The sequence below is a fragment of the Streptomyces rimosus subsp. rimosus genome (assembly GCF_000720725.1).
Classification (GTDB): domain Bacteria; phylum Actinomycetota; class Actinomycetes; order Streptomycetales; family Streptomycetaceae; genus Streptomyces; species Streptomyces rimosus_A.
Genome location: NZ_JOCQ01000020.1, coordinates 55,565 through 104,429, shown reverse-complemented (window position 1 = coordinate 104,429; position 48,865 = coordinate 55,565). Strand labels below are relative to the sequence as shown.

The 48,865-nt window shown below is 72.0% G+C and carries 50 protein-coding genes, 1 other RNA gene and 4 pseudogenes (1 of these 55 only partly in view); 28 read left to right on the top strand and 27 right to left on the bottom strand.

From position 1 onward, the window contains the following. The first annotated feature begins 150 nt into the window (after positions 1-150). Both IH45_RS01000000143600 and IH45_RS1000000151000 read left to right on the top strand, forming a co-directional pair. The gene (locus tag IH45_RS01000000143600) at positions 151-2,124 is read left to right on the top strand and encodes an ArnT family glycosyltransferase (RefSeq protein WP_199810662.1); all 1,974 of its coding nucleotides are present in this window, start codon (positions 151-153) and stop codon (positions 2,122-2,124) included. Positions 2,125-2,294: 170 nt separating this feature from the next. Beyond that, positions 2,295-2,372 carry a 50S ribosomal protein bL37 gene (locus IH45_RS1000000151000; RefSeq protein ID WP_370443954.1) on the top strand — a complete coding sequence of 26 codons (78 nt, stop codon included), beginning with the start codon at positions 2,295-2,297 and terminating at the stop codon, positions 2,370-2,372. A gap of 90 nt (positions 2,373-2,462) precedes the next feature. Here the strand turns inward: IH45_RS1000000151000 and IH45_RS0113405 are convergent, their stop codons facing one another. Continuing rightward, positions 2,463-2,963 (bottom strand): peptidylprolyl isomerase, encoded by a 501-nt coding sequence (locus tag IH45_RS0113405; protein ID WP_030666525.1) that lies wholly within the window; start codon positions 2,961-2,963, stop codon positions 2,463-2,465. A gap of 220 nt (positions 2,964-3,183) precedes the next feature. Here IH45_RS0113405 and IH45_RS0113400 point away from each other — a divergent pair, with 220 nt between their 5' ends. Further along, a complete protein-coding gene (locus tag IH45_RS0113400) occupies positions 3,184-3,414 on the top strand; it encodes a hypothetical protein (protein ID WP_158813070.1) in 231 nt (76 codons plus the stop codon). 111 nt (positions 3,415-3,525) lie between these two features. Here IH45_RS0113400 and IH45_RS1000000146460 read toward each other — a convergent pair. The 3 genes and pseudogenes from IH45_RS1000000146460 to rnpB form a co-directional block, all read right to left on the bottom strand. After that, positions 3,526-3,974 (bottom strand): annotated as a pseudogene (locus IH45_RS1000000146460) (transposase); the annotation flags it as partial. Between the two features lie 49 nt (positions 3,975-4,023). Next, on the bottom strand, positions 4,024-4,458 hold the full coding sequence (locus IH45_RS0113390; protein ID WP_030666521.1) for a hypothetical protein: 435 nt from the start codon (positions 4,456-4,458) through the stop codon (positions 4,024-4,026). A gap of 143 nt (positions 4,459-4,601) precedes the next feature. Then, positions 4,602-5,004, bottom strand: an RNA gene (gene rnpB, locus IH45_RS1000000145230) — RNase P RNA component class A. A 77-nt stretch (positions 5,005-5,081) separates the two neighbouring features. Between rnpB and IH45_RS0113385 the strand changes: the two genes are divergently transcribed. After that, entirely contained in the window at positions 5,082-5,882 is an 801-nt protein-coding gene (locus IH45_RS0113385) for a MerR family transcriptional regulator (protein WP_030666519.1), read from the top strand. Between the two features lie 102 nt (positions 5,883-5,984). Then, positions 5,985-6,602: a hypothetical protein gene (locus IH45_RS0113380; RefSeq protein ID WP_030666517.1), complete on the top strand. Its 618-nt coding sequence runs from the start codon at positions 5,985-5,987 to the stop codon at positions 6,600-6,602. On the opposite strand, the gene IH45_RS0113375 is transcribed toward IH45_RS0113380, so the two are convergent. Beyond that, on the bottom strand, positions 6,589-8,052 hold the full coding sequence (locus IH45_RS0113375) for an RNB domain-containing ribonuclease (RefSeq protein ID WP_030666514.1): 1,464 nt from the start codon (positions 8,050-8,052) through the stop codon (positions 6,589-6,591). The two genes, IH45_RS0113380 and IH45_RS0113375, sit on opposite strands and share 14 nt — an antisense overlap. Before the next feature lie 113 nt (positions 8,053-8,165). On the opposite strand from IH45_RS0113375, the gene yaaA reads away from it, so the two are divergent. Together yaaA and eda are read left to right on the top strand one after the other, a co-directional pair. Continuing rightward, entirely contained in the window at positions 8,166-8,963 is a 798-nt protein-coding gene (gene yaaA, locus IH45_RS0113370; protein ID WP_030666512.1) for a peroxide stress protein YaaA, read from the top strand. A 92-nt stretch (positions 8,964-9,055) separates the two neighbouring features. After that, on the top strand, positions 9,056-9,712 hold the full coding sequence (gene eda / locus IH45_RS0113365; protein ID WP_030666510.1) for a bifunctional 4-hydroxy-2-oxoglutarate aldolase/2-dehydro-3-deoxy-phosphogluconate aldolase: 657 nt from the start codon (positions 9,056-9,058) through the stop codon (positions 9,710-9,712). A gap of 78 nt (positions 9,713-9,790) precedes the next feature. Here the strand turns inward: eda and IH45_RS0113360 are convergent, their stop codons facing one another. The 5 genes from IH45_RS0113360 to IH45_RS0113340 all read right to left on the bottom strand — a co-directional run bounded on the left by IH45_RS0113360 (position 9,791) and on the right by IH45_RS0113340 (position 16,186). Continuing rightward, the gene (locus tag IH45_RS0113360) at positions 9,791-11,842 is read right to left on the bottom strand and encodes an alkyl/aryl-sulfatase (RefSeq protein WP_030666508.1); all 2,052 of its coding nucleotides are present in this window, start codon (positions 11,840-11,842) and stop codon (positions 9,791-9,793) included. 350 nt (positions 11,843-12,192) lie between these two features. Next, positions 12,193-13,377, bottom strand: a complete 1,185-nt coding sequence (locus tag IH45_RS0113355; RefSeq protein WP_030666507.1) for a bifunctional RNase H/acid phosphatase — start codon at positions 13,375-13,377, stop codon at positions 12,193-12,195. Positions 13,378-13,380: 3 nt separating this feature from the next. Continuing rightward, entirely contained in the window at positions 13,381-14,124 is a 744-nt protein-coding gene (locus IH45_RS0113350; RefSeq protein WP_199810663.1) for a zinc ribbon domain-containing protein, read from the bottom strand. After that, positions 14,121-14,987, bottom strand: a complete 867-nt coding sequence (locus IH45_RS0113345) for a Nif3-like dinuclear metal center hexameric protein (RefSeq protein ID WP_030666503.1) — start codon at positions 14,985-14,987, stop codon at positions 14,121-14,123. Before IH45_RS0113345 ends, IH45_RS0113350 begins: the two co-directional genes overlap by 4 nt. A gap of 167 nt (positions 14,988-15,154) precedes the next feature. Beyond that, positions 15,155-16,186, bottom strand: coding sequence for an ABC transporter substrate-binding protein (locus tag IH45_RS0113340; RefSeq protein WP_030666499.1), 1,032 nt, complete (start codon positions 16,184-16,186; stop codon positions 15,155-15,157). Positions 16,187-16,471: 285 nt separating this feature from the next. Between IH45_RS0113340 and IH45_RS01000000143595 the strand changes: the two genes are divergently transcribed. The 3 genes from IH45_RS01000000143595 to IH45_RS0113325 all read left to right on the top strand — a co-directional run bounded on the left by IH45_RS01000000143595 (position 16,472) and on the right by IH45_RS0113325 (position 19,054). After that, entirely contained in the window at positions 16,472-17,866 is a 1,395-nt protein-coding gene (locus IH45_RS01000000143595; RefSeq protein WP_050514802.1) for a hypothetical protein, read from the top strand. Positions 17,867-17,999: 133 nt separating this feature from the next. After that, positions 18,000-18,149, top strand: a complete 150-nt coding sequence (locus IH45_RS1000000149275) for a hypothetical protein (protein WP_199810661.1) — start codon at positions 18,000-18,002, stop codon at positions 18,147-18,149. Between the two features lie 47 nt (positions 18,150-18,196). Then, positions 18,197-19,054, top strand: coding sequence for a maleylpyruvate isomerase family mycothiol-dependent enzyme (locus IH45_RS0113325; RefSeq protein WP_030666495.1), 858 nt, complete (start codon positions 18,197-18,199; stop codon positions 19,052-19,054). A 17-nt stretch (positions 19,055-19,071) separates the two neighbouring features. On the opposite strand, the gene IH45_RS0113320 is transcribed toward IH45_RS0113325, so the two are convergent. From IH45_RS0113320 to IH45_RS0113310, 3 genes are all read right to left on the bottom strand, one after another. Next, the gene (locus IH45_RS0113320; RefSeq protein WP_030666493.1) at positions 19,072-20,034 is read right to left on the bottom strand and encodes a 3-oxoacyl-ACP reductase; all 963 of its coding nucleotides are present in this window, start codon (positions 20,032-20,034) and stop codon (positions 19,072-19,074) included. 88 nt (positions 20,035-20,122) lie between these two features. Continuing rightward, positions 20,123-21,208: a Zn-dependent alcohol dehydrogenase gene (locus IH45_RS0113315; RefSeq protein WP_030666491.1), complete on the bottom strand. Its 1,086-nt coding sequence runs from the start codon at positions 21,206-21,208 to the stop codon at positions 20,123-20,125. Between the two features lie 56 nt (positions 21,209-21,264). Further along, positions 21,265-22,131 carry a MaoC/PaaZ C-terminal domain-containing protein gene (locus IH45_RS0113310; RefSeq protein ID WP_030666488.1) on the bottom strand — a complete coding sequence of 289 codons (867 nt, stop codon included), beginning with the start codon at positions 22,129-22,131 and terminating at the stop codon, positions 21,265-21,267. A gap of 583 nt (positions 22,132-22,714) precedes the next feature. On the opposite strand from IH45_RS0113310, the gene IH45_RS01000000143590 reads away from it, so the two are divergent. From IH45_RS01000000143590 to IH45_RS0113285, 5 genes and pseudogenes are all read left to right on the top strand, one after another. Beyond that, the gene (locus IH45_RS01000000143590; RefSeq protein ID WP_050514805.1) at positions 22,715-23,887 is read left to right on the top strand and encodes a sensor histidine kinase; all 1,173 of its coding nucleotides are present in this window, start codon (positions 22,715-22,717) and stop codon (positions 23,885-23,887) included. A 25-nt stretch (positions 23,888-23,912) separates the two neighbouring features. Then, the gene (locus IH45_RS0113300) at positions 23,913-24,581 is read left to right on the top strand and encodes a DUF4328 domain-containing protein (RefSeq protein WP_234440530.1); all 669 of its coding nucleotides are present in this window, start codon (positions 23,913-23,915) and stop codon (positions 24,579-24,581) included. A gap of 100 nt (positions 24,582-24,681) precedes the next feature. Beyond that, positions 24,682-25,431 (top strand): hypothetical protein, encoded by a 750-nt coding sequence (locus tag IH45_RS0113295; RefSeq protein WP_030666482.1) that lies wholly within the window; start codon positions 24,682-24,684, stop codon positions 25,429-25,431. Positions 25,432-25,466: 35 nt separating this feature from the next. Beyond that, positions 25,467-25,753 (top strand): annotated as a pseudogene (locus tag IH45_RS01000000143585) (transposase); the annotation flags it as partial. A gap of 99 nt (positions 25,754-25,852) precedes the next feature. Beyond that, entirely contained in the window at positions 25,853-26,269 is a 417-nt protein-coding gene (locus IH45_RS0113285) for a nuclear transport factor 2 family protein (RefSeq protein WP_030666480.1), read from the top strand. A gap of 97 nt (positions 26,270-26,366) precedes the next feature. Here the strand turns inward: IH45_RS0113285 and IH45_RS1000000149875 are convergent. Together IH45_RS1000000149875 and IH45_RS0113280 are read right to left on the bottom strand one after the other, a co-directional pair. After that, positions 26,367-26,569 (bottom strand): annotated as a pseudogene (locus IH45_RS1000000149875) (IS5/IS1182 family transposase); the annotation flags it as partial. A 41-nt stretch (positions 26,570-26,610) separates the two neighbouring features. Beyond that, positions 26,611-27,516 carry an NAD(P)-dependent oxidoreductase gene (locus tag IH45_RS0113280; RefSeq protein ID WP_030666478.1) on the bottom strand — a complete coding sequence of 302 codons (906 nt, stop codon included), beginning with the start codon at positions 27,514-27,516 and terminating at the stop codon, positions 26,611-26,613. A 75-nt stretch (positions 27,517-27,591) separates the two neighbouring features. Here IH45_RS0113280 and IH45_RS0113275 point away from each other — a divergent pair, with 75 nt between their 5' ends. Beyond that, a complete protein-coding gene (locus IH45_RS0113275; protein WP_030666475.1) occupies positions 27,592-27,993 on the top strand; it encodes a MerR family transcriptional regulator in 402 nt (133 codons plus the stop codon). Here the strand turns inward: IH45_RS0113275 and IH45_RS01000000143580 are convergent. Further along, entirely contained in the window at positions 27,983-29,311 is a 1,329-nt protein-coding gene (locus IH45_RS01000000143580) for a hypothetical protein (protein WP_030666473.1), read from the bottom strand. The two genes, IH45_RS0113275 and IH45_RS01000000143580, sit on opposite strands and share 11 nt — an antisense overlap. A gap of 115 nt (positions 29,312-29,426) precedes the next feature. Here IH45_RS01000000143580 and IH45_RS0113265 point away from each other — a divergent pair, with 115 nt between their 5' ends. Then, a complete protein-coding gene (locus IH45_RS0113265; RefSeq protein ID WP_030666471.1) occupies positions 29,427-29,633 on the top strand; it encodes a DUF7848 domain-containing protein in 207 nt (68 codons plus the stop codon). Between the two features lie 27 nt (positions 29,634-29,660). Then, positions 29,661-30,503, top strand: coding sequence for a protein kinase family protein (locus tag IH45_RS0113260; protein ID WP_030666469.1), 843 nt, complete (start codon positions 29,661-29,663; stop codon positions 30,501-30,503). Here IH45_RS0113260 and IH45_RS0113255 read toward each other — a convergent pair. Beyond that, on the bottom strand, positions 30,494-30,730 hold the full coding sequence (locus IH45_RS0113255; RefSeq protein ID WP_030666466.1) for a hypothetical protein: 237 nt from the start codon (positions 30,728-30,730) through the stop codon (positions 30,494-30,496). The genes IH45_RS0113260 and IH45_RS0113255 overlap by 10 nt on opposite strands. A 94-nt stretch (positions 30,731-30,824) precedes the next feature. Beyond that, complete coding sequence (locus IH45_RS0113250; protein ID WP_234440529.1) at positions 30,825-31,820, bottom strand: DMT family transporter; 996 nt, start codon at positions 31,818-31,820, stop codon at positions 30,825-30,827. 117 nt (positions 31,821-31,937) lie between these two features. Between IH45_RS0113250 and IH45_RS0113245 the strand changes: the two genes are divergently transcribed. From IH45_RS0113245 to IH45_RS0113235, 3 genes are all read left to right on the top strand, one after another. After that, positions 31,938-32,492: a TetR/AcrR family transcriptional regulator gene (locus IH45_RS0113245; RefSeq protein ID WP_030666461.1), complete on the top strand. Its 555-nt coding sequence runs from the start codon at positions 31,938-31,940 to the stop codon at positions 32,490-32,492. Between the two features lie 77 nt (positions 32,493-32,569). Next, complete coding sequence (locus IH45_RS0113240) at positions 32,570-33,205, top strand: hypothetical protein (RefSeq protein WP_030666459.1); 636 nt, start codon at positions 32,570-32,572, stop codon at positions 33,203-33,205. Positions 33,206-33,237: 32 nt separating this feature from the next. After that, positions 33,238-33,894, top strand: a complete 657-nt coding sequence (locus tag IH45_RS0113235; protein WP_050514801.1) for a response regulator transcription factor — start codon at positions 33,238-33,240, stop codon at positions 33,892-33,894. A gap of 13 nt (positions 33,895-33,907) precedes the next feature. Here IH45_RS0113235 and gcvH read toward each other — a convergent pair whose 3' ends face one another. The 4 genes from gcvH to IH45_RS0113215 all read right to left on the bottom strand — a co-directional run bounded on the left by gcvH (position 33,908) and on the right by IH45_RS0113215 (position 38,012). After that, positions 33,908-34,303, bottom strand: a complete 396-nt coding sequence (gcvH, locus tag IH45_RS0113230; RefSeq protein WP_030666454.1) for a glycine cleavage system protein GcvH — start codon at positions 34,301-34,303, stop codon at positions 33,908-33,910. Between the two features lie 124 nt (positions 34,304-34,427). Continuing rightward, complete coding sequence (locus tag IH45_RS0113225; RefSeq protein WP_030666452.1) at positions 34,428-35,225, bottom strand: SDR family NAD(P)-dependent oxidoreductase; 798 nt, start codon at positions 35,223-35,225, stop codon at positions 34,428-34,430. Further along, entirely contained in the window at positions 35,218-36,666 is a 1,449-nt protein-coding gene (locus IH45_RS0113220) for an MFS transporter (RefSeq protein WP_030666450.1), read from the bottom strand. Before IH45_RS0113220 ends, IH45_RS0113225 begins: the two co-directional genes overlap by 8 nt. Before the next feature lie 149 nt (positions 36,667-36,815). Then, positions 36,816-38,012, bottom strand: coding sequence for a lipid-transfer protein (locus tag IH45_RS0113215; protein WP_030666447.1), 1,197 nt, complete (start codon positions 38,010-38,012; stop codon positions 36,816-36,818). A 401-nt stretch (positions 38,013-38,413) separates the two neighbouring features. Between IH45_RS0113215 and IH45_RS0113210 the strand changes: the two genes are divergently transcribed. From IH45_RS0113210 to IH45_RS0113195, 4 genes are all read left to right on the top strand, one after another. Next, complete coding sequence (locus IH45_RS0113210) at positions 38,414-39,064, top strand: class I SAM-dependent methyltransferase (RefSeq protein WP_030666445.1); 651 nt, start codon at positions 38,414-38,416, stop codon at positions 39,062-39,064. A gap of 21 nt (positions 39,065-39,085) precedes the next feature. Continuing rightward, positions 39,086-40,063: an N-acetylmuramoyl-L-alanine amidase gene (locus IH45_RS0113205; protein ID WP_030666442.1), complete on the top strand. Its 978-nt coding sequence runs from the start codon at positions 39,086-39,088 to the stop codon at positions 40,061-40,063. Positions 40,064-40,303: 240 nt separating this feature from the next. Continuing rightward, positions 40,304-41,167: a DUF5336 domain-containing protein gene (locus IH45_RS0113200; protein ID WP_078897504.1), complete on the top strand. Its 864-nt coding sequence runs from the start codon at positions 40,304-40,306 to the stop codon at positions 41,165-41,167. A 181-nt stretch (positions 41,168-41,348) separates the two neighbouring features. Then, complete coding sequence (locus IH45_RS0113195; RefSeq protein WP_030666437.1) at positions 41,349-42,359, top strand: LLM class F420-dependent oxidoreductase; 1,011 nt, start codon at positions 41,349-41,351, stop codon at positions 42,357-42,359. Between the two features lie 45 nt (positions 42,360-42,404). On the opposite strand, the gene IH45_RS0113190 is transcribed toward IH45_RS0113195, so the two are convergent. Beyond that, positions 42,405-43,208, bottom strand: a complete 804-nt coding sequence (locus IH45_RS0113190) for a maleylpyruvate isomerase family mycothiol-dependent enzyme (protein ID WP_394298673.1) — start codon at positions 43,206-43,208, stop codon at positions 42,405-42,407. 109 nt (positions 43,209-43,317) lie between these two features. On the opposite strand from IH45_RS0113190, the gene IH45_RS0113185 reads away from it, so the two are divergent. Next, the gene (locus tag IH45_RS0113185) at positions 43,318-43,617 is read left to right on the top strand and encodes a hypothetical protein (RefSeq protein ID WP_030666431.1); all 300 of its coding nucleotides are present in this window, start codon (positions 43,318-43,320) and stop codon (positions 43,615-43,617) included. Positions 43,618-43,659: 42 nt separating this feature from the next. On the opposite strand, the gene IH45_RS0113180 is transcribed toward IH45_RS0113185, so the two are convergent. From IH45_RS0113180 to IH45_RS0113170, 3 genes are all read right to left on the bottom strand, one after another. Next, the gene (locus tag IH45_RS0113180) at positions 43,660-44,730 is read right to left on the bottom strand and encodes a prenyltransferase/squalene oxidase repeat-containing protein (RefSeq protein WP_030666429.1); all 1,071 of its coding nucleotides are present in this window, start codon (positions 44,728-44,730) and stop codon (positions 43,660-43,662) included. After that, positions 44,727-45,506, bottom strand: a complete 780-nt coding sequence (locus tag IH45_RS0113175) for a class I SAM-dependent methyltransferase (protein ID WP_030666426.1) — start codon at positions 45,504-45,506, stop codon at positions 44,727-44,729. The genes IH45_RS0113180 and IH45_RS0113175 overlap by 4 nt, the downstream gene beginning before the upstream one ends. 92 nt (positions 45,507-45,598) lie before the next feature. Beyond that, positions 45,599-47,014, bottom strand: a complete 1,416-nt coding sequence (locus tag IH45_RS0113170; protein ID WP_030666423.1) for a glycosyltransferase family 4 protein — start codon at positions 47,012-47,014, stop codon at positions 45,599-45,601. 294 nt (positions 47,015-47,308) lie between these two features. On the opposite strand from IH45_RS0113170, the gene IH45_RS0113165 reads away from it, so the two are divergent. Next, the gene (locus IH45_RS0113165; protein WP_030666419.1) at positions 47,309-47,941 is read left to right on the top strand and encodes a TetR family transcriptional regulator; all 633 of its coding nucleotides are present in this window, start codon (positions 47,309-47,311) and stop codon (positions 47,939-47,941) included. A gap of 260 nt (positions 47,942-48,201) precedes the next feature. Next, positions 48,202-48,798, top strand: a pseudogene (locus tag IH45_RS1000000149870) (response regulator transcription factor); the annotation flags it as partial. Here IH45_RS1000000149870 and IH45_RS0113160 read toward each other — a convergent pair. Then, a protein-coding gene (locus IH45_RS0113160) for an ATP-binding cassette domain-containing protein (RefSeq protein WP_078897502.1) crosses the window boundary here: on the bottom strand, positions 48,724-48,865 show its 3' portion. Its footprint extends 1,811 nt past the window's final position; the window shows 142 of its 1,953 coding nt (coding positions 1,812-1,953); its start codon lies beyond the right edge, outside the window; it ends in the stop codon at positions 48,724-48,726. The pseudogene IH45_RS1000000149870 and the gene IH45_RS0113160 sit on opposite strands and share 75 nt — an antisense overlap.

The window sequence follows — 48,865 nt, the reverse complement described above, 5'->3', positions numbered from 1 at the left end:
TCCCCCACCTCCCCCGGCGCCAAAACGCTCCCGTTCCCCGCCCGGCACACGCCGTCACGCGCCCCCGGGGGCCGACGACCACGCCGCCGTCACGAGTTCTGGCGCTCACCCGAGGGCCAACCCCCGTGGGCCCGGCCCGCGTTGCTCGGCGTGGCCGCACTGGCCGGACTGCTGTACGCGTGGAACATCACCAGTAGCGGCCTGGCCCCGTACTACTCGGTCGCTGCCCGCAGCATGACGGAGAGCTGGAAAGCCTTCCTGTTCACCGCGTACGACCCGGCGGCGACGATCACCCTCGACAAAATCGGCGGCTTCCTGTGGCCGCAGGCCCTCTCCGCCCGCGTCTTCGGTTTCCACGACTGGGCGTTGACGCTGCCGCAATGCATCGAGGGCGTCGTCTCCGTCCTGGTCATGTACCGCGTCGTACGCCGCTGGCAGGGCGCCGCGGCCGGTCTCCTGGCGGCCGGGCTGCTGACCCTCACCCCCGTGGCGGCCTCCATGTTCGGCCATGCGATCCCCGACGCGGCCCTGTTCATGTGCCTGCTGCTGGCCGTGGACCGGTACCAAGCAGCCGTCGGCGGCGCCCGGTTGCGGTCACTGGTGTGGGCGGGCGTCTGGGTCGGGCTGGCCTTCCAGGCGAAGATGATGCAGTCCTGGCTCATCGTCCCCGCCCTGGCCATCGGCTACTTCGTCACCGCCCCCGTCACACTGCGCACCCGTATCGGCCATCTGCTGACCTCGGGGGTGGCGCTGTTCGCGGTGTCCCTCTCATGGGTGCTGCTGATGACGTTCACGCCGAAGGACGTACGTCCGTACGCGGACGGCTCGACGAACAACAGCGCCTGGTCGACGGTCTTCGAGTACAACGGCTTCAGCCGGCCGGCGGAGAGCGGACCTGGAGGACCGGGCGGGCCTGCTACTCGTACAGGCCCGGTCCCCAGCACCCCCCACGGCCCCGCCGCCAAGAGCACCGCACCCCCATCCACCCCCCACGCCCGCAAAATGGTCAGCCTCGGCAGCGAGAAGAACACCTGGTACAAGCTGCTCACCTCCCGCTTCACCCCCCAGATCGGCTGGCTCTACCCCCTCGCCGTGCTCGGCCTCGTCCACGGCCTGGTGCTGCGCGGCAGGCGCCCCCGTACGGACCGGCTGCGCGGCGGCTACCTGATGTGGGGCACCTGGCTGCTGACCACGGCCGCCGTACTGAGCGTGGTGGACATCCCGCACACCGCGTACGTGGCCGGGCTGGCCCCCGCCCTGGCGGCCCTCGCCGCCGCCGGAGCCGTGACCCTGTGGCGCGTCCACCGCACCGCCGCCGACCGGCCCGCGCGCCTGCTCCTCCCCCTCACCCTCCTGGCCGAAGCCGCCTGGGCGTCCTTCATCGCCTCCGGCACCGCCTCCGACCACCCGGATTTCGCCCCCTGGCTGATCCCGCTCATCGCCGCGGCAGCGCTCATCGCCGTTCCGGGCCTCCTGTCGTACGGCCGCGCCACCGGCCGCCGCCTGCGGCCGCTCGCCGTGACGAGCCTGGCCGCCGCCTGCCTCGCGATGTTCGCCGCCCCGGCGGCCTGGTCACTGTCCGTACTGGACCAGCGGTACGCGGGCTCGTCGTTCGAGGCGCACGCGGGGCCGGGCGGCCAGAGCGCCGGCGGCGGCGCACCGGGCGGCGCGGTGTACGGCGGGGCGGGCGGCGCCTCGTACGACATGTCGCAGGCACCGCTGACCGCGGCCCAGAAACGCCTGCTCGACTACGTTCAGCGGAACAACGGCAACGCCACGTACACACTCTCCGCCGACGGCGGCTGGGCGCGCTCCCGGGGGATCACCCACACCGGACTGCCGATCCTGCCGCTCGGCGGCTTCGCCGGGATGGCCACGTCGGTCACACTCGCCGAGTACCGGCACCTCGTGGCGTCCGGTCAACTGCGTTTCGCCCTCCTGAACCCCACCGTGGCCACCGTGCCCACCGGCACCAAGGCCCCCGCCTCCGAGACCGCGAAAATCAACGCCTGGGTCCGCTCGACCTGCGCGAAGGTCGACCCGCACGCGTACGCCGCCCCCACCGACCCGTCCCTCCCCGAACCCCTCTACCACTGCTCCCCCACCCCCGGCGCCACGGCCTGAGGCCGCCCCTCCTCCCGTGCCTTCCCTTCCCCTCCCTCGTTCTCCGTGATGTGTCTCACGAGGCGTGTGGTGATCCGTGAGGCGGGTATCCGGCCCCGGGACCACGGAGCAGGACGCCGGGATGAAATGGTAGAAATGGGGAGCAAAGCCCCCTGCGGAGAGGAGACGCCATGTCGTCGAAGCGACGCCGTAAGAAGAAGGCACGCCGTAAGAACGGTGCCAACCACGGCAGCCGTCCGCAGTCCTGAGCGGCCCCGCCCGCCGGACTAGCGAGCGCACGTGAAGGCCCCCGGGACACCGTCCCGGGGGCCTTCACCCGTCTTGACGCTACGGACCCGTTACGCGGCGTCCACGACGCCCGAGGACGCCACCTCGATCTTCGCGGAGGTGGCACCGGAACGGGACCCCAGCCCCTCGATCCGCTTCACCAGCTCCGTCCCCTCGACGACCTCGCCGAAGACGACGTGCGCACCGTCCAGCCACGGGGTCTCCACCGTCGTGATGAAGAACTGCGAGCCGTTGGTGTTGCGGCCGGCGTTCGCCATCGACAGCAGGAACGGACGGTCGTGCTTCAGCTCGAAGTTCTCGTCCGCGAAGCGGTCACCGTAGATGCTCTTGCCACCGGTGCCGTTGCGGCGGGTGAAGTCGCCACCCTGGAGCATGAACTCGGGAATGACCCGGTGGAACGGGGACCCCGCGTAACCGAAGCCGTGCTCGCCGGTGGCCAGCTCGCGGAAGTTACGAGCGGTCTTGGGCACGACGTCGTCGTACAGCTTGAAAACGATGCGCCCGGCCGCGGCGCCATCGATCGTGATATCGAAAAATACGTTGGAACTCATGGAAGACATCCTTCCACTTCCCGACCCCGCCCTGCGCCGCCGGTCAACGCCACCGTCAACGCCGCTGGTCAACAGTACCGGCCCACCGGGCCGGCCAACCGGACCGGTCAAGATCGCCAGTCAAGACCGCCGCTCAACGCGGGCCCTCGCCGGCTGCCCGTATCCGCCCGCTCTCGCCGGATCCATGGCGATCACCCGCACACCCGGCAGACAATGCGGCATGACCGAACGGCTCTGGGAGCTCTGGTACCGCCGGTTACAGACCGAGACCGACGAACCACTGTCTGCGGCCCGCGAAGCCCGAATCCGGGAACTGGGCGAGGAGAACGCCCGAGAGGGCACCCTCGCCATCGAGGAGGCACACGCCGCGGTCGGAGATCTCCTGGTCGAGATCGGCCGCCTGGATCCGCTGGTGAAGCTGATGAGCGACCTGCCGGACGAGTCGCCGTGAACGCGGCGTCGCACCGGGCGTGTACGGGTATCGGCGAACTCAGGCGCCGGCTTGAGGGGCGAACTCGCTTAAGGCTTGTCCCGGAATGATCGAATAGCTGGGAACGATTGTTTCCTCTTTCCAGGCCGAGAGTTCGGGCCGGCCGCGTTCCCGGCGGTGTGGGATGGCCAGGCCAGTGCCGCGGTAGCCGCCGTCGGCGATCACGGTTTGTATCGCCGACGGCCGCCTTCGCGCCGGGCATCACCCATGCCCTGCAGTCGTTGCGGTTGCCGGGCAGGGGCCGGCCAGCCACCACGACGAGCCGGGTGTCAGCGTCGATGACGGCCTGGTGGTTGGTGGAATAGCGGTAGTTCTTCGACTGCTCGGCCACCGTGTGGTCCTGCGTGGGCACCAGGGTGCCGTCCGCGATGAGCACGGTGTCCTTGCGAAAACCGTCGGCGCGGCCGGAGCGCGAGAAGGGGGCCGAGGTGATTGCTGATGCGGTCGGCCGCGGACTTCGAGATGCCGCACAGCGGGCCGAGCTGGCGCAGCGTCGAGTTGGTCCGCGAGTAGGCCGCGACCGGGCACCGCGAGACCTGCACATGGATCTCGCCGATGCCGGTGCGTGGATCAGCGGGTGGACAGCCGCAGTTCGCCGGCCCAGCTCTGGCACCGGACACGGCCGGACTCGAAGGTGATGTCCAGCGCGAGCCGTCCGGTCACCGCGTCGGCTTCTTCTCGTACCGCCAGAACCGCCTCACCGAGGTGAGCGGTGAATGGCGTCTCGTCCTGGACCGGCGCCACCTCGACGCGGCCCGCGTCTCCCATGTCGTACCCCTCGTAGGGGGTTGATCGCTCCACGATCAGGCACCAGTCCGAGCCGGTCGTCACGCGCGTGGCGATCCCGTCTCGGCCGATCAGCCACACATCGAGCAGGCAGGACGACGCTTTTCGGTGCTGCCGGTGCCAGGATGCGACGATCCGCTCCAGCCGCTGTCCGACCAGGTGGTCAGAGTCCAGACCGGCCCCGTGCAACGGGCACTCATTCAACCTCGCGGACTCCATCGCACGACCGTACCGTCGGCAAAGCCACAGCTCACGCGCTTATACGGGAGAAGCCTTAGTCCCGAATCAGTCCCGATCAGTCCCGAAAAGGCCCTGCGGTCTGGCGAAACGCCAGGCCGCAGGGCCTCTTACCGGTCGACCGACGGACGAGTCGACCTGTACGCCGGGTTCTGTCACCGATGGGCCTTGCGGCCCGTCGGGAGACGGCCATCCATCTAGGGCTGTCGTTGCCGGCAGCCTCGTGCGGTCTACCCGCGGACTCGGGCGGGCAGCCCTCGAACGTCCGCGCAGGGCCGTCAGCCGACGGCCCCTCTTGACCTTGCTCCGGGTGGGGTTTACCTAGCCCTCCGAGTCACCTCGGAGGCTGGTGGTCTCTTACACCACCGTTTCACCCTTACCGAGGACCGGAATCCTCGGCGGTTTGCTTTCTGTGGCACTGTCCCGCGGGTCACCCCGGGTGGGCGTTACCCACCACCCTGCCCTGTGGAGCCCGGACGTTCCTCGGGGGGATGCGGTGCACCCCCACGCGGCCGTCCGGCCGGCTCGTCCGCCGTGCGGACCATGGTACCTGGCGGGCGGCTGAGGCTTGACCTTGCCGTAGCGGCAACGTTTCTACTGGCTGTATGAGGATCGGAGAGCTCGCGGCGCTGGCCGGCGTCACCACGCGGACCGTACGGCACTATCACCACCTCGGGCTGCTCCCGGAGCCCGAGCGGCTGGCGAACGGGTACCGGCAGTACGGGCTGCGCGACGCGGTGACGCTGGCGCGGGTGCGGCGGCTGACCGAGCTGGGGCTCGGGCTGGGCGAGGTGCGCGATGTGCTCGCGGACGACGCCGGGCGGGAGCTGCGGGAGGTGCTGGCCGAGCTGGACGCGGATCTGGCGCGGCAGGAGGAGGAGATCCGGCGGCGGCGGGAGCGGCTGGGGGCGCTGCTGGGGCAGGTGGAGGAGGGTGGGCAGCTGCCCGCCGAAGGGCCGTACTCGGAGCAGTTGACGGAGCTGTTCGGCGAGATGCGGCGGGTCTCGGGCGCGCTGCCGGGTCCGGAGCCGGCGATGGCCGCGAAGGAGCGGGAGATGCTGGCGCTGATGGAGACGGCCGCGGGTTCCGAGATGAGCGTGCGGATGGTGTCCGCGCTGAAGGAGGCCGTCACCCCGCCGGGGGCGATGGAGCGGATCTACGAGGTCTACGCCCTGCTGGACGACCTGGCCGGGGCCGGTCCGGACGACCCGCGGGTGGCGGAGGCGGCCCGCGCGATCGCCGCCTGCATTCCGGTGGGAATGATGGGTGAGCCGCGGGAGAAGAAGGACGAGCCGGCCCTGACGGCTTTCGCGGACTCGTATTTCGAGGATCTCGCGCCGGCGCAGGCGGAGGCCGTACGGCAGGCGATCCGGTTGGTGATGGAGCCGGGCGATGGAACGGCGTAGGGAATCGACGTAGGGAAACGATGCAGGGAGGGGTGTTTCGTGGGTGGCGTAGGGCGTGACAGTGGGCGGGGGCGGCGGCTGCTGGCGTACGAGAAGCGGTGGATGGCCAGTCTGGGGCTGTGGGTGGCCCGGCGGCGGCACGGTGTCGGGCCGGGGCGGCAGCCGCTGGGGTACGCGCGGGCGCAGGCGCCGATGCTGTACGGGTTCGCGTTCGTGTGCGTGGTGGAGACGGTCGGTGTCGGGTTCCTGCTCGCGGGCCTTCCGGTCGCGCACTGGATCATGCTGGTGCTCGACGTCTACACGGTGCTGGTGGTGCTGGGGTTCCAGGCTGCCGCCGTGACCCGGCCGCATGTGCTCGGGCCGGACGGGCTGCGGGTGCGCAACGGTGCCTTGCTGGACGTGTGGATACCGCTGGAGCGGATCGCGTCCGTACGGTACGACCTGCGCTTCCCGAAGGCGGAGACGGCCGGGCGGCAGGCACTGGAGCGGGACGGGGTGCTGGAGGTGGCCGTGGCGGCGCAGACCTGTGTCACCGTCGAGCTGACCGAGCCGGTCACGGCCGTGAAGCTGCTGGGGCAGCGGGTGGCGGCCCGTTCGATCCGGTTCCACGCGGACGAAGGGCGGGCCGCGGTCGCCGCGGTCAAGGCCGCCAAGGCCGCCGTGGAGGAGCAGCGGGCCCTCCGGGGCGAGGAGGACAAGGGCCTCGTCACGCCGGTGTGAAACGGACCGGGGCGTGGCCCGGGTCCGCTTCCGTGAGGCGGACCCGCAGGGGGTGGCCCAGCGGCAGCTCCGGGACCCGCTCGTCGCCGTCGAGCCGGCCGATCACCGCCGGGTCGTACAGGTGCACCGTGCCCCGGTCCGGCCGTTCCTCCTGGACATCGACCACGTACCCGTCGAAGACCTCGCCGAGCCGGTCCTGCATCAGGGCCGCCTCCACCAGGTCGACGCACTCCCGCTCGACCTGGTTGGCCCGGCGGGCGCCTTCCGCCATCTCGGCGGGGAGGGCGGGCAGGGCCGCGCGGACCCAGTCCGGCGGCTCCCCGCCCGCCGAAGCGGCCAGGCACAGTTCCGCGCCGTAGCGGTCCACGAGGCGCCGCAGCGGGGCGGTGACGTGGGCGTACGGGGCGGCGACGGCGGCGTGCCGGGCGTGTTCGGGCGCGGGCGGGTCGCCGTCGAAGACGGTGTAGCCGGCGCCGCGCAGCAGGGCCGTGCAGTCCTGGAGGAAGGCGGCGTGGGTGGTGCGGGTGGGGTCGAGGGTGCGGATGAGGGCTGCGTACGAGGTGTGGGGCGGCCAGTCGACGCCCAGAGCGCGGGCGGTGCGGCGCAGCCGGGCGACCGCGCCGTCCGGGGCGGTGGGGAGCGTACGCAGGACGCCGGTGCCGGAGGCGAGCATCAGGTCGGCCGCGGCCATGCCGGTGAGCAGGGAGAGCTGCGCGTTCCAGCCGTCGGCGGGGCGGGGCGCGCGGTAGGCGAGGGCGTAGCCGTCCGGGCGCTCGATGATCTCCTGCTCGGGGACGTTGAGGGAGATGCCGCCGCGGGCGGCCTCCAGGTCCTCGCGGACACGGCCGATTTCGCGCAGGAGGCACAGCGGTTCCTCGGCGGTGCCGGTGTCGATGGCGCGCTGTGCGCTCTCGTAGTCCAGCCGGGCCCGGGAGCGGACAAGGGCGCGGCGCACGTCCGTGGAGCGCAGTGTGCCGTCCGCGTCCAGGTCGAGGCGCCACAGGACGGCGGGGCGGTCCTCGTCCGGGAGCAGGCTGGCGGCGCCCTCGCCGAGCACGGGCGGGTGCAGCGGGACGCGCTCGTCGGGGAAGTAGAGGGTCGTCACGCGGCGGTGCGCCTCGGCGTTCAGGGCGCCGCCGGGGGTGACGAAGGAGGCCACGTCGGCGATGGCGTAATGGACGCGGTAGCCGCCGCCGGGGCGCCGGGACAGGAACATCGCCTGGTCGAGGTCCATCGAGCCGGGCGGGTCGACGGTGAACAGCGGCAGGTCGGTCGCGTCGGTGGCGGCCGTCTCGGCGGGCGGATGCGGCCAGCGGACGGCACTGTCCGCCTCGGCCTGCGCGGACAGCGGAAAGGTCTGCGGTACGTCCAGCCGCGCCCGCAGCTCGCGCAGCGCCGCGCGCAGCGGTGCCTCGGCTGCGGCGGTCACGCGGAGGTGGCGGCGGGGCATGCTTTGAGCGTAGGGGGCGCGCGGGGCGCCCGCCCCTCGATGGGGTGCCCGCCCCGGCCCTGCCCCGACCGTAAAGTGGCACAGCCGTTGCACAGCAGGTTAAGGAGAAGCGCGTGCTCGTGTTGTTGCCGCCGTCCGAGGGGAAGGCCGCGTCCGGGGGCGGGAAGCCGCTGGACCTGGGGGCGCTGTCGCTGGCCGGGCTGAATCCGGCCCGGGAGGCGGTGCTGGACGAGCTGGTCGGGCTGTGCGCGGCGGACGAGACGAAGGCGCAGGAGGTCCTGGGGCTGAGCGACGGCCTCCGGGGCGAGATCGCGAAGAACGCCGGGCTGCGCGAGGCCGGGACGCGGCCGGCCGGGGAGATCTACACGGGTGTGCTGTACGACGCGCTGGGCCTGGCCACGCTGGACGCGACGGCGCGGCGGGCGGCCGAGGCGTCGCTGCTGGTGTTCTCGGGGCTGTGGGGCGCGGTCCGGATCGGCGACCGCATCCCGTCGTACCGCTGCTCGATGGGCGTGAAGCTGCCGGGGCTGGGCGCCCTGGGCGCGTACTGGCGTACGCCGATGGCCGAGGTGATGCCGCGGGCCGCCGCGGACGGCCTGGTGCTGGATCTGCGGTCGGCGGCGTACGCGACGGCGTGGAAGCCGAAGGGCGAGGTCGCGGGCCGTACGGCGACGGTGCGGGTGCTCCAGTCGAAGATCGTCGACGGGGTGGAGAAGCGGTCGGTGGTCAGCCACTTCAACAAGGCGACGAAGGGGCGGATGGTGCGGGACCTGCTGACGGCGGGGCGTGCGCCGGAGGGTCCCGCGGAGCTGGTCGAGGCGCTGGGCGACCTCGGGTACGCGGTGGAGGCCGAGGCGCCGGCCAAGGCGGGCAAGGCGTGGGCGATCGACGTGGTGGTCACGGAGCTGTAGCGCCCCGGCCGACAAGCTGTAGCGCCCCAGCCAACGGACCACCGTTGCAGCATCCGCAACGGGCGTTGCGGATGCTGGCGGCCCACAGCACTATGGGCAGCGTGACTACCGCTGCCGCTTCCTCCCCCGCCACCCCGCCCTCCGTGCTGGGCCTCGCCCCCGTCATCCCGGTCGTGGTCCTGGACGACGCGGCCGATGCGGTGCCGCTCGCCCGCGCGCTCGTGGCGGGCGGACTGCCCGCCATCGAGGTGACGCTGCGTACGGCCGCCGCGCCGCAGGCGATACGGGCGATCGCCGACGCGGTCCCGGATGCGGTGGTCGGCGCGGGTACGGTCCTGACCCCCGGGCACGTGGACACCGCGGTCGCGGCGGGCGCCCGCTTCCTGGTCAGCCCGGGGTGGTCGCCGCGGCTGCTGGCCGCGATGAAGTCCTGCGGGCTGCCCTTCCTGCCGGGCGTCTCGACGGCGTCGGAGGTGGTGACACTGCTGGACGAGGGGGTCACCGAGATGAAGTTCTTCCCGGCGGAGGCCGCGGGCGGCACCGCGTACCTGAAGTCGCTCGCCTCGCCGCTCCCCCGGGCCCGCTTCTGCCCGACCGGCGGCATCGGCCTCGCCTCGGCGCCCGCCTATCTGGCGCTGCCGAACGTGGGCTGCGTGGGCGGTACGTGGATGCTGCCGGCGGACGCGCTGCGCGCGAAGGACTGGGGCCGGGTGGAGCAACTGGCGCGCGAGGCCGCGTCGTTGGCCTGAGACAACGACGCGGCCGGACGAGCAGACGCGGGCGGGCGGACCGCGGCCGGGCGAGCGGTCAGCCCCGGCGGGCGGACGCTACGGCGCGACGATCGGGAACACCGGGTCCGGCACCGTCAGGTACCCGAACACCGTGTCCGCCGCCGTCCGGTCGTCGACGCGGACGGTGCCCGCCTCGACCGCCGCGTCGAAGTTCCGTTGGAACAGCGGTCCTTCGAGGACGAGCGAGTCGAACGCCGCCCTGGTGAGGACGATGGTGGCCTGCGGCTTGCCCGCGTACAGGTCCGTGCCCGCCACGTACACCAGGACGCCGTTGCGCAGTGTCGTGGTGCACTCCTGCCGCGTGTCGGTGAAGTCCCAGTGGAGCACGATCGCGGCGCGCTGTTCCTCCGCCGCCTTCGGCCCGTCCACGCTGCGCGCCATCGCCGCGAAGGCCTGCTCCAGGGTCATGCTGTGGACCAGGTCCGGCGCGCCCTTGCTGGTGGGCGGCTGCGGGCCGGAACGCAGTTCCTCGGCGCCGGTCAGGAAGAAGTTGCGCCACGGCCCGTTCTCGGCGCCGTAGCCGAGCTGCGCGAAGGTCTTGATCTGGAGGGCCTTGGCGTCCTGGACCGCCTTCTCGGAGACGGTGGCGGGGTCGGCGAAGATGACGTGGTTGAGCAGTTCCACGACCCAGCGGTACGCGTCCGGGTCGCCTTCGCGCCCGTCGTACGTCTCCTGCGCCTTCCGTACGACGGCCTCGGCGCCGCCCATCGCCGCCACGTAGCGGGTGCCGGCCGCGGTGGGCGGCAGATTCCACAGGTGGGCCGGATTTCCGTCGAACCAGCCCATGTAACGCTGGTAGACCGCCTTGAAGTTGTGGCTGAGGGAACCGTAGTAACCCTGGTTGTACCAGTGTTCGGCAAGGCCGGCCGGCAGGTGCCGGAGTTCCTCGGCGATCTCGATTCCGGTGTGTCCCCGGTTGATGAGCCGCAGCGTCTGGTCGTTCAGGTACGCGTACATGTCGCGCTGATTGCTCAGGAATTCGAGGATGCTTTCCTTGCCCCAGCGCGGCCAGTGGTGCGAGGCGAATTCCACTTCGGTGTGCTCGCCGAAGGTCTGGATGGCGTCGGTGAGGTATTTCGCCCAGGCGTGCGCGTCCCGCACCTGGGCGCCGCGCAGACTGAGGATGTTGTGCTGGTTGTGGGTGGCGTTCTCCGCCATGCACAGGGTCCGCAGTTCGGGGAGATAGATGTTCATCTCCGCGGGCGCCTCGGTGCCGGGCGTCAGCTGGAAGAGCAGCCGTACGCCGTCGAGGACGCGCCGGTGCAGCCCCTCCCGCCACGGGATGACGTCGTCGGGCGACCAGTCGTCGCTGGTGACGGCCTGGGCGCTGCCGATGTAGTCGGTCGGCGGCAGCAGGGTGACCTCGCCGGTGGAGACGGTCAGGCCCAGGCCCGAGCCGACCTGCGCGTACGGGCCCTTGTCCAGCTCCGCCGCGTACATGTACCCGGCGCGGCGCTGCATCGCCGGGCCCGCGTAGACGTTCTCGCTGACGGCGTGCTCCAGGAACCCGTCGGGCGCGAGGACCGCGAGGTCGGCGGGCACCTCGTCGTTCCGTTCGGCGAACAGGCCGCGGGCGCCGCCGAAGTGGTCGACGTGGCTGTGGGTGTAGATCAGCGCCCGGACCGGGTTCTGGTTCCCGGTGGTGTCGCGGTACAGCTTCAGGGCGGCCTGCGCGGTCTCGTAGCAGGCCAGCGGGTCGATGACGACGATCCCGGTGTCGCCCTCGATGATCGTCATGTTGGACAGGTCGTAGCCGCGCACCTGGTAGACGGCGCCCCGCGTGCCGGAGGTGACCTGGAACAGCCCGGCCACCGCGGTGAGCCGCCCCTGGCGCCACAGGCTCGGGCTGACGGTCGGGGGTGCCTGCTCGTCGCCGTCGGTGAGGAAGCCGTAGTCGGCGAAGCTCCACACCACCTTGCCGCTGTCCGACCGGGAGGGGATCGCCGGTATGCCCGGCACCGCCAGCAGCCCCCGCTGCGCGTCCTCGAAGTCCCGCGAGCCGCCTTCCCGGAGGCGCTCCGCGGCCTTCCGGTTGGCTTCCGCGACGGACGCGGAAATCTCGACGGGCCCGGTGTACTCGCTCGGCATACCAACCTCCGTAAAAGCATGCGGAATTCGCGCATACGGCGAGGGAAGGACGCTGGTCGCGCCCTGGTGTGCCAGCGACGCTAGGAAAGCGGGCGGCGCGCTACAAGGAACCAATCAAGCCAGTGGCATGAACCGGTCCGGGCCCGGTGAAAAGCGCAGGGTTCACGCCAGAAGAAAGCGGGCGGGAAGGGGGCCGAAAGGGCTCGGAGGGTGACGGGAAACGGCCCGGGCGGTCACGGAAAGGGCCCGCACGGTGCCGTGCGGGCCCTTTCCGTGACGTGAAATCCTGCCCGGTGGCGGGAAGAACCCCGCCCGCGGCCCCGTACTGTCTCCCAGGCCCGCTCCGCCGCTCAGCGCAAATGCGCCGTCTCGTTCACCAGCCGCACCGAGGCGTTCCCGTCCCCGTAGTACGCGACGGCCGACAGCGACGCCGCCGACAGCTCCATGCGGAACAGCGACTCCGGTGGGGCGCCGAGGGCGAGGCGTACCAGCGTCTTGACCGGTGTGACGTGCGAGACCAGCAGCACCGTCCGGCCCGCGTACCGGGCCAGCAGCTTGTCGCGGGACAGGGCGACGCGGCGGGCGACCGCGGCGAAGGACTCGCCGCCGGTGGGCGCCGCCTTGGCGGAGCCCAGCCAGGCGGCCAGGTCCTCCGGGTGGCGTTCCTGCACCTCGGCGAAGGTCAGGCCCTCCCAGGCGCCGAAGTCGGTCTCGCGCAGGCCCTCGTCGATCCGTACGTCCAGGCCGAGGCGGGCCGCGACGGTCTCGGCCGTCTGCCGGCAGCGCTTGAGGGGCGAGCTGACGACGGCCTGGACCGTGCCGCGCGCGGCGAGCGCGGCGGCGACCGCTTCGGCCTGGCGGTGTCCGGCCGGGGACAGCTCCGGGTCGGAGCCGCCACTGCCGGAGAACCGCTTCTGCGGGGTGAGGGCCGTCTCGCCGTGCCGCAGGAGGACGAGGGTGGTGGGCGCGCCGAGGTCGGCGGACGCCCAGCCCACCGGGGGCGCCTTCGGCTCGGCGGCTTCCGCGGCCTCGGCCGCCGCGTCGGCCGCCTGAGCCGCGGCACTGCGCGCCGCACCGCCCGCGTCCAGCTCGGCCCGCGAGTCGCGCGGCTCCCACTGCCGCCCCGCCTTGCCCGCGTCCATCGCCTCGTTGGCGAGCCGGTCGGCGTGCTTGTTCTGCTCGCGCGGGATCCACTCGTACGTCACCCGGCCGGGCGGGAAGACGGTCCGCGCCTCGGCCGCCAGCGGCCGCATGTCCGGGTGCTTGATCTTCCAGCGGCCCGACATCTGCTCGACGACGAGCTTGGAGTCCATCCGCACCCGCACCTCCGCCTCCGGGTCCAGCGCGTGCGCGGCCCGCAGGCCGGCCAGCAGGCCCCGGTACTCGGCGACGTTGTTGGTGGCGGTGCCGATGTACTCGGCGGCCTCGGCGAGCGGCTGCCCGGACTCCGGGTCGATGACGACCGCGCCGTAGCCCGCGGGCCCCGGGTTGCCCCGGGACCCGCCGTCGGCCTCGACGACGAACGTACGGGCCACGGTTTACAGACCCGAGTCGGGCGTGCGCACCAGGATGCGGCTGCAGTTCTCGCAGCGCACGACCTTGTCGGCGGGCGCGGTGCGCACGTCGTTCAGCTCGGTGATGTCCAGCTCCAGGCGGCAGCCCTCGCAGCGGCGCTGGTAGAGGCGGGCGGCGCCGAGGCCGCCGTGCTTCTCACGCAGCCGGTCGTAGAGCTTGAGCAGGTCGGCCGGGATGTCGGCGACGGTCAGCTCGCGCTCCTTGCGGACCGTGTCGGCCTCGGCGTCGATCTCGCCCCATACGGCGTCCCGGCGCGCGGTCGCGTCGTTGACCTTGGCCTGTACGGACTCCACGCGTCCGGTCAGCTCGGCGACCCGCTCCTGGGCGGACTCGCGGCGCTCCATGACCTCCAGGACGACGTCCTCCAGGTCGCCCTGGCGCTTGGCGAGGGAGGCGATCTCCTTCTGGAGGTTCTCCAGGTCCTTGGGCGAGGTGATGGTGCCGGAGTCCAGGCGCTGCTGGTCGCGGGCGGCGCGCTGGCGCACCTGGTCCACGTCCTGCTCCGCCTTGGTCTGCTCGCGGGTGGTGTCGCTCTCCTCGGTCTGCGCGGCGACCAGCAGGTCGCGCTGCTGGGTGAGGTCGCCCTCCAGGGTCTGGATCTCGGCCAGCTCGGGCAGGGTCTTGCGCTTGTGCGCGAGCTGGCTGAGCCTCACGTCCAGGGCCTGGACGTCGAGGAGGCGGATCTGGTCGGCGGGCGCGGCGTTCAGCGGGGGGCTCCTGTGGTAGTGGTCGGGGTCGTGCGGGCGTCGGACGCCGCGTGGGCGGTCCAGGGGTCGGTGACCGTGCGCGAGACGTGGGTGCGCAGGTTCCAGCCGTGCCGGTCGGAAATCTCGTCGAGCTGGGCCGCCGCCTGCTCGCACCAGGGCCACTCGGTGGCCCAGTGGGCGGCGTCCAGCAGGGCCAGCGGGCTCTTCTGGGTCGCCTCGGAGGCGGGGTGGTGGCGCAGGTCGGCGGTGAGGAACGCGTCCACGCCCGCCGCCCGTACGTCGTCGAAGAGGCTGTCGCCGGAGCCGCCGGAGACGGCGACGGTACGGATCGTACGGTCCGGGTCGCCGGCGATCCGGACGCCCTGCGCGGTGGCGGGCAGCCGGGCGGCGGCGTACGGGCCGAACTCCGCGAGGGTCATCGGGTGCGGCAGCTCGCAGATCCGGCCCAGGCCGCGGCGGCCGTGGGCGTCGGTGGCGTCCGGCACCAGGGGGCCGAGGACCCGCAGGTCCAGCGCGCCCGCCAGGGCGTCGGAGACACCGGGGTCGGCGGTGTCGGCGTTGGTGTGCGCGACGTGCAGCGCGATGTCGTTCTTGATCAGGGTGTGCACGACGCGGCCCTTGAAGGTGCCGGCCGCGACCGTGGTCGTACCGCGCAGGTAGAGCGGGTGGTGCGTGACGAGCAGGTCGGCGCCGAGCCGGACCGCCTCGTCGGCGATCTCCTGCACGGGGTCGACGGCGAACAGGACCCGGCGCACCCCGGCGTCCGGGTCACCGCAGACCGTGCCGACGGCGTCCCACGATTCGGCCCGCTCGGGGGGCCAGAGGGCGTCGAGCGCGGCGAGGACTTCAGACAGTACGGGCACGGGGGAAGGTTACCTCCCAGCCGTGCCCCCGTGCCGGGCCGCTCGGACGGGCCGCTCGGACGGGCGGGGCCCCGGCGCCGGGCCGCGGGGCGGAGCGCCGCCGCACCGGGCGGGCGGCCGGTCGCTCACCGGGAGGCCGCCGGCCGCTCACCGGGGAAGCGACCGCCTCACTTCACCAGAAAGCCGCGCAGATCGTCCAGGACGCTGTCGGCCGCGGTGACGCCGAGTCCCAGGTACCAGGTCTCGTCCGGTACGTCCTTGGCATGCCCGGCCTTGACCGCCTTGAGGTTCTTCCACAGCGGGTTGCCCTCGGCGGTGTCGCGCTTGGTGGACTTCGGGTCGCCGTAGACGCCGGTGAAGATCCAGTCGGCGTCGGCCTGGTTGATGTTCTCCGGGCTGACCTCGGTCGCCAGATCGTTCACCTGCTGGTTCTTCGGCCTCGGAAGCCCGGCGTCCTGGAGGATGGTGCCGATGAAGGACTGCTTGGCGTACAGCCGCGTGAACTGCGGCAGGTAGCGCAGCATCGTGACCGTCGGCTTGTCCGGGCCGATGTCCGCGCCCAGCTTCCGCGCCTTGCTCCCGTACGCCGTCAGCTTGGCCTTCGCCTCCGCGGTCTTGTCCAGGGCGGCGGCGTTGAGCAGGTAATTCTGCTTCCAGGTGAATCCGGGCCGGATCGAGAAGACGGTCGGCGCGATCTTCTCCAGGTTCGCGTACTGCTTCTCGGCGCGCAGCTTGCTGCCCAGGATGAGGTCCGGCTTCAGCTGGTTGATGGCCTCCAGGTTGAGGCTGTTGATGGTGCCGACGCTCTTGGGGTCGCCGGCCGCCTCCTTCAGGTAGTCGGGCACCCCGGCGTCGCCCTCGGCGGGCGCGTAGCCGACCGGCTTGATGCCGAGCGAGACGACGTTGTCCAGCTCGCCGACGTCGAGGACGACGACACGCTTGGGCGCGGCCTTCAGGACCGTGTGCCCCATGGCGTGCCGGACCGTCCGCGGGAACTGGCCGGGCGCCGCGTCGGTGCCCATCTTCGACGTCTCCTCGGCGGCCTTGCCGAAGTCCTTGCCGCCCTGCGCGACGGCCTTCGATCCGGCGCCGTGGTCGCTCTTCGCGCCGTCCGGGCCCGCCGACCCGCAGGCCGCGAGGGACAGGGCGCCGGTGACGGCGAGGGCCAGTGCGGTGATTCCGCGGCGGCGAGGGGACATCACGCGCTCCAGGGCTCGAATCATGAAGTGGTCATGCAGTGGTCATGAAGTGGGGTCGCTCAGGAAGCGAAGCCATTCATGAGGTTAGGTCCGCCTTACCTTAAGCCCGCCCGGGCCCGTCCCGGTCCCCTCCGGCCACCTCCGTTCCCCCCAGCACATCCTCCCCCGCCACCTCAAGGCGAACCGGACATCCGCCACACTTTTGCGTGAACTGCCGCAACCTTCTCTGATCGTTTGGGCGTGCGAAAACTAGCTTCGGGCGCACTGACAGGAGGTGAGCACTCGATGACAGCTTGTGTCACCGAGGAGGCCGCGAAGCCGGACACCCGGCCGCACCCCACGGCGCTGACCATCGCCGCCGACGGCTCGTACGCCGCCCGGCTGGCCTGGCACGAGAGCAGCGGGAACTGGTTCCCCGAGCGCTGGACGCTGGCGGGCCCCGAGCCGTACGCCGTCCCGCTGCCCGGCCACCGGCCGGAGGAGGCGGACACCCGGCTGCTGCCCCTGGCGGACGGCCGGGTGCTGATCCGGCGCCGGGCCGCCGACCGCCACGCGCTCGGCCTGCTGTACCCGACCGGCCCCGGCACCGGCGAACTCCCGCTCGGCACCGTCGAGGCGGCAGAACTGACCCTGCTGCCCGCCGCGCCGTGCGGCAGCCGCGCCTACGCCCTCGCGCCCGGCGAGCACTCCACCGTGCTGTGGCTGGTGCACGACGGCCGCCACTCCCCCGTCCCCGGCCAGGCGCGCACCGTCCCCACCTGCGTCGCCGAGATCCAGGGCCACTGCACGGGCGGCGTCTGGCTGGACCGTACGGGACGGCTGCTGGCGCTGGACCAGGAGCTGGACGGCCGCACCAAGACGGTGGCGGTCGACCTGGAGCGCGGCGGCGAGGTGAGCCCGCTGCTCCAGATCACCGAGGAGAGCAACGACCGGCTGCTGCTGGCCGATCCGGACAGCGGCCTGCTGGTGCTGCGGTCGGACGCGGCGGGGCACGACCGGCTGGGCTGGGGCGTGCTCGGCAGCGCGCTGCCGGTGCGCTTCCCGGAGTGCCTGCGACTGCCGGACGCCGCGCTCCAGCCGTTCGCCGTGCAGCCGGGGCAGGCGCTCGCGCCGGAGAGCAGCGCGGTGGCGTTCCGCATCGACGCCGTCAACGGCACATGGCTGGGCGTGTGGCGGCCCGTCGAGCGGCGGCTGCGGCAGCTCCCGGCGCCGCGCGGCTGGCTGGCGGGTACGGGACTGTGGTCGGCCGACGGCGAACTGCGGCTGCCGTGCGTGACACCGGCCGTACCGTGCGAGCTGGCCCGGCTGCCGGCCGCCACGACGGGGGCGCGGCCCCAGGGGGAAGCGCCTGACGACCCGCCCACCGAGGCCTCGACCGGCACGGACGCGCCCGCCCCCGCCGGGGACCTCGTGCCCGCCGGCATCCCGGGCAGGCCCGCACGATGGGTACGGGTCCCCTCAACTCCCCCAACTCCCCCTTTTACGGCGCCGCATACGCAACCGCCGCCGCCCCCGCCCGTCGCCGCCTCCACGACACCCACACAAGCGGAACCCGTAACCCAGGAACCGTACGGCGTTCCCGCGCATCCCTCTCCGTACAGGCCGGTGCCGTTGCAACAAGCACCACTGCAACGAACGCCACTGCAACAGGCCCCGCCGACGGTCCGGGAGGCCCGGTAGAGCAAGATCTTTCGCTTCGTTAGGATCAGCGGTCGACCGGCCACCGACGGCCTTCCCGCGGCGCGTCCCAGCCGCCGCGGGGCCAGGCCCCGCCGTGTACAGCCGTAAGCGATCCGACGGAGTGACTCCCCACATGTCCGAAGCCCGAACCGACACGACCCAGGCGCGCCCGCAGGACGCCGACCGGGCCGCCACGGCGGCAAGCTCCGGCAAGCACCGCGGCCCGGCCGCCTCGGAGGACACCGACGCGTCCCCGAACGGCCGGCACCGCCGGACCACGTAACCGCATTTCCGGTAGCCACCGGGCCGTTCGGTCGGCAGGCTCGGGCCATGGACTCCTCGCACCGTCACCACCCGTGCCACTCCTGGCTCGGCCCGCCGATCGACGCCCGCTTCCTCTTCGCTCCCGAACACGCCGCGCTGATGGCCACGGTGCGCGGTCTGGCACCCGGCGACTGGAGCAGGGAAGCGGTGCCGGGCTGGACCGTCCGCGATCTCGTCGCCCACCTCCTGGGCGACTTCTACGGGCGCCTCTCCCGCGACCGTGACGGCCACCGGGAAGGCCCCGTCTTCGCGCCGGGCGAGACGCTGGAGGCGTTCATCCACCGCATCAACCAGGAATGGGTGGACGCCTTTTCCCGGGTTGGCCCGGCCGCGCTCACCGACACCCTCGGCCTGATGGGTGGGCAGGTCGCCCGGTTCTTCGAGGGCGCCGACCCGCAGGCCCCGTCCCTGGGTGTGTCGTGGGCCGGTGCGGACCCGGCGCCGATGTGGCTGGACAGCGCCCGGGACCTGACCGAGTTCTGGACGCACCGCCAGCAGATCCGGCACGCGATCGGCCAGGACACCGACCCCGATCCGCGGCTCTTGTCCGTGGTGCTGGACACGTTCATGCGGGCGCTGCCCCACACCCTGGCCGAGGTCGGCGCGCCGGCCGGCACGCAGATCCAGGTACGGATCGACGGCCCGGCCGGCGGCACCTGGACCGTGACGGCCACCGAACCACGCTGGTCACTGGCCGAACCGGCTGGCGCACGCCCCGCAGCGCTGGTCGGTCTGGACGCGGAAACCGCTTGGCGCCTGTGCACCCGCGGCATCCAGCCGGACACCGCCCTGGCCCGTGCCCGCATCGACGGCGACCGCGAACTGGCCGAGGCCGCCTGCCGGATCGTGTCGATCGTCCACTGACATACGGGGCCGGGATCTCAGCGCCTCTTCAGGCCCAGCACCTCCGCCGCCGCGAACGTCTCGTCGGGCGGGCGCTCCTCGTAGTACGGCGTCAGCAGGCCGTCCAGTTCCGCGTACGTGAACGCGTCCTTCGCCGTGTCGAACTGGGCCGCCACCCTGGGCCGTTCGACCACCGCGACCATGCCGCCGTGCACCACCAGCAGCTGCCCGTTGAGCCGTGCGGCGGCGGGCGAGGCCAGGTAGCCGACCAGCGGCGCGACGTGCTCGGGCGCCAGCGGGTCGAGGGCCCCGTCCTCCGGCACCCCGAACCCGGCGAACACGTCCTCGGTCATCCGGGTGCGGGCGCGCGGGCAGATGGCGTTGACGGTGACGCCGTACTTGGCCAGCGCGAGCGCCGAGGACGTGGTGAGGCCGACGATGCCGCCCTTGGCCGCCGCGTAGTTGGGCTGGCCCGCCGCGCCCGCGAGGAACGCCTCGGAGGAGGTGTTGACGATCCGCCCGTACACGGCGGCACCGGCGGCCTTGGAGCGCTCGCGCCAGTGGGCGGCGGCGAAGTGGGTGGTGTTGAAGTGGCCCTTGAGGTGGACGCGGATCACCGAGTCCCATTCGTCCTCGGTCATGGAGAAGACCATCCGGTCGCGCAGGATGCCCGCGTTGTTGACCAGGATGTCCAGTTTCCCCCAGCGTGCGACGGCCTGGTGGACCAGATCGCGGGCCGTCTCGTGGTCGGCGACGTCGCCGACGTGCGCGACGGCTTCGCCGCCCGCCGCGCGGATCTCGGCGGCGGCCTCCTCGGCCGGGGCCGCGGACGCCGCGCCGGAGCCGTCCCGGCCGGGCTGCCCGTAGTCGTTGACGACGACCGCCGCGCCGAGCCGCGCCAGTTCCCGCGCCTCCGCCCGGCCCAGGCCGCGGGCGGCACCGGTGACGATCGCGGTCAGTCCGTCGAGCGGCCGTTCAGGCGGTGCGGTGGGAGCGCTCACGGTGTGGCTTCCTCTCGTTCGTCGGGGGCGCGCAGGAGACCGGGGACCCGTCTCCCCGCGCCGGGACGGATCGCCTCTCGGCGACGGCTCACATCTCGACGCACGTACGCAGCGCCACACCGGTCCGCATCTGCTCCAGCGCCTCGTTGATCTCGGTGAGCCGCACCCGGTGGGTGATCATCCCTGCCAGGTCGATCCGGCCCGCCCGCCACAGGGAGATGGCCCGCTCGTAAGAGCGCAGCACGTCCCCGCCGCCGTACAGCGACGGCAGGATGCGCTTCTCGTCGAAGAACAGCTCGAACATGTTGACCTGGAAGTGGTCGTCCATCGCCCCCGCGCCGACCACGCAGAGCGTCCCGCCGCGCCGCGTCGCCTCGTACGCGGTCCGCGCCGTGGCGGACTTGCCGACGACCTCGAAGACGTAGTCGAAGCCCTCGCCTGCGGTGACGCGCTGCTTGGCGTCGGCCAGTTCCTCCGGGGCGACCGCTTCCGTGGCGCCGAAGCGCAGGGCCGCCTCGCGGCGCGCGGCCACCGGGTCCACCGCGACGATCTGCGCGGCCCCGCACACCCGCGCGCCCTGGACGGCCGAGATCCCGACGCCGCCGCAGCCGATCACCGCGACGGACGCGCCGGGCTCCACCCGCGCGGTGTTCACGGCGGCGCCCAGCCCCGTGGTCACCCCGCAGCCGATCAGCGCCGCGATCTCGTACGGCACGTCGTCCGGGATCGGTACGGCGCAGTTCGCCGCGACCACCACTTCCTCGGCGAAGGTGCCGGTGCCCGCGAAGCCGAAGACGTCGGACGGGTCGGCGCCGGGGCGGCGGAAGTTGGGCGTCCCGGCGTTCATGAACCCGGCCAGGCACAGCTGGGTCTGGCCGCGCTTGCAGGACGGGCACGTACCACAGGCGGGCAGCCAGCACATCAGCACCCGGTCGCCCACCGCGAGTCCCTGGACGCCCTCGCCCACCTCCGTGATCTCGCCCGCGCCCTCGTGCCCGGGGACGAATGGCGCGGGCTGCGGCAGCACCCCGCTCATCGCGGACAGGTCCGAGTGGCACAGCCCGGTCGCCCGGATGCGGATGCGCACCTTGCCGGGACCGAACCCCACCGCCTCGATCCCGTCGAGGACTTCCAGCTTCTCCTGCCCTGTCTGGTGCTGAATCGCTGCGCGCATGGTGCGCTCCCTTCGCGGGGCGGCGGGGTCGGATGGTCAGGCGGCGGAGGGCGTGCTCACGTACCCGACGGGTCGATGTCGACAGCGGTGTCCACCAGGACCGGCGCGTCGTCCCGGTCGGCGGCCGTGACCGACACCAGGACCCGTCCGGGCTCCTGCCACATGCGTACGCGCAGCGTCTCGCCGGGGAAGACCACCCCCGCGAACCGGGTCGAGTACGCGGCGACGCGCGCCACGTCGCCGTCCAGCATCTCGTCCACCACCGCCTTCAGCGTGATGCCGTACGTGCAGAGCCCGTGCAGGATCGGCCGGTCGAAGCCCGCGAGCTTGGCGAATTCGGGGTCGGCGTGCAGCGGGTTCCAGTCGCCGGACAGGCGGTAGAGCAGCGCCTGGTCCTCCCGTACGTGGCGCTCGACGGTACGGTCCGGCGCGCGCTCGGGCAGCGTCGGCCGGCTGGACGGTCCGCGCTCCCCGCCGAAGCCGCCCTCCCCCTTGACGAAGATCTGCGTGTCGCACGTCCAAAGCGGCCCATCGCCGTCGGCCGTCTCGGTACGCAGCACGATGACCGCGGCCTTCCCCTTGTCGTACACGGCCGGGACGGTGGAGGTCTGGACGGCCCGCCCCCGTACGGGGATGGGCCGGTGCAGGGTCACGGTCTGGCCGCCGTGCAGTACGGCGGCGAGGTCCACGTCGATGCCCGGCGCGCCGAGGCCGCCGGCCAGCGCCATGCCGCCGCCCGCCACCGTCGCGAAGCTGGGCAGCACGTGCAGCTTGCTCTCCAGGGCGTAGCGCAGCTCGCCGGGGTCGGTGGCGGGCACGCCCGCGCCGATGCCGAGGTGGTAGAGCAGGACGTCCTTGGGTTCCCAGGCGAGGTCGGTGGTCCGCGGCTCGGCGGAGGTGGCCTGGGCGGCGTCGATGGGCATGGGGCTGCTGCTCCTTCACCACGGTGTGAAGACCCCGACGCGGCCGTCCGCACCGTCGGCCGCGCCGGGGTCGCCTGCGGTCGGCGGTCCGGGCCCGCCATGGCCGGCAACGGCGCCCGGGCGTCCCGTTCTAGAACGCGTTCTATCCGACGGCTTTCATGTATAGCCGATCCGGCAGAAGCCGGGAACCCCTGACACCCCGTCAGGCAGATGCCCCGCTCCGACCCGTCCGCCTCCATGACATTTGTCCCCACCAGCCGCGTACATTCACCTCTGCCGGGCCCGGCGGCGGCCCCGGTAGCGTCGCGAGCGGAGCGCGGCAAGGCGCTGTACAGCGCCGTCAGCGGCGCGGAACAGGGAAGAGGCAGTACGGAACGTGGGCAGGAACCGGCAGACCGAGAAGAACGGGTGCGACGAGCGGGACGGCGGGCGGGGCGGCCCCGGCGGGCTTCGCAGCCGTATCCGTAACCGCCGTACCCGTACCTGCAAGCCGACCGCCCCCGGCTGGACCGGCCTACTCAACCTGGACGACGGGCCGAGCGAGGCCCTGGCGGCGGCGGGCCGTCGTCGCCACGGGTCCTCCATGTACGCCAAGGGCAAGGGCCCGCGCCCCCAGACCTTCCTGCCGTGGCTGCTGATGGGCGTCGGCGCCCTCTCCAACATCATCAGCGGCAAGGACCAGAACACCTGGCTGGCCGGTCTCGGCCTGCTCACCTTCAACTCGATCTACATCTTCGTCGTCTTCTCCGCCTTCAACCCGCGCTACCGCGACTCCCGGGTCCCGCTGTACGGTTTCGCCGCCCTGACCGCGGTCACCTACGCCATCGTGCTCTCCTTCGGCCACGTCTGGCTGCTGTTCTTCCCGCTCCTGTCGCTGGCCTCCGGCGCGGTCCGGGCCCTGCACGGCAGACCGCACTTCGTCGTGCTGGTCGTCCTCAGCGGCTCGGCGGGCACCATCTCGGGCTGGCGCTTCGCCGACCACTGGATGTCCGCCGCCATCGGGTACGCCACCTTCTTCTCCGGCATGATCGCCGCCACCGTCCTGCACCTCTTCGACACCATCAAGCAGCTCGACGCGACCCGCCAGGAGCTGGCCCGCACCGCCGTGGAGAAGGAGCGCCTGCGCTTCTCCCGCGATCTGCACGACCTGCTCGGCCACACCCTCTCGGTGATCGTCGTCAAGGCGGAGGCGGTACGGCGGCTGGCGCCGCGCGACGTGGACGCGGCGCTCGGCCAGGCCGCCGACATCGAGGCGGTGGGCCGCCAGGCGCTGACCGAGATCCGCGAAGCGGTGACCGGCTACCGCGAGGGCAGCCTCGGTACGGAACTGGACCGCGCCCGCTCCGCCCTCCAGGCCGCCGACATCGAACCCGTCGTACGCGAATCCGGCCCGCCGCTGCCCCCGCAGGCGAGTGCGCTGCTCGGCTGGGTGGTGCGCGAGGGTGTCACCAACGCTGTGCGCCACAGCGGCGCCACCCGCTGCGAGATCGAGGTCCGCACCGACGCCTCCGCCGGCCGCGCCCGCCTCACCATCACCGACGACGGCCGTGGCCCCGCCGCGCCGTCCGCGACGCCTTCCACCTCCGGCGGCACCGGCCTCAAGGGCCTCACGGAACGCCTCGCGGCGGCCGGGGGCACGCTGGACTCGGGGCCGGACGGGCGGCGGGGGTTCCGGCTGGTGGTGGAGCTGCCGGTGGACGGAGAGGAAGCGGACGGGGAGGAAGTGGGCGGGGAAGACCTGACAGCGCGTCAGTGATCATGGTTGGCATCAGGTGCTTGCCGTGGGTCAGGATGACCGGGTGAACAACGACACCACACTGCCCACTCTGCATCCCGTCCGGGGCCCGGCCCGTACCGCGGTCACCGGCCTCGTCCTCGCCGGTGCCGCCTGGGTGGCCCGGGCCGTGTGGCAGGTCCGGCTCGCCACGACGGGGCAGCCGTCCTCCGGGCCTCCGGACCAGGGCAACGGCCGGCACCGCCCGCTGACCGGCCTGGAGGACGCGTACCACATAGTCAGCACCCTGGGGGATGCGGCCATGGTGCTGTGCGCGGTCGCCTTCCTGGTGTGGCTGCTGCGCGTACGGGAGAACGCGCGCGTCCTGTCGGGGGAGCCGCCGCGCTACGCCGGGTTCTGGGTCTACCTGGGCTGGATCGTGCCCGTCATGAACCTGTGGGTGCCGCGCGGAATCGTCGCGGATGCCTACCGCAAGAGCGCCCCTGGGAAGCGGCTGCCGAGCGTCGTGAACTGGTGGTGGGGTCTGTGGCTGGCCGGGGTGCTGAGCGGGATGGGGCTGAGGTACACCGGTTCCACGGACGACGTCATCGTGCGCGCCTACACGGACCTGCCGTATCTGCTGGTATCCGACGCGGCCGTCGTGGGCGCGGCCGTGGCCGGTGTCTTCGTCGTCCGCGCGCTGACCGCGGTGCAGCAGCGGCCGTACACCCGTTAGCCGGGTGTTAGCGGAGCGGCAGTGCTGCGATAGCGGCCCCGGACAGGATCGGTGACGTACCGAGGAGACCACGTCACCGACTGCCCCTGGGGGACCCGAAATGAGCTCCAGCGCCATCGCCCGCACCGCCCGCCGCCGCACCCTGCGGGTGGCCGCCGCGGCCCTGATCGCCACCGCCGGCCTGACCCTGACCGCCTGCTCCGGCTCGGACGGCACCGGCACCAAGGCCGCCGCCACGAGCCAGTCGGACATGGGCAAGGCCGCCGCCGAGTCCGACGGCACGGGTTCCTCCGCGGACGCGCAGGGCTCCTCCGCCGGAAAGCAGGACTCCGGCACGAAGGCAGACTCCGGCGCCAAGGACGGCTCCAAGACCAACTCCAAGGCGGGCGCCGCCACCGAGCAGTCGGGCAGCGCGCACGCGGGTACGGCCAAGGGCGCGTCCCCGGTCCGCACCGAGAAGCTGCCGGACGGCAGCAAGGCCGAGATCTACAAGCTCGGCAGCCAGCACTACCGCGCCAAGATCGTCAACCGCGGTGCGGTCCTGGCCACGATGGAGGCGAACGGCCGCCACACCGGGCTGGACGCCAACGACATGTTCATCGTGCTCACGGCGGACGGCCGGGTGCACGCCTGGATGGGCGGCGGACACCAGGGCCCGGGCACCTTCAAGCTGGCGGGCGGCTGGACGGCCAAGGTCACCAAGGTCGGTGAACTCCACTACCGCGCGCAGATCTCCGGCCCCCAGGGCGTGTACGACACGCTGGAGGCGAACCAGCACGACACCGGCGCCGAGGCCAACGGCTCGTACCTCGTGCTCAGCGCCGGCGGCGTGATCAGCGCCCACCTCTGAGGAGCGGCGCCGCATCGGCTAAGACGCCATTTGGGAGGCGGCACGGTGACCGGGAGGCCCTGGCCGCGATCATCTTCGTGGCCACCTCGGGGTGCACATGGAACCAGCTCCCGCCGGGCTTCGGCCCTCGGGAGTGACAGCGTTCCGCCGGTTCACCGAGTGGACCGAAGCCCGGGTGTGCAAGCTCCACCGCCTGGGCCTCGACGAGCTCGGCGCCCAGGGTGAGCTGGACTGGTCGCGGTGTGTGATCGACTCGGGCAGTGTCCGCGCCCTTGAAGGGGGCGGCTCTCCCTGCGACAGATCGGCCATCGCATCAACCCTCATGTGCCACCGCCGCACCACGAGTTGACATAGCGTCCAGAGAGGTGCGGCGGGCCGCACCTCCTGATCCTGCTCGTGTTCGCTGACGTACGATTCCTGGATGAGTGATGCCCGTGCAGAGATCCAGGACCTCAACAGCCGCTACGCGATCGCCTTCGACTCCGGGCAGCTCGATGAGTCCGTCGGCTGCTGGGTCGAGGACGGCGTTTTGGACGAGACCGAAACCGGCTTCGGACTGTTCGAAGGCCGCGAGGCGATCCGCGTCTTCTTCCGCGACACGCTCATGGCGAACTCCACGCACGTCGTCCACATGATGTTCAACCACCTGATCACCAGCATCGAGGGCGACCACGGTGAAGGCCGGGTCAACTGCCTCGTGGAGATTGCGAAGACCGACGGCAGTCACGCCCGCGCCCACGTCACGTACAACGATCGCTACATCCGGGCCGACGGCGAGTGGAAGTTCGCCAGTCGCGTCATCACCTCGGCCTTCCCGCACGCGGTACTCACGGGCTGACGCGCGGGCAGTCGCTGCGGACCTCCTCGGCATCCCGGGGCAGTCCGTGACGCCGGAGGCGGCGTTGATCACGACACGCTCGTACGTCCGCTCCCTCTCCCTGCCCCGGTGGTCCCACGGGTGTCAGTTGGTTCCAGATGTGGCCCGAGGTGGCCACGAAGATGGTCGCGGCCGGCACCTCGCGGTCCCCTGCCGCGGCCGACCGCCGCCCTGCGGGCGTTCCAGGGCCGGTGGGGCCACCCGCCGGCGCAACTCCCACGGGCCAACCGGCGCCATCCGCTCAACAAACGAGGCAGTCACCGTGCCAGGCCGGCGCAAGATCACACCAAACGAAATGGCGTCTAAGCCTGTGCCGCCTTCTTGAAGACCTCGAACACGGCCAGGTAGTTCTTGCCTCCCTGGCCCTGGGCGATCGCCTGCTCGGCGATCGCCTTCATCAGCCGCGGCTGGTCGGAGTGGATCCCCTGTTCCGCACAGGTGCGGGTGATGTGTTCGAGCGCGTTGAGATTCATCTCCATGGTGCCCGCGTCGCCCGGGTAGTCGCCCTTGTCCAGGGCGGGAGCCTGCTCGGTGAGGGTGGAGTTCACCACCGAGGGCATGAACCAGTCGAGCGCCAACCCGGCGAACGTGGCCGCCGGGACGCCCGCCGACCCGACCAGCGCCGCGGCGTGCAGAAAGCCGTTCATGGTCGCGTACATCATGTCGAGCAGTGCCGCGTTGTACAGCACCGCCAGGCTCGGATCGGAACCGAGGTACCGGGGGTCGCCCATACTCGCCAGCGCCGCCCGGTGTGCGTCGAAGACCTGCCGTGAACCGCTGTACAGGAAGACGGACTCCGGGTGCCCGACGAGCGGCGGCGGCACCATGATCGCGCCGTCCAGGTAGGCACACCCTCGCCCGTTTGCCCAGGTGGCCGCCGTACGCGCCTCGTCCGGGGTACCGGAGTTGAGGTTCACCAGCAAGCGCCCCTTCAAGGCGTCACCGGCGGAGTCGAGGACCGCGTACATGGTTGCGTAGTCCTTGAGACAGATGACCGTGACAGGGCTCGCGGACACCGCCTCGGCAACGGTCCCCGCGCGCCGCACACCCTTGGCGGCGAGACTGTCGGCCTTCTCCGGAGTGCGGTTCCAGACGGTCGCGGGATGGCCGTGTTCCAGAAGCGCCTCGGCGAGGGCGAGACCCATGGGGCCGAGGCCGAGGACGGTAACGGGTGTGCGTCGAGGGGACGTTGGCTGCTGATGCGTCATGCGGAATAGACTCCTGTCTCACATCGGTGTGAGAGTCAATCGCCGTGCGAGTCAACTGGATGTGGTGGTCGTCACATGCGCATGGGGGAGTTCTCCCGGCTGACCGGGGTCAGCCAACGCCTGCTGCGCTACTACGAGGAGCAGGGGCTGCTCCAGCCGTCGCGACGGCCCAGCGGGTACCGCGAGTTCACGGAAGAGGACATAGCCACCGTCCGGGGCATCCGCATGTTGCTCGGCGCCGGTCTCAGCACCACCACGATCGCCGGACTGCTGCCCTGCATGGTCGACGACGGGCAGACCCTGGCGCCGGCCTGCTCCGGCCTGCTGCCCGACCTGAACCGGGAACGTGACCGCATCAACGAGGCCGTGGCCGGCCTGCTGGCCGCACGGGAGAAACTGGACGCCATCATCGCCGCCACAGCGCCGACCGGAGGCGACGCCCCCGAGGTCTGCTACGCGGCCGGTACTAGACCTTGAGGAGCGGCCGGGCCCGCTCGTACAGCGCGCGGGCGGCGGCGTTCTTCCGGTACGGACGGATGAACGCGGCCATCCGCCGCATGCGGTCGTCGGCTCGGCCGGACTTCACCAGGGGGTAGTCGTCGAGTGCCAGGTTCCAGGTTCGGCAGGCGGCTTCGAGGTGGCCGAGCTGCAACTGACGTTCGGCCAGCAGGCCGCGTCGGTGGACGCGACTGCGCCGGAACACGCTGAGGCGTACGCGGTCCGACTCCTCCAGCGCCTCGACGGCCCCGGCCCTGTCACCGAGTTCGTAGCGCACCTGACTGACGTGGTAGTGGAGCGACGCGGGATCGTATGAGCGGAACGTCTGGGCCCGCGACTCGGCCTTGTCCATCGCGACTTCCGCATCGCGGATATGGCTCAGCGCACCTGCCCGATCCCCCGACTGCGCCGCCGCATGCGCCTGCTGCCCTGCCAGGAACGCGCGCATACGCGGTCCCACCTGCGGAGACGCGGCGGCAGCGGCATCCGCGAGCCGCATGGCTTCGGCGCCGTGGCCGAGATCGACGGCCTGCACGCTCATGCCACGAAGGGTGGTGCTGTACGTGAGGTGGTCATTCGCCGCCCCCGCCAGCTCCAGAGCTTTGAGGTAGTACTGCTGCGCCAGGTACTGCTCCCCCTCGTCCACAGCCATGTAGCCGGCGAGGTAGCACAGGTCCGACGCGGCGGACCGCATGGCTTTCCGGGTCTCTTCCGTGCCACGCGCGCCAAGGGCCGGCACCACCGTGTTGATCAGGAATGACGCCGCCATGGGCCGTGCATGGCGTCCGCCGAATTCGTCGTCCAGCTCCGACAACCGCTCCGTCATGGCGATGACCATCTGCACGTCGTTCATGCCGATGCGTGTGCTCACCCCGGCCTGGATTCCTTCGGCCCTGGCCACGACGTCCGGCCAGCCAGGAATGGTCAAGGCGACGGAGAAAAGCCCAGCACCCAGCAGTCCGCGTCGCGATGGGTCCACGTCCATGCTCCCCAGTTCGGCCAACCCTTCTACCGTACCCACGAATTCGGACGTTTGACCGGCTGGCGCGGGAAAACCCGCCTGCGCATGGGTGACGGGACGGTTGAGCCGCCGGGAGAACGCTTCCAGGATGATGCAGCGCACGGGCTCGCGCGGCAGTGTCCCGCCGAGCCAGTGATGCACGGCGGACTCGTTGTATCGCAATCGTCTGCTGACCTCGGTGCCCACCCGGTTCACCGCTCGCGCGCACTGGTCCAGAGTCCATCCGCTCTCTGCGAAGAGATGTTGCAGGGCGCCGTTCGGTGTCCGCTGTGTCATGGCCGCTCAACTCCCGTTTTAAAGGCTTTAAAGCTGCGCCTGCGTGAGCACCGTACCGCCGCATTACGTACCGGAGTTGGCTGGTCAGGAAACCCGCACACGAGAGGGGCACGAAATGACCTCGGAACAGCCCGCCACCTACCGCCTGGAATGCGTACACGAAGACGCCTCCGGCCCCTGCTGGGCCCGCTCACCCCGCGTCACCGACCCCCGGGCGCTGGACGTCTGGGCGGCCAAGCACACACGGGAAACGTGCGGTACACACATCCGGTTCGACGAGCACGTCCGACGGCCGCGCACCATCCGCGCGCCGAAGGCCTAGCCCCCGCCCCCGGAAAGGACCGGCACCGTGGAACCCTGCTCACCCTGCCCCCTCCCGAACGGCGTGGCCGTGGCCCTCACCCCCACCGGGGTGCGCCTGGTGACCAATCGCCGCGGGTCCACCGTCTGGGACGTACGGACCGCGGCGGAGCGGTACGCCGTGAAGGTCGGGCGGCCGGTACCCGAGACGGATGAACACCCCGGGTGCGACTGGGCCGGGGTGGCCCCGGCCCGTGAAGCCGTGGTGCTGCAACTGCTGGAGACGTTCGCGGTCTACGGGACGTGGCCGTACGGAACCTGGAACGCGCAGCCGTGGCACGAGGGCCCCAGCCTCTACGAACTGTGGGAGCCGCAGCGCAGCGGCGAGCGTGAGCCGTCCCTCGACGCGGCGCACGCGTGCGCCGACGCGCTCGCCGTACTGCACGAGGCGGGGTGGGTCCACGGGGACATCCAGCCGGCGCATCTCATCATCGGGCCCGACGGCACCGCGACGCTTATCGACCTCGCCCTGGCGCGCGGCGGTCCGGTGCCGGATTCGGTCGATTTCCCGTACCCGGGGAGCCTCGTCCATTTCGAGAGCCCGGAAATCTCCCGGAGCTTGCTGGAAACGGGAACAGTGGCACCCACGTCCGCATCGGACGTGTACGCGCTGGGCGCTTCATTCTTCGTCAGCGCGACGGGGTGGCGGCATGTGGACTATCCGGACGACGCGCCGCGCACCGTACAGCGGAAAGCCGTCGCCACCACCCCGCACCGCCCGGTGACCGTGCCGGGCCTGTTCGGCAGGCTGATCGAGGCGATGCTGAGTCCCCTACCGGGCGACCGCCCGACCAGCGCGGAAGTCCGTTCCGTCCTCGCGCATCAGCCTTGAATCTTCACACTCACACCCCGCGGCGCCTTGGCCGACTTTCCCGGCGGGACGACTTGTCCGACGGTGCCGGTGCAGTTCGTTCCCCGGTACACCACCACTTCGCGGTTCGTCTGGTTCTTGATGTCCAAGCCTTTCTTCGGCCAGGAGAAACACGCACCGTCGTGCGGATTGATGAATTTCTCGCCGCCGTTGACCGTGAGGGTGCCGGTCGCCGCCTGGGCGCTCATGGGGACGGCCAGACACAGGACGGCAGCGGCGAGGGAAATGCCGGCCGCGGATGATCGAAGACGTTTCAAGATTCCTCCCGGGACGCGAGATGCATTACCCGTATGGGTACCTCGGCCGCTCACCGCCACGCCGCTCGCCCGCGCACCGTACGGGTGATTCTGCGGCCGCTTCCCGGGCGGGGCCGTTTCGGCGTGAAGCCGAATCCGCCGCGCGCACCCGGGTCGACGAGGTGCCACCGCGATGGACGACGACGACCGCCAGGAGGCCGACGGCCAACCCCAGGGCGGCCTGCGGGCCGAACGGCTCGCCGAACATGAGCGCTCCCCAGACCGCCGTGACCGGGGCCATGAGAAACATGAGCGTATTGACCTTGGTGACTCCGGAGCGCCGCAGGATGAGCCAGTACAGCCCGTACCCGCCGAACGTGGACAGCGCCACGAGCCAGGCGATCGCGGCCCAGAACGAGAGTTCGGCGGGCGGGCGCGCGGATCCGGTGCTCAGGGCCAGTGCCGTGAAGGCGACGGCGCTGGTGACGCAGTGGACGGTCATCGACACCGCCGGGGCGGCCCGAGCGCCGCGGCGGCTCTCCAGGAAGGTGGCCGCCACCAGGGAGAACATGCCGAGGAAGGGGACGAGGTAGGCCCACCAGGCCGCGCCGGTGCCGGCGGTGGCGTCGGCCGTGGTGACGATGACGACGCCGGCCGCCCCCAGGCACAGGCCGAGCCACTGCTTGGGCGAGACGTACTGCCGCAGCAACGGTCCGGCGAGCGCTCCGGCGACCAAGGGCTGGACGCCGTCGATGAGGGCCGTCGTCCCACTGGAGACACCCAGCCCGATCGCCCAGTAGACGGTGAGGAGATAGCCGCTCTGCGACAGCACGCCGATCACGGCCTGCCGGGCCACGTCCCGCGCCGTCAGACCCCGCCACGCCGCTCTGGAGAGGGGGGCGACGGCAATGAGGATGACGGCCAGCGGCAGGAAGCGCCACATCAGGACCGTCACCGCGGACGCGCTGCCCGCACCGAGCTTGGCGCCGATGAACCCGGAGCTCCAGCAGAGCACGAAGGCGGCCGAGAGCAGGAAGTTCACGTCTCCTTCTCCTTTGAGCGGACTCGGTAAACAGATCGGTATACTCGCTCTCACACTATACAGATCGGTATACTCGGGAGAGTGGACAGCACTGCTGAGAGCCCGCGACGGATCACGATGACGCCTGCCGCCCGGCGCGTCCTGGAGGCCGCCGCCCGGCTGTTCTACGAGCGCGGCATCCACGCCGTCGGGGTGGACCTGATCGCCCATGAGGCCGGGGTGACGAAGAAGACCCTCTACGACCGGTTCGGCTCCAAGGAGCAGATCGTCGTGGAGTACCTGGCCGATCGCGACGAACGCTGGCGGGCCTTCGTCGCCCGGCGCCTCGACGCCGCACCGCCGGAGCCCGCGGCGCGCGTGCTGGCCGTCTTCGACGCATCACGTGCGTGGGCGGCGGAGCACAGTCCCAAGGGGTGCGGCATGGTCAACGCCCATGCCGAGATCAGCGATCCGGAGCACCCGGCCCACCCGGTCATCACCGGGCAGAAGCGGTGGATGCTGGCCCTGTTCACCGGCCTCGCCGAAGGCGTGCGCCCGGCCGGGGCCGAGCCCCTGGCCCGTACGCTCATGCTGCTGCACGAAGGGGCGCTCGTCGCCCACGGGCTGGACATGTTCCCGGACGCCATCGGGCACGCCCGCGAGCAGGCACACGCCCTCCTCGCCGCCTGTTAGGCACAACCCTCCCCCCACCTCGAAGGTCACCCATGTTGACCAGTGTCGTCACAGGCCCCGACCGGAAGAGGTATCCGATGAACCTTCGCCGCGCTCTGATCACGGCTGTCACCATGGCCGTTCTGCCGACGGCGGCCCTGGTGGCGGCGCCCGGCGCGTACGCGGCCGGGGCCGGGGCCGGGGCCGGGGCCGCCCGAGAGCAACTGCCCAGCTGCTACGACGTGGCCACCACGGACGGAAGCTACGAGCAGAAGACCCTCAAGCTGGTCCAGACCGACGCCGACGGCCCGGTCACCCGGGGCGGGGACTGGCGGTCGTTCCGGGCGACCGTGACCAACATCGGCAGCAGGCCGGTGAAGACGCTCGACATGTCCGTCTACATCTGGCGGCAGGTGGAGGACGAAGACCCGGTGATCGGCCGGTTCGTGGCGTTCGAGTACAAATCCGGGAAGAACGGTAAGTGGACGCCCGTGGACCGCGGCGCGTCCGGCCGCTTCGTGACGAACGGCGTCCTGAAGGCCGGACAGTCGGTGACCTACCAGCTGCGGCTGCGCGCGACGGCGGACCTCCCGGCGCACATGCGGTGGGCCGACATCAGCGTGGACAGCAGCTTCGTGGACCACTACCGCTTCCCCGACGGCCGGGTGGTCGCCTGCCGGGCCGGCGAGACGGGCCAGAACAAGGTCCGCATCACGGACGCGACCATGCCGTAAGCGGGAACGCTCCAGCGCTCTACCCTGGTGCCATGAACCGAGATGCAGCGACCGGCCCCGCGGAACGGGGCTCCTCGACGGGGTGTGTGAAAGTCCTCCTCGCCGAGGACCAGGGGATGATGCGGGGTGCGCTGGCGCTGCTGCTCAACCTTGAGGACGACATGGAGGTCGTCGCCCAGGTGTCGGCCGGGGACCGGATCGTGCCGACGGCGCTGGAGGCGCGGCCGGACATCGCGCTGCTGGACATCGAGCTGCCGGGGCGCAGCGGGCTGGACGCGGCGGCGGAGCTGCGGGAGGCGCTGCCGTCGTGCAAGGTGCTGATCGTGACGACGTTCGGGCGGCCGGGGTATCTGCGGCGGGCGATGGAGGCGGGGGCGTCCGGGTTCCTGGTCAAGGACGGGCCGGTGGAGGACCTGGCGGCGGCGATCCGGCGGGTGCTGGCCGGGGAGCAGGTGATCGACCCGGGGCTGGCCGCGGCGGCGCTCAGCGCGGGGCCGAATCCGCTGACCCAGCGCGAGCGCGACGTACTGACCGCGGCCGTGGACGGGGCGACCGTCGCCGACATCGCCGGGAAGCTGCACCTGTCGCAGGCGACCGTGCGCAACTACCTGTCGGCGGCCATCGGCAAGACGGGGACGCGCAACCGTATGGAGGCGGTGCGCAACGCCCGGCAGAACGGGTGGCTGTAGAGGCGGGCAGGGGTCAGCCCGCCGACTCCTCCTGGATGTAGGACTCGTAGCCCTTCGCGTCCAGCAGGGCGTCGAGTTCGGCGGGCCGGGTCAGGCGGAGGACGGCCAGCCAGCCCCCGCCGTACGGCTCGTCGTTGATCTGCTCCGGGGCGTCGTTGACGCTCTCGTTGACCGCGAGGACCGTACCGGTCAGCGGTACGTAGACCTCGGTGACGGCCTTCACCGACTCCAGCGAGCCGAACGCGTCACCCGCCTCGAACCGCTCGCCCTGCTTGGGCAGTTCGGCATAGACGATGTCACCGAGCTGACGCTGCGCGTGATCGGTGATGCCGACGGTGGCCTGATCGTCCTTGACCCGGACCCATTCGTGGTCCTTGGTGTACGAGAGATCCGCGGGGATGTTCGCCATGCCGCGACGCTGCCACCGCGCCCCGGCGGAGGGAAGGCTTCCGACGGCCCGTCGGGGAGTCCGGTGCGCGGTCCCGTGCGTATGCACGTGCGGCGGTCTCACGTCCGCAGCTGCGATGCCCCGTTCACGTCCGCAGGTGTGACGCCCCGTTGAGGTCCAGCACCGCGCCCGAGCTCCACTGGGCCTCGGGCGAGGCCAGCCACCGTACGGCCGCCGCGACCTCCTCGGGGGTGGCCACCCGGCCGAACGGGCTCTGCGCGCGGATCGCCGCGCCCTCGGCGCCGGTCAGGCGGTGGGCCACCCGGTCCGTGTCGATGAAACCGGGCGCCACGGAGGCCACCGCGATGCCGTGCGGGGCGAGGGCGACGGCGAGCGACTGGCCGAGGGCGTGTACGGCGGCCTTCGTGGCGCCGTAGGCGGGGTGGTCGGGCTCGCCGCGGAAGGCGCCGCGGGAGCCGATGTTGACGATCCGGCCGCCGGTGCCCTGCGCGATCATCGCCTGGGCCGCGCCGTGGCTGAGGTGGGCCGTACCGAGCAGGTTGACCGCCACGTGCTGCTGCCAGGCGGCGGCCCAGTCGTCGTACGGGGTGGTCGCGGGCGGGTGCGGGGTGTTGACGGCGGCGTTGTTCACCAGGACGTCGATACCGCCGAGAGCGGCGACGGCCGCGCTGATCAGGGCGGCGGCACCGGACGGGTCCGCCAGGTCGGCGCCGAGCAGGACGTGGCCGCTGCCGGGCAGCGCGGCGAGGGTCTCCTCGGCGTCCGCGCGCCGCGAGCCGTAGTGCACCGCGACCCGGTCGCCGTTCTCGGCGAAGGCGTGCGCCACGGCCCGGCCGAGGCCGCGCGAGGCGCCGCTGACCAGGACGCGGCGGCCGGTGGCGGGGAACGGGGAGAGGGCGGGGGTGGTCGCGTCGTCAGCCATGGTGGGCGTCCTCGGGGCGGCGCGGCAGGGCCAGGACCATCAGCAGCACGCTCGCCAGCAGGATGACCGTACCGACCTGGAAGGCGAGGCCGTAGCCGTCGGCCATCGCGGCCGGGCCGCCGTGGCCGGACGCGATCCGGGTGGCGGCGACCGTGGACAGGATGGACAGGCCGAGCGCGCCGCCCATCTGCCGCGAGGTGTTGATCAGGCCGGAGACCAGGCCCTGGTCGGAGGGCGCGGCGCCGGAGGTGGCGATCGAGGCGATCGGTGTGGCGGTCAGGCCGGCGCCGAAGGCCATCAGGATGCCGGGGCCGAGCAGCGTACCGGCGTACGTGCCGTCGGCGCCCATCTGCCCCTGCCAGAGCATGCCCGCCGCGGAGACCAGCGCACCGGTGATCGCGAGCGTCTTGGCGCCTGCCCGGGGCATCAGCCGTGGCGCGATCTTCGAGCCCAGCACGATGCTCAGCGAGTGCGGGATGAAGGAGAGCCCGGCCTCCAGGGGCGTGTAGTCGAGGACGTTCTGCACGTAGAGGCTGAGGAAGTACCACATGGAGAACATCGCGGCGCCGGCCAGCACCATGGCGCTGTTCGCCGCGTACACCGAACGCAGCCGGAAGAGCGTGAGCGGCATCAGCGGCGCCTTCGTACGCGCCTCGACGGCCACGAACGCGGCCAGCACCAGTAGGCCCGCCGCCAGCGGCAGCAGCGCGCTCGCCGAGGACCAGCCCCGGGACTCGGTCTGCACGATGCCGTACGCCACCAGCGCGAGACCGGCCGTCACCAGGAGCGCGCCCGGGATGTCGAGCCGCCGCCCCTCGCCGCGCCGGCTCTCGGAGAGCCAGAGCAGCGCGCCGGTCAGCACCAGCGCGCCGATGGGAACGTTGATCAACAGCACCCAGCGCCAGGACAGGTACTCGGTCAGCACCCCGCCGACCAGGCCGCCGACGGCGCCGCCGCCCGCGCCGACCGCGGTCCAGGTGGCGATGGCGCGGGTGCGCGCCGGGCCCGCCGGGAACGCGGTGGTCAGGATGGTGAGGGTGGCCGGGGACAGGATGGCCGCGCCGACGCCCTGGACGGTACGGGCCGCGATCAGATGCCAGGACTCCTGCGCCAGGCCGCCCGCCAGGCTCGCGACGGTGAAGAGGGCGAGCCCCACGACGAATATCCGCTTGCGCCCGAAGAGGTCGGCCACCCGGCCACCGAGCAGCATGAACCCCGCGAAGGTGATCACGTAGGCGTTGACCACCCATTGCAGCCCCAGCTCGCTGAGCCCGAGACCGGTACGCATGCTCGGCAGCGCGACGTTGACGACCGAGACGTCCAGGACTACGAGGAACTGTCCGGCGCAGACCAGCAGGGTCACCAGCCAGGTGGGCGGCGGTGTGCGGCGGACGCTTTCGGGCAGCGTGGTGGGGGTGGCTGTCGGGGGCATGGTCTCCATAGTTGCACCTGGCACGCGACGGTGGCATCGGATTATCGGCCCGGAGGCGGCCGGTCACAGGTCCTAGGTCGAAAGGCCCGGGACCGGCCACACTTCCTCCCTGGGGCACCCCCGGATCGCCCCCTCCCCGGGGACCCCTCTTCCCCCGGTCACCCCCTCCGCAACAACGTGACCACCGCCGCCCCGCCCAGCCCGATGTTGTGCGCCAGTCCGACGCGGGCCCCCGGCACCTGGCGGGCGCCCGCCGTGCCGCGCAGTTGCCGGACCAGCTCGGCGGCCTGGGCCAGGCCGGTCGCACCGAGCGGATGGCCCTTGGAGATCAGCCCGCCGGAGGGGTTGACCACCCACCGGCCGCCGTGGGTGGTGGCGCCGTCCTCGACGAGCTTGCCCGACTCGCCCTCCGCGCACAGACCCAGCGCCTCGTACGTCAGCAGCTCGTTGACGGAGAAGCAGTCGTGCAGCTCGATCACGTCCACGTCCTCGATGCCGAGGCCGCTCGCCTCGTACGCCTGCCGGGCCGCCGCCCGGGACATCGGGCGGCCGACGACGTCGATGCAGGAGCCGGAGGCGAAGCTGTCCTCCGTGTCCGTCGTCATGGCCTGCCCGGCGATCTCCACGGCCCGGTCCACGAGCCCGTGATCGCGGACGAAGCGTTCCGAGGCGACGACGGCAGCCGCCGCGCCGTCGGAGGTCGGCGAGCACTGGAGCTTGGTGAGCGGCCGGTGGACGGTCCTGGCGGCAAGGATCTCCTCGACCGTGTAGACGTCCTGGAACTGGGCGTCCGGGTTGTCGGCAGAGTGCCGGTGGTTCTTCGCGCCGACCGCCGCGAGCTGCCGCTCCGTGGTCCCGTACCGGTCCATGTGCTCGCGCGCGGCGTTGCCGAAGATCTGCGCGGTCGGCGGCGTCATTTCGAAGCCGTGCGCGGCGGCCATCACGCCGTAGTGCCGGGCCACGGGCGAGGCCGCGAAGTCGCCGCCGTCCGCGCCGGCGCCCAGCGCGCCGCGCTTCATCTTCTCGAAGCCGAGGGCCAGTACACAGTCGTTGAGGCCGGAGGCGACGAACTGCCGGGCCATCATCAGCGCGGTGGCGCCGGTCGCGCAGTTGTTGTTGACGTTGTAGACGGGGACGCCGGTCAGCCCCAACTCGTAGACGGCACGCTGCCCGGCGGTGGAAGGCTGACAGCAGTAGCCGACCGGCACCTGTTCCACAGCGCTGTACGGGACCCCGGCATCGGCGAGCGCCTTACCGCCCGCCTCCCCCGCCATGTCCCAGTACTGCCACTCCCGCGTCTCCGGCTTCTCGAACTTCGTCGTGCCCACGCCGATGATGTACGCCTTGCCGGCCATGTCGGTCCTCCTCGGTGAAGGCGGCCGCTCCGCGTGGGCAGACTAGAACACGTTCCAAACTGACGGTAGGTCAGGTCGGGGTCGGCTTCGGCACCCGGTGGGAAGGTGGAGACGGGGAGGGGAAGGGGACGGACTCCCTTCCCGGCGAAATGCACACAGGAACCCACATGACGGGCCGAATGCGTATGGGGCGAATGGAATCGCAAACCCCTCCCGCCCGCACACCGCAACCGTAAACCGCCCCACCCCCCGAACCGGAATAGGCGGCACATTCCCCACCGCTCACCGCCCGCCCCGCTTACTGTGCCGCCCACATGCTCCCCGCATTACCGACACGTACCATCCGTCGTTATGAGTCACCGCCGCACCGCCCGGTGACCGTACGACGAGGAGGAATCCCCATGGCCGCCGCGAACGCTCCCAAGCCGGAGATACTCGCCGCTTTCGAGACGGCAAAGGGCTTCATGCCGCTCGACGAAGGGCTGGCGCTTTACGAGGCCGCATCGGAAGCGGCCGCGCTGGGGCTGCCGCTGGTGGAGATCGGGACGTATTGCGGCCGTTCCACGATCCTGCTCGCGGACGCGGCGCGGGCCGCGGGGGTACAGGCCGTCACCGTCGACCACCACCGCGGCAGCGAGGAGCAGCAGCCGGGCTGGGAGTACCACGACCCGTCCGTGGTCGATCCCGAGGTCGGGCTGATGGACACGCTGCCCGCCTTCCGCCGCACGCTGCACGCGGCGGGGCTGGAGGACCACGTCATCGCGCTGGTGGGGCGCTCGCCGCGGATCGCCGCGCTGTGGAACGCGCCGGTCGGGCTGGTCTTCATCGACGGCGGGCACACCGACGAGCACGCCACCGCCGACTACGAGGGCTGGGCGCCGCACGTCGCACCCGGTGGACTGCTGGTCATCCACGATGTCTTCGCCGACCCGGCGGACGGCGGACAGGCCCCGTACCGCGTCTACCGGCGCGCCCTGGAATCCGGTGCGTTCACCGAAATGTCGGCACACGGATCGCTGCACGTGCTGCGTCGCACCGGTGAAGGCTGCTGACCGCACCACTACGATCGCGATGTGTCGAACGGCAGTACATTCCCCCCGCGCCGCCGCTTCGGCGGCACCCTCGTCGTCGTCCTGGCCGCGCTGCTGGCCGCCTGCGCCGCGGGCTGGCTGATCTGGCGGTCCACGAGCGGGCACGGCGGTGACCGGCCGCCGAAGGCGCTGCCCGCGGCGAGCCCGGCGGCACCGAGCGGCACGCCCGGCAAGGGCGGTACGGGTGCTTCGGGTGGCCGCAGCGGCGGGAACGACGGGGGCCGGGCCACCCCGGACGACCCGGACGGCAAGGGAGACCGGCCCGGGCCGGGCGGCCACACCGGCACCCGGCTCAAGGGCAAAACCGTCCTCCTCGACCCCGGCCACAACCCCCGCAACCGCGACCACACCCGCGAGATCGCGCGCCAGGTGGACGTCGGCAACGGGCGCAAGGAGTGCGACACCACCGGCACGTCCACCGACGACGGCTACGCCGAGGCGTCCTTCACGCTCGACGTAGCGCGGCGCGCCCGCACGCTCCTCCAGGCCGAGGGCGCGAAGGTGGTCTTCACCCAGGACGGCGACCGGCCGTACGGGCCGTGCGTGGACGAGCGCGCCCGCGCCGGGAACGAGGCGAACGCCGACGCGGCGGTGTCCGTGCACGCCGACGGCGCGGGCGCGGGCAACCGGGGCTTCCATGTGATCCTGCCCGCCCGGGTCACCGCGGGCGCCGCGGACACCTCCGCCATCGTCGGGCCGTCGCGGCGGCTCGGCGAGCACCTGGCGGGCCGGTTCGTGGCGGCGACCGGGAGCGCCCCGGCCAATTACCTGGGCGGCGGCACCGGGCTCGTCGTACGGTCCGACCTCGGCGGCCTCAACCTCTCCGGCATTCCCAAGGTGTTCCTGGAGTGCGGCAATATGCGCGACGCGAAGGACGCGGCGCAATTGACCGACCCGCAATGGCGGGAAAAGGCGGCCCGCGGGATCGCCGAGGGCATTACGGGCTTCCTGACCGAGTAGCGGACGGTGCCGATACCGGGTGTCGGCCGGTACGGATACCGAGCAGCCGCCGCCGATACGTACCGGCGAACGGTACTGATACCGACTCGATACCTGACCGATACCGACAAGACGGCCCACAGGATCCGGCGGTAGGTTCCCCCTTACGATGGGGGGCCACCCCGTGCCTCGCCACGCGCCCACCAGCGCATATGGCTGCGACAGCGAAGACAGACACCGGAACCGACAAAGGACCCTTACGTGAACATCCGCTCCCTCACTAGAGGCGACGGCGTGGTGATCGGAGCAGCGGTGTTGCTGTTCATCGCCTCGTTCCTCAGCATCAGCTCGTACGACGGCTCCGACTGCACCGGCAGCTTCTGCCCGCAGATCACCTCCACGAACGCCTGGGACGCGCTGCCCCTGCTGATGGGCATGTACCTGGCCGGCATCATCGCGGCCGCCCTGATCGTCGTGGCGCGGGCCCTGCCGCGGCCCCTGAAGGTCGCCGGTATCGACCTGGGCCAGTTCGGCGTCGCGTGGACCGTGTTCGTCGCCTGGTTCGCCTTCTGGACGATCGTCAACAGCGGCGGCGCGGGCGCCGGGCTGATCCTCGGCCTGATCGCCGCGCTGGTGCTGGCCGGCGCCGCGGTGGCCACGCCGCTGGTGCCCGCCCTGAAGGCCGGTCTCATCCCGGCCCCGCGGCCGCAGACCCCGTCCCCGTACGGCGCGCCGGGCGGCGCGGCACCAGGCCAGGGGTACGGCTACCCCGGCGCCCACCAGCAGCAGCCGGGGCAGGGCGGGTACGGCTACCCGGGCGCGCAGCAGCCCGGCCAGGGCCAGCCGGCCCAGGGCCAGCCGGGCCCGCAGTCGTACGGCGGCCAGCAGCCCTCCCCGGCCGCCGCGCAGCAGCCGGCGCCCGCGGCGGACTTCGCGCCGTTCTGGTTCGCGGTGCCGGTCGCGCGCCCGCTGTACGGCGAGGACGGCGCGCCGACGCCGATCGCCGAGCTGGCGCCCGGCACGTGGTACCTGGCCGTGGACCAGCGCGGCCAGGCGCTCGTCGCGCAGACGCAGGACGGGCGCCGCGGCGTCCTCCAGGACACGACCGGTATCCAGCGCGGCTGACACGCCCGGCCCGCGACGCACCGCGCGACGGCCCCTCGCCCACCCCGGGCGAGGGGCCGTCGCCGTACCGCCGCCCTTCCCTTCCCCTCCCCCGCCTCCTACGCTGCGCCCACACCTGACGCTCTGTCAGCAGCCGTCCCCCGCCGGCGGCACACCGGCCCGACGTACCGGAGGCCCACCCATGCGACTCGGCCTGGCACTCGGCTACTGGGGCCGCGGCCCCGACCCCCGGCACCTCGAACTCGCCCAGGAGGCCGAGCGGCTGGGATACAGCTCCGTATGGACCTCCGAGGCCTGGGGCTCGGACGCGTTCACCACGCTCACCTGGATCGCCGCCCATACGTCCCGTATCGAACTGGGCACGGCGGTCGCCCAGATGGCCGCCCGCACCCCCACCGCCACCGCGATGCAGGCCCTCACCCTCGACCACCTCTCCGGCGGCCGGATGCTGCTCGGACTCGGCCTGTCCGGGCCGCAGGTGGTGGAAGGGTGGTACGGCCGCCCCTTCCCCGCGAGCCCGCTCACCGCCACCCGCGAGTACGTGGACATCGTCCGCCAAGTGCTGCGCCGCGAGGCCCCGGTGACGCTCGACGGCCGCTTCCACCCGCTCCCCTACCGCGGCCCGGACAGCACCGGCCTCGGCAAGCCCCTCAAGCCCATCACCCACCCCCGCCGCCCGGACCTCCCCGTCCTCCTCGGCGCCGAAGGCCCCAAGAACATCGCCCAGACCACCCGCATCGCCGACGGCTGGCTCCCGCTGTACTGGTCCCCGTACCGCACCGATGTGTACGAGGCGTCCCTCGCCGACGCCCCCGAAGGCTTCCTGATCGCCCCGATGGCCCGCGCCCAGCTCTGCGACGACGTGGCCGAGGGCCTGCTCCCGGTCAAGGCCATGCTCGCCTTCTACATCGGCGGCATGGGCCACGCCTCCCGCAACTTCCACGCCGCCCTGATGTCCCGCCTGGGCCACCCCGAAGCGGCCCACCGCATCCAGGACCTCTTCCTCAAAGGCCACCGCGACAAGGCCGTCCAAGCCGTCCCCGACACCTTCGCCGACGAGATCTCCCTGATCGGCCCACGCGCCCGCATAGCCGACCGACTGGCAGCCTGGCGCGCGGGGCCGGTGACGGATCTCCTGGTCACGGCGCCGGATGTGGAGACGCTGCGGGTGGTGGCGGAGGTGAATGGTTGAGGCCCGCCTGGGGCCTCAACCGATAGGGCGCCGCGGCCCGCCCCGTCAGAGCTTCGCCGCCTCCAGCCACTCCTCCAGGAACGCCCGGTCGCCGATGACCTCCACGCCCGGTGTGTCCACCGGCAGGCGGCGGTAGTAGACGCGGAGGAGGTCGGTGAGGGGGCCCTGGAGGGTGGTGGTGGCTTCTTCGGGGGTGTGGCGGTAGGTGGCCGTGTTGCCGGTGTAGTCGAGGAGCCAGTCGGCGGGAGCGCCGGGCGGGGCGTCGGTGGCGTGGAGCCGGAGGGTGCGGCCGGTGCCGAGAAGGCCGGCGGCCGGGTGGTCGGGCTTGAGGACCGGGGCCAGGCAGACCAGTTGCGTCCACTCTTCCATCGTGTCGGCGGCCACCTCCGGGTCGAGGGTGAAGTCGGCGCCCGTGGCCGCCGCCGCGTCCGCCCGGTGGACGGCGGTCTCGTGGGTCATCCGCCGGGACCAGAAGACGGCCGGCTGGTCCGGTGCCCAGGCCCAGAGCAGGGTGTCGGGGCCCGCCTCGCGCAGCGCCTCGACGACGCGCCGCGCGCCGTCCGCCAGCCAGGCGTCCAGGGCCTCCGGGTCGCCGTCCTCGGGGCCCTTGTGGTTCGGGACCGCGTCGAACGGCACCATCTCGTTGGCCCGCGTCCGTACGGTCGTGTCCACCCAGCGGTGCGCGCCGCCGACGTGGCGCAGGAGGTCTTCCAGGGTCCAGTCGGGACAGGTCGGTACGGCCGCCTTGAGGTCGGCGTCGCGGGCGGTCTGCCGGAGCAGGTCGGTCTGGGCGAGTATCTCGGCGCAGTAGCGCTCGTGGTCGAGCGATCCGGTCATGGTGATCGTCATGGTCGAACAGTAATGCGCGGGCGGGCGGCCCGTCCGTCGGGGTACCGGCGAACGGGGCGCCGTGACACGGGAGTTGTTTATGGCGCGCTTACGCGGCAACCCGGTCCGCATGGCGAAGAGACACCGCTACGGAAGCAGTCACGCGGCCCGGGCCGTCACCGTCGTCGCCGATCTCACGGCCGTGATCCTCGGTCTGTGGATCCTGATGTACCTGCTCGACGCGAACCGCGCCAACGACCTGGTGCATTTCGTCCAGGGCGCGGCGCGGTGGCTGGCGGGCTGGTCCTACAACCTCTTCACCTTCGACGCGGAGTGGCTGCGGACGCTGTTGAATTACGGGCTACCGGCGCTGGTGTACCTGGTGTTGGGGCATGCCTTGGCGGCTCGTATCAGGCGTATCGAGTACTGACCGAGTACTGGGAGAGGGTGGGGCGCCGGTGCGCCCCGTCCCTCAGCGGCAGCAGTCGGGGGTCAGGCCCGTCGGCAGGCGCTCGCCTCCGAAGACGGCCGTGGTCGCCTCGTCGCCGCCCAGCGCGGCCACCGCGAGCAGCATCGAGCCCGCCGTCCAGGACGTCTGCTCCTCGGGCCAGACCGCGTCGTCGTCGAAGACGTAGCCGGTCCAGTACATGCCGTTCTCGGCGCGCAGGTGCTGGACCCACCTGAGGATCTGCACGGCGCTGTCCGACTCGCCCATCGCCCAGAGCGCGAGGGCCAGTTCGGCGCTCTCACCGCCGGTGACCCAGGGGTTGGGCAGGACGCAGCGGACGCCGAGGCCGGGGACGACGAAGTCCTCCCAGGCCGATGCGATGCGCTCCTTGGCGGCGGTGCCGCTCAGGGCGCCGCCGAGGACCGGGTAATACCAGTCCATCGAATAGCGGGACTTGTCGAGGAAGCGCTCGGGGTGGTGCCGGATGGCGTGGCCGAGCCGGCCGAGGGCCAGTTCCCAGTCGGGCTGGGGCTCCTCGCGCTGTTCGGCGAGGGCGAGGGCGCAGCGCAGTGCCTGGTAGATGGACGAGGAGCCGGTCAGGAGCGCGTCGTTGACGGGCGTACCGTCGTCCTCGCGCTTCCAGCCGATCTCGCCGCCGGGCTGCTGGAGCTCCAGGACGAATTCGACGGCCGCGTAGACGGCGGGCCACATGCGGTCCACGAAGGTGTCGTCGCCGGTGGACAGGTAGTGGTGCCAGACGCCGACGGCGATGTACGCGCAGAAGTTCGTCTCCCGGCCCCGGTCGGTGGGCGCCGCGGCGTCCCCGTCGGCGTAGGCCGCGTACCAGGAGCCGTCCGGGTTCTGGTGCCGCGCCAGCCAGTCGTACGCGGCCTCGGCCCGCTCGTGCTCCCCGGCCGCGTCCAGGGCCATGGCGGCCTCGGTGTGGTCCCACGGGTCGAGGTGGTGGCCGCGGAACCAGGGGATCGCGCCGTCCGCGCGCTGCGTCGCCAGGATGCCGGCGACGGTGCGCGCCGCTTGTTCGGCGGTCAGGACTCCGGGCAGGACCAGGCGTTCCGTACGTCCCGGTGTGGTCACTTGGCGGTCCCGGCGGCGGCAGCGGCTTCGGCAGCGGACTCGGAGGCGGCGGCGTCCGCCGGCAGGTGCGGCTTGGTGGCGTACGCGACGAAGCTCTTGCCGATCACCGGGTTGAGCACCCGCTCGGCCATCCTCGTGGCCAGCGGCTTCTTCATGATGTCCCAGACCAGCAGCTTGTGGTACGCCTTGACCGGCAGCGCCTGGTCGTTGTCGACGCCGAAGGCGCACTTGAGCCACCAGTACGGGCTGTGCAGCCCGTGCGCGTGGTGGGTGCCGTACGGCTTCAGGCCCGCCCCGCGCATCTTGGCGAGCAGTTCGTCGGCCTTGTAGATGCGGATGTGGCCGCCCTCGACCTCGTGGTATGCGTCGCTGAGCGCCCAGCAGACCTTCTCCGGGCCGTAGCGCGGCACGGTCACCGCGATCCGCCCGCCGGGCCGCAGCACCCGCACCATCTCGGCGAGCACGCCCTTGTCGTCGTGGATGTGCTCCATGACCTCGGAGATGATCACCACGTCGAAGCTCGCGTCGGGGAACGGCAGGGCCAGCGCGTCGCCCTCCATGGCGGTGGCGGTGGCGCCCGCGGGCGCCTCACCGGCCTCCTTCATCGCGGCGAACCACTTGGCGACCTCGCGGATCTCCTCGGCGTTCTGGTCGAGCGCCACAACCTGCGCGCCGCGCCGGTAGCACTCGAAGGCATGCCGGCCCGCGCCACAGCCCAGGTCGAGGACGCGGTCGCCCGGCGCCAGCGGGAATCGGGAAAAGTCGACGGTCAGCAAGGGCTCTCTGCTTTCGTCCTGGGGGTCCGCGGGCAGCTACGGCCGACGGCGGCGGGTCATGGCGGTGGTGGTCGGTGCCCGGCCGGGCCGCATCAGGCGTGGCCGGCGGGGGTCGGTGCGGTGGCGTCCGCGGCGGCGCGGCGGGAGCGGGCGGCGCGCGGGCGCGGGGCCTGGAGGGCGATGGCCTCCCGGTAGCGTTCGGCGGTGCCGATGGCGGCCTGGCGCCACGTGAAGCGGGCGAGGACGCGTTCGCGCCCGGCGGCGCCGAGGCGGCGGCGCAGGCCGGCGTCGCCCAGCAGGCGGGTCAGCCCGGCGGCCAGCGCACCCGCGTCGCCGGGCGGTACGGACAGGCAGGTCTCGCCGTCCGGCCCGGACACCTCGGGGATGGCACCGCCGGTGGTGGCCAGCAGCGGCGTACCGGTGGCCATGGCTTCGGCGGCGGGCAGCGAGAAGCCCTCGTACAGGGACGGTACGCAGGCGACCTGGGCGCCGCGGACCAGGTCGACCAGTTCGGCGTCGCTGATGCCCTTGACGAATTCGATCGCGCCGCCGAGGCCGTGCCGCTCGATGGCGGCGGCCACCGGGCCGTCGTCGGCCCGCTTGCCGACGACCACCAGGTGGGCCTCCGGGTTCTCCGTACGGACCTTGGCCAGCGCCTCGACCAGGTGGATCAGGCCCTTGAGCGGCACGTCCGCGCTGGAGGTGGTGACGATGCGGCCGGGGATCTCGGGGACCGAAGGGTCGGGCGAGAAGAGGTCGGTGTCGGCGCCGATGTGCACGACGTGGATACGGCCGCCCCGTACGCCGAGGTGGTCCACGATCTCCTGCCGGGAGGAGCCGGAGACGGTCAGCACCGACGGCAGGCGGCGGGCGACGCGCTTCTGCATCCGGGTGAAGCCGTACCAGCGGCGCACCGAGGCGCGGCGCTTCCAGCCCGCGGCGGCGTCCAGGTCGAGTTGCCGGTCCACGGTGATGGGGTGGTGGATGGTGGTGACCAGGGGCGCGCCGAGGTCGCCGAGCAGCCCGTAGCCGAGGGTCTGGTTGTCGTGCACCACGTCGAAGTCGCCGCGCCGGGCGGCGAGGTGGCGGCGGGCGCGCAGCGAGAAGGTCAGCGGCTCGGGGAAGCCGCCGGTCCACATCGTGCCGACCTCCAGGGCGTCGATCCAGTCCCGGTACTCGCCGCGCTTCGGCGTGCGGAACGGGTCGGGCTGCCGGTAGAGGTCGAGGCTGGGCAGTTCGGTGAGGGTGACTCCGCCGGTTCCCTCCGGGGAGGTGGCCCCCTCGTCCAGGACGGGGTACGGCTGCGCGCCGATGACCTCGACGGTGTGGCCGAGGCGGGCCAGTTCGCGCGAGAGGTGGCGGACGTAGACGCCCTGGCCGCCGCAGAACGGGTTGCCCTTGTAGGTCAGCAGGGCGATGCGCAGCGGGCGGTCGCCGTCCGGGCCCGGGGAGGCGGCGGGGGCCTCGGCGGGGTGCGGCGCGGCTGCCTGGACGGCCTCGGCGGACACTCTCGGCCCCCTTCTCGCTGGACTTTCGCCGGAGCGTAACCGCTGGCGCTAATCTAGAACAAGTTTCAGTACGGTTCGGCCGCGGCCGGCCGGCGACCGGCCCGCGGCACCCGCAGGCCAGGGCGGCCGGCGGGCTACTGATCAGTTCAAGGAGCTTCGAATCTACCGGCCGGAAACCTGGTCGAAAGAGCCGCACCAGGTGATTCGCGCCACGACCCGCGCCCCTGCCATGCTGTGCCGATCGCAGGACCGGTACGGGCCGCACCGCGGACGCACCGTCACGGAATGGGACATATGACTACGGACTCCACAGCGGCCGGAGCGGCGCTTCCCGCCGGTCCGCCCCTGACCGCGCGTCAGGAGGCCCGTCGCCGCCGCATCCTGCACGCCAGCGCGGAGCTGGCCGGCCGCGGCGGGTTCGACGCCGTGCAGATGCGCGAGGTCGCCGAGGCGTCCGATGTCGCGCTCGGCACCCTCTACCGGTACTTCCCCTCCAAGGTGCACCTGCTCGTGGCGACCATGCAGGACCAGCTGCAGCACCTGCACGCGACGCTGCGCAAGCGCCCGCCGACGGAACCGGAGCCGGGCGCGCGCGTCGCGCAGACGCTGATGCGCGCCTTCCGCGCGCTCCAGCGCGAACCGCACCTGGCGGACGCGATGGTGCGCGCCCTGACATTCGCCGACCGGTCGGTGAGCCCCGAGGTGGACACCGTCTCCCGGCTGACCACGGCGATCATCCTGGACGCGATGGGCCTGGACGGCGCGCCCACGCCCGAGCAGCTGTCCGCGGTCCGGGTCATCGAGCACACCTGGCACTCGGCGCTGATCACCTGGCTGTCCGGGCGCGCCTCGATCGCCCAGGTGAAGATCGACATCGAGACGGTCTGCCGGCTCATCGACCTCACGGCGCCGGTGCCCCGCGCCTGAGGCGGCGGCCGCGAAAGGGCGCCCCGATTGCGTACGTACAGGTGACCCCGGCCCCGTACGCACGGGTGACCCGGCCACGTACGAACGGGTAACCCGACAACGTACGAACGACTGCCCCGATCGCTTACGAACGAGTAACCCGACCGCTTACGAACGGGTAACCCCTGTCCCGGCGCATTCGGGGCGCGCACAACCCCAATGCGCGCCCCCTCGCCTCCGCTTGGCCAGTTCTCCGGGTCCATGTCAGCGGCATTGCCGGTATGAATTCCGGGTACTCGCAACGGAGCCGGTACACGTGGGTCTGGAGGGGGACTGCAGTGATCCGGGTGCTACTCGTCCACGACATATGTCTGTTCCGATGGGCATTGACGGAAGTGCTCGACCGGGAGAACGACATCGAGGTCGCCGCCGCCAGCACCCGCGACGCGACGGAGCGGGCGCGCGCGACGCGACCGGATGTCTGCGTCGTGGACGCGGAGAGTCCCGAGCCGAACGGGACGGGGACGGGGATACTGCGCAAGTTATCCAAACTCGCGAAAGGGAAAGGCCCGGGAAAATCACCGGCCCTGCTGGTGCTGGGCTCGGCGCACCGGCCCGGACCGCTGCGCCGGGCCTTCGAGGCGAACGCCCTCGGATACGTCGACAAGGAAGCCTCGCCGGTGCAGCTGACCACCGGCATCCGGCAGGTCGCGGCGGGAAAACGATTCATCGACGGATCCCTGGGCTTCGGCTTCCTCCAGGCCGCGGACATTCCGCTCACCCGCCGGGAGCTGAGCGTGCTCTCACTGGCCGCCGAGGGCTCCTCGGTCTCCGAGATCGCCGGCGTCCTGCATCTGTCGACCGGGACCGTGCGCAACTACATGTCCGCCATCACCCGCAAGACGGGGGCCCGCAACCGCGTCGACGCCATCCGCATCTCGCGCG

Coding starts and splice junctions, on each gene's coding strand:
- IH45_RS1000000151000 (WP_370443954.1), top strand. CDS start 2,295: ATGTCGTCGAAGCGACGCCGTAAGAAGAAGGCACGCCGTAAGAACGGT.
- IH45_RS0113405 (WP_030666525.1), bottom strand. CDS start 2,963: ATGAGTTCCAACGTATTTTTCGATATCACGATCGATGGCGCCGCGGCC.
- IH45_RS0113400 (WP_158813070.1), top strand. CDS start 3,184: ATGACCGAACGGCTCTGGGAGCTCTGGTACCGCCGGTTACAGACCGAG.
- IH45_RS0113390 (WP_030666521.1), bottom strand. CDS start 4,458: ATGGAGTCCGCGAGGTTGAATGAGTGCCCGTTGCACGGGGCCGGTCTG.
- IH45_RS0113385 (WP_030666519.1), top strand. CDS start 5,082: ATGAGGATCGGAGAGCTCGCGGCGCTGGCCGGCGTCACCACGCGGACC.
- IH45_RS0113380 (WP_030666517.1), top strand. CDS start 5,985: ATGGCCAGTCTGGGGCTGTGGGTGGCCCGGCGGCGGCACGGTGTCGGG.
- IH45_RS0113375 (WP_030666514.1), bottom strand. CDS start 8,052: ATGCCCCGCCGCCACCTCCGCGTGACCGCCGCAGCCGAGGCACCGCTG.
- eda (WP_030666510.1), top strand. CDS start 9,056: ATGGGCAGCGTGACTACCGCTGCCGCTTCCTCCCCCGCCACCCCGCCC.
- IH45_RS0113360 (WP_030666508.1), bottom strand. CDS start 11,842: ATGCCGAGCGAGTACACCGGGCCCGTCGAGATTTCCGCGTCCGTCGCG.
- IH45_RS0113340 (WP_030666499.1), bottom strand. CDS start 16,186: ATGTCCCCTCGCCGCCGCGGAATCACCGCACTGGCCCTCGCCGTCACC.
- IH45_RS01000000143595 (WP_050514802.1), top strand. CDS start 16,472: ATGACAGCTTGTGTCACCGAGGAGGCCGCGAAGCCGGACACCCGGCCG.
- IH45_RS1000000149275 (WP_199810661.1), top strand. CDS start 18,000: ATGTCCGAAGCCCGAACCGACACGACCCAGGCGCGCCCGCAGGACGCC.
- IH45_RS0113325 (WP_030666495.1), top strand. CDS start 18,197: ATGGACTCCTCGCACCGTCACCACCCGTGCCACTCCTGGCTCGGCCCG.
- IH45_RS0113315 (WP_030666491.1), bottom strand. CDS start 21,208: ATGCGCGCAGCGATTCAGCACCAGACAGGGCAGGAGAAGCTGGAAGTC.
- IH45_RS0113310 (WP_030666488.1), bottom strand. CDS start 22,131: ATGCCCATCGACGCCGCCCAGGCCACCTCCGCCGAGCCGCGGACCACC.
- IH45_RS01000000143590 (WP_050514805.1), top strand. CDS start 22,715: ATGTACGCCAAGGGCAAGGGCCCGCGCCCCCAGACCTTCCTGCCGTGG.
- IH45_RS0113295 (WP_030666482.1), top strand. CDS start 24,682: ATGAGCTCCAGCGCCATCGCCCGCACCGCCCGCCGCCGCACCCTGCGG.
- IH45_RS0113285 (WP_030666480.1), top strand. CDS start 25,853: ATGAGTGATGCCCGTGCAGAGATCCAGGACCTCAACAGCCGCTACGCG.
- IH45_RS0113280 (WP_030666478.1), bottom strand. CDS start 27,516: ATGACGCATCAGCAGCCAACGTCCCCTCGACGCACACCCGTTACCGTC.
- IH45_RS0113275 (WP_030666475.1), top strand. CDS start 27,592: ATGCGCATGGGGGAGTTCTCCCGGCTGACCGGGGTCAGCCAACGCCTG.
- IH45_RS01000000143580 (WP_030666473.1), bottom strand. CDS start 29,311: ATGACACAGCGGACACCGAACGGCGCCCTGCAACATCTCTTCGCAGAG.
- IH45_RS0113265 (WP_030666471.1), top strand. CDS start 29,427: ATGACCTCGGAACAGCCCGCCACCTACCGCCTGGAATGCGTACACGAA.
- IH45_RS0113255 (WP_030666466.1), bottom strand. CDS start 30,730: ATGAGCGCCCAGGCGGCGACCGGCACCCTCACGGTCAACGGCGGCGAG.
- IH45_RS0113245 (WP_030666461.1), top strand. CDS start 31,938: ATGACGCCTGCCGCCCGGCGCGTCCTGGAGGCCGCCGCCCGGCTGTTC.
- IH45_RS0113240 (WP_030666459.1), top strand. CDS start 32,570: ATGAACCTTCGCCGCGCTCTGATCACGGCTGTCACCATGGCCGTTCTG.
- IH45_RS0113235 (WP_050514801.1), top strand. CDS start 33,238: ATGAACCGAGATGCAGCGACCGGCCCCGCGGAACGGGGCTCCTCGACG.
- gcvH (WP_030666454.1), bottom strand. CDS start 34,303: ATGGCGAACATCCCCGCGGATCTCTCGTACACCAAGGACCACGAATGG.
- IH45_RS0113225 (WP_030666452.1), bottom strand. CDS start 35,225: ATGGCTGACGACGCGACCACCCCCGCCCTCTCCCCGTTCCCCGCCACC.
- IH45_RS0113220 (WP_030666450.1), bottom strand. CDS start 36,666: ATGGAGACCATGCCCCCGACAGCCACCCCCACCACGCTGCCCGAAAGC.
- IH45_RS0113215 (WP_030666447.1), bottom strand. CDS start 38,012: ATGGCCGGCAAGGCGTACATCATCGGCGTGGGCACGACGAAGTTCGAG.
- IH45_RS0113210 (WP_030666445.1), top strand. CDS start 38,414: ATGGCCGCCGCGAACGCTCCCAAGCCGGAGATACTCGCCGCTTTCGAG.
- IH45_RS0113195 (WP_030666437.1), top strand. CDS start 41,349: ATGCGACTCGGCCTGGCACTCGGCTACTGGGGCCGCGGCCCCGACCCC.
- IH45_RS0113190 (WP_394298673.1), bottom strand. CDS start 43,208: ATGACGATCACCATGACCGGATCGCTCGACCACGAGCGCTACTGCGCC.
- IH45_RS0113185 (WP_030666431.1), top strand. CDS start 43,318: ATGGCGAAGAGACACCGCTACGGAAGCAGTCACGCGGCCCGGGCCGTC.
- IH45_RS0113165 (WP_030666419.1), top strand. CDS start 47,309: ATGACTACGGACTCCACAGCGGCCGGAGCGGCGCTTCCCGCCGGTCCG.